This is a genomic window from Paenibacillus sp. Root444D2, from assembly GCF_001426375.1.
Classification (GTDB): Bacteria; Bacillota; Bacilli; order Paenibacillales; family NBRC-103111; genus Paenibacillus_E.
Map to the genome: position 1 here is coordinate 801,471 of NZ_LMEO01000050.1, position 57,671 is coordinate 859,141.

The window sequence follows — 57,671 nt, forward strand, 5'->3', positions numbered from 1 at the left end:
CCAACTACTAAAAAATAATCATTCCCGATGGCTCTAAGTACAATAGGATCCTTAAATAATTCGACGAAATTATCAAACCCAATAAACGTGCTATTCTCTGACATTCCTGACCAATCATAGAATGACTTCTGCAAAGCTTGTATAACAGGGTAGATCGTAAACACACAGAAGAAAAGAAAAGTCGGAATGATGAATGAAGCGATGAACAAATTCCGTTTCCACATTTTCGAGTTGGTCTTCATTCTATCCTCACCGTCCTATCATTAAAATGGCGGAGAACTCCTAAGGCTAATGCCTCGCTAGTTCTCCGCACTGCTTCATTCAGTTCCTATTTCTTTTGTTTCGCTACGACATCAGATACACGTTTAACCCACTCTTCAGGAGTAATTGTACCAATCGTCAATGCCACTGTTGCATCTTGCATCGCTTTGTCAACGTCAGCCGCAAAGGAGACTGTTGGCACTACAACTGTTTCAGGAGATGACAAGAATTTCGCCGCATCTTTAACAAAGTTAGGTGCTTTGGAGGAGGAGATGTCACCTTTTACGTTGGAAGGAGCGCCGCTCAACTCAGCCCATTGGGAAGCTTGTGTTTTAGAGAATACGAATTGCATAAACGCTTTTGCTGCATCTTTGTTTTTCGCTTTTTTCGCAACTGCAAACGTAGAAGTCGAAGTATTAGCTACAACTTTTCCACCTTTATCTTGTGTGATGGATGGAATGAATCCGAAATCAAAGGAAGCAGGAACGTCTTTGGCCATTTCGTTTGGCAGCCATAGACCGTTCGGGATAAAAGCATCCTTGTGCTGCAGGAACAAGGATTGGGAATCCGTGTGGTTGATTTGTACGGATGCTTTGTCGATGTAACCTTTGTCACGAAGCTGAACGATTTTATTAAGACCTTTAAGGATAGCTGGGTTTTTCCAAGCTTCTAGATTATTTGTAGACATGTCTTGCAGCAATTTGTAGTCATTATTGTTAGCAGATACGATAGCTGGAAGCAACACGCCACCGTTGATGTAATAAGGGTATTTACCTGTGTGGATGAAAGGATTAATGCCAGCACCTTTAATTTTCTCACTTACCGCTAAGAATTCTTCGAAATCTTTTGGCTCAGCCCAACCTTTATCTTTGAACAGGGCTTTATCGTAGAAAATACCCCATGAGCTCATTACGAAAGGAACGTTGTAGATTTTACCATCGAACTCTTGTGGCTTTTGAGCAAGCAAATCAATGATTTTCTCGCCGTCAACGTTTTTAGCATCTTTGATCCAATCCGTCAAATCTTCAAGCTGTCCGTCTGTAACCATTTGGCGATCGAACAATTCAGGTCCATCGATATATACGAAATCAGGTGGGTTTCCAGCGATCCAACGGGGTTTCATTTGTTCGTTGATTTTTGGTCCCGCACTTTCTTTAATTTTCAGATCAGGGTTTGCTGCTTGGAAATCAGCAATAACTTTTTTCCACCATTTGTCGCCATAACCGCCAACAAAGTACTGGATTTCAAAATCACCGGTTAATTTTTTGGGACCAGCAGCTGTTGGGGCCGCTGAAGCAGCTGTAGTCGGCGCCGCCGATGCAGCTGGTTTTGTTGTTTCGACTGGTGTAGATTTACCACAGCCTGCCGCTACAAGTACCATGGACGCAGCTAAACCCATTGTTGACCATTTTTTCATATTCATGTGTTCATCTTCTCCCTTTTTTAATAAGTCTGATGGTTATTTATGAAGTAGCGTATTCCTAACTTTAACTTTCCTTGTAGTTTGCGCTACCAACTCCCTTCAGGGTTATCATTTTGGCAAAAATAAAAAGGGCATAGTTATAGAAGAAGACTTACATTCTTCAATAACTAATGCCCTTACGGTAACATGTTATTAAAACTGACATATTCAATTATATTCGGCGTTTCGTGTGATTAAATCTTACAATAAAATGACATGGTCGTCAATACTTGATTTTAAAATCATTTTTACATTCATATTCTATGAACGACCCTACTTATGCTATGATAGAACCATATTCATTAATCCCCAAGGAAAAGGTGATTCCTATGTCCAAACGTAAACCGATCATGTCCAATCGTAGAGCCAAAGAAGAAATCAATAAGAAAGCGATCATTTGGACAGGATCCATTTTGCTTGTTGTCATCATTGTTATGACATTACTGATCATTTTGGACAAATGATTAGGAAAGAAGTGATTGAAATCATCACATTTTGAATTGTAATCGCTTTCTACATCGTTGTCAAGGGTAAAACTTGGAACGCTAGTACATCATGACAAAACCGTCTGAAGCATATTCAGGCGGTTTTTGTCATGTTCCATGGGTTAATCAAGCCATTTATATTTCTTACTAGGGTTGCTGTCATTAGTCTGTAATGGAAGACCAAAAGATTGATCTGGCTTCCCTCCCCCAGCTCCGAGTCCCGGACTTCCGCCGCCATTACCATTTCCACCATCTGAATTTGAAGGAGGTGGTAATACCCCTTTACCAATCGTCACTTTCGTTTCATGAGTTACCATGTTATAAAGCTCTTCAATGTCCGCTTGCTGCATGCGAACGCAGCCATGTGACTCATCTTTCCCGATGCTGGAGGGCTTATTCGTACCATGAATCGCATAAAGTGTATCCGACAAAGTCATTCCTCGACTGCCAAACTCCCCATTTGATTTGCCATTCGGATTGCGCACCTTTTCACTAATGAAGAACTCCCCCTGCGGCGTCTTCTCGCCTCCTAAGCCAACTGGATAGCTTCGGATGATGAAATCTCCACTAACGAGAGCCAAACGATGCTTATCGGTATCAATTACAATCCTAAGCGGTTCCAGCAGTGGGTCTGTGGAAGCTTTCGGTTGCAAACTCGATGGCGAAGCCTGTTCTTTGAGCTCTCGTTTCGGCTGCTCGTTTTTATCTACCGTTTGTAACGAATCCTGACCTTTCCCCGTTTTTGCGCTTTCAATTACCTTACTTACAGCTTGAGGGAAGACCTCCTGCATTTCGGGAGAGAGTCCCGGCAAGAGATTATCTGGGTAAGGTTTCGTAAGCTGTTCGGGTTTCTCTGGCGGCGTTCCCGTCTTTTTTTGGTAGGCCTGGATTGCACTTTGTAAGACAATAGCTTGCTCACGTTCATGCATCCAATTATCTATGACAGGAACAAGCGCAGAGCTATCTGCGACCTGACAGGAACAAGTCTGAGACTGGTAATACTTTAATGCCGCTGAACCCTCGCCTCCACCTTTATTCTCAACGCTGATCAAAGGCTTCACCGACCTATTCCACTCGTTCCATTTACCATCCGAACTTTGAGGAACTCCCATGATGACAGATTCCCCGGCACCAGATCCTGAGGAAGACAGTACTTGTTGAAGCTTATTGCCCCAATCACCATTAGAGAAATAGAGTTTTAATCCAGAAGTCCCTTCCTGTTTAGGGGTTGCAGGTGCATTAACTGCCGCTGGAGCAGCAGCAGCAGCAGCAGTCTCATCCGGGATGTTCCCCGTATCGTTCTTCGCTAAATCCATTGCAGCGGGAACAGCTAGCAGGAGTAGAATGACCATTAACGGCATCCATTTCCCTTTACCACTGGGCTTGCTTTTAACAGATGTCACAGTACCTTTATGTAAGGCTGAAGCAGGTGAAATAGGTAGAGGACCTTCTATTGTTATTTTCTGGCGTTCGAAAGCCTCATAGATCTCCCCAGACTGCGCGAAACAATACGCTGCCTTGCCTTCCTTTCCTTGTGCTGCGTATTCCCTGCCTAATAAGTACCAGGCCATTTTATGATCAGGATGTTCTTTCACATATTTTTTGAGATAAAGAGGATCTTCGATCGGATTATGTTGGAAAAATCGTTCCAACTGATCAATGCGATTCTTGTCCTTCAATCTAGAAAACCTCCTATCGACAACTTTGTAACTCTCCTTCATTTATCGGCAAAATTTACTTAGAGATGAAGTCATGAAAAAAAAGAGCCTAGACAAGGGTTTCCCCTTGCCAAGCTCATCATCCGGATTGCTTATTTCAAATAGGATTTCGTACGTAAAATGGCTGTTTGGTGAGCGGCATCCCATTGGACATCCAAGCCGATTTGCTCTGCGAAGAAACGCACCGGCACATAAGTACGGTCTTGTTTCACATAAGGAGAAGCATCCGTCACTTGTTTGATGTCTGATTGACCCGCTTGCTTACGTACAACGCCTGTCTCACCAATCGTTAGCTCAACTGTAACATCACCTTTGATAAGCTGAACGACTGATTTCCCAGCTAACTCAACATATTTGACTTCATAGCCAAATGTTTCACTTTTGGCACGAACTGGAACCATCGTACGTCCACCCTGAATCTCAGGCTTTGCATCGAATGAAATCACTTTATTATCATTTACCACTTTTACTTCGTTATTGTTTGCTAGATCTCCCGGCAAATGGTAAGGAGCTACTCTACGAATTTTGTTATTAGAGGAGTCTGCTACCACAATATTACCTTGCGCGGTTACTAGAACGTCGCTCGGATTGTAAAACTCAGCTGCTTGTTCTACGCCGTCCGTTTCACCAGTTTGGACCGTCCCCGCAATCGTTGAAACCTTACCATTCAGTAAATAACGAATCACATGATTCAAACTATCTGAGATTAAAACCCCGCCTTCGGAAGTAACTGCAAGCCCTTTAGGGAAGTCAAACTTCGCCTTAAGCGCGTCTCCATCAGCAAAGTCCCCACCTGCATATAACTCGTTTTTATCATAAATCGTATGATTGCTTAATTCGGGTGTCGATCCAGCCACCGTAGTCACAGTCCCTGCTTGGAGGTCGATATAACGTATACGTTGGTTGCCTGTGTCACTTACAAACAAATTGCCTTTGCTATCTAAAACCAATCCAGTAGGTTCATTGAACTTCGCCGTGGCTAAGCTGCCGTCTTGAAATTCACCAGCGAAAGAAGCTTCCCCTGGACGGACTTGAATAGCTCGAGTCGCAGCCGCATTCAAAGTAGAAACACTGCCGTCGACTGCTATTTTACGGATAACATGATTGAGCGAATCTGCGACATACAGGGTTCCATCCGCAGCTACCGCAACATCACTTGGGTGATTAAATTTTGCCTCAGCACCTTTTCCATCTTTATTGCCAGGAACGCCATTTCCAGCCAACGTGGAAACTTGTCCATTCGTATCCACTTTCCGAATTGCATTATTAGCTGAATCAGCTACATACACATTCCCTTTGGCATCTACAGTTAACCCTGTCGGCTCATTGAAAAAGGATTCTGATGATTTCCCATCAACTAGACCTCCTGTTGGAAAGCCCTGATTATTCTTCGTCACAACAACTTCTGGGCCTGCAAAAGTGGTTACTTTTCCATCCGAAATTTTACGAATGAGATGATTCCGTGTATCCGCGACAAGAATACTGCCATCTGAAAGTTGAACAACACTGCCCGGAGCACGGAATGCCGCACTTAGCGCATCCCCGTTCTTATCTTCAAAATCACCGATCCCCGCGAAGGTCGACACGTCTGATAGGATCTGTCCATTGCTGGATAACAGAGCATCCGTTGACAATCCTGCCGCCCATGTGGATGAACCTCCCAATAAGGTTGCGGCCACTAGGGATGAAACGAGTATATGTTTTAAGGGTTTCATTGGTTTCTCCTTTTACTTTTTTACGTGTGTGTATTAAACTCCAGGAATGTTAATCGTAATGTTTGCTGGTAAGGGTACTTCAACACTCTGAACGGAAGCACCATTCTTACGAACAATGACAATTTTGCCAACCTGTATCGTATGTGAACCATATCCATGCAAAGGAATCGTAACTAGTTTTTTAGCACTTGTAATCTCTATATTTCCTGATGTGCTTCCAAAATTGGTTACCGCATAGACGAGTTCTTTTTGATTTGAACCTTGATATTCTTTAACATGATCGGCGCTATTCGCTGACTCGAAGATACTTCCATTTATAACAGGTACATTGGAATTGTAGGAAGTATTTTCGCTATAAAGAAGATGAACTTCTACGCCGTAAATATCTTTTTCTTGAGCTTTAACAAAATCACTTAAGTTAATATCCAAATTAAACTCACCCATCGTACTATTTGGGATCACACTTGCAGCCAAACTAACTTTTGGTGTTAGAACTGGAGGTGAATCTGTATCTCCTGAATTCCCAGAGTTCCCTCCAGACCCAGGTACTGAAGCATTCGTCCCATTCTGCTTATCATATTGTGCTTCAGCTTCTGCTTTAGCCTTCTCCTCCGCTGCTTTCTTCTCTTCTAGAATCTTTTTCTTTTGGTCTTCCAAAGCCTTAAGCGCTGATGCCAGCTTATTTTTGAGCTCTTCCTGCTTCTTCGCTTCTTCCTGTTGCTTTTTGAGCTTTTCTGCTTCAAGCTTTTGAAGCATTTCTTTCTTTATTTTTTCTTTTTCTGCATCGACACCTGCCGTTTTATCTAATTCTTTCACATTGTTTAAATCTAATTTTCTTTCTTGTTTATCGATTTTTGCATTTGCTTGTTCAATGATTTTATTCAAAGACTCTTTATCAACCTTATTTTCCGCGAGAGCCTTCTTGGCAATATTACCTATTAAGTTATCTAAGTTTTGTTTCACTTTATCTAATTCAGCCTGATCCTTCACAGATAAGGAAGTCTTATCATCTACGAGTTTGCCATCTTCGATTTCTTTCTTTTTCTTAGCAATAAACTCATCATTTTCTTTATCAATTTCGGCTTTGTTCAGGATAATCTCTTTAATGATTTCCGGTGAAGCATCCTTTATAAAATCATTTAAATCAAGGAAATCTACTTTAAGAGACAGATCATCCGTCTCATCCCTAGCATCCAAAGAAATTTGTTGCGTCGGATACAAGTATGTAATAGTAGTCTTTTGAGTGGAGTCAGCTCCATTCGTTACCGTCGATGCGGAGACTTTCCCTGCTCCAACCGCCATCTTAATTGCGCCTGTTTTCGGATCAACAGTAACAAAGAACTGCGTTCCACGAACACCCATAACAGCTGTCGGCGTCTCAACTTCAAATTCATCATCTGATCCAGCTAATGACTTCACCTTGACCCACATGGAACCGGCCCATACTTTAAGCTTGGATTTCTTATTTCCATTTGCGGTATTTAGGTCTGACACGTTAATCTCAGCATTTTCGCCTAAAGTTACGTCTGCATCCCCATTGCTTAGATTAAGGGTAACAGATGAGCTAGCTCCTGTGTAAACCGTATCGCCTTGATTTAAACTCATACTTTCATAGGCATCATACGATTTGGAGCCTCCGCCTTTCTTAATTGTTACATCCCCGGATAATGAAGCAATGACAGCTACCCGAACGGTTTTTGCGTCCACAGGTTTTATAAGCACCGCTGATACCAAACTAAACACTAAACAAAAACTTAAGAATAATGCCACAAATGATTTCTTAGTTACTCCCACACCGAATTCCTCCTCAGCATTCATTTATTAGAGATTCCCGATAACTTCATATACCGCCACGGGCTTTTCTTTTCCTTTTACTTTAATTTCACCGATGGATTCTATCTCAAAAAGGTCCTTGACCCTCGCAAAGGTCTGCTCACTGATTAGAATTTGACCTGGTTTCGCGTTCGCTTCTAATCTTGCTGACAAGTTAACCGTATCACCGATAGCTGTATAATCAAGCCTTAGATCTTCAGAACCAATGTTTCCAACAACCGCAGGTCCACTGTTAATACCCAGACCGAACTTCACTCCGATTCCATACTTCTCAATCAATCTCTGTTCAAGAACTGTGGCCTGTGACTTCATCTCAATAGCAGCTCGCACGGCCATCTCCGGGTGATTATCATATTCAATCGGTGCGCCGAACATTGCCATGACACCATCACCAATAAATTTGTCGAGCGTCCCGTTAAATTTGAAAATAGCTTTCGTACACACATCCAAATACTCATTTAATACTTGAATAACTTGCTCTGGCTCAAGTCGTTCGGACATGGGGGTAAACCCGCGAATATCTACGAAAATAAGCGAGATATCTTTACGACTGCCGCCAAGCTTAACATCTTCACCTGATTGCAGCAGCTCGTCTACAACCGTTTTGGAAACGAACCTTCCGAAGATACCGGTTACGCGGTTTCGCTCCTTCCGCTCTTCTAGGTAATGACTCACCAACGACCAAATATAGATCGTAACCAGAGCAAATTGCGGGTATACAAGAGGAGCAAAAGTTGATCCAGCAATGTAGAAGGTTAACCATACGCCGCCATAAATCACGAACATTCCCAGGAAAATAAATAGGGCTGTTTTGCCTTTATATCTATGAAATAAGAAAATGGCAAGCAAAGAAATAAGTAAGATAATACCTACGCCAAAAGGCTTATTTGTATCTTTATAAAACTTGCTTTCTAATAAAGTTTGAATCATATTCGCATGTATTTCGATCCCAAACATCTTAACAGAGCTGATTGGTGTTGGATATTCATCCTGCATGGCCGTTACGAAAGGTCCCACCAACACTATGCTGCCTTGCAAGGGCAAGGGATTTTTACTATTAATAACATCAATGAAAGAGAGTGATTCATAACCTGTTGTAGCATCTACTTTCTGCCTCGGCAGTGTGAAAAACTCAGTAGTAACTTGATTTCTTTCGTTAGTCGGCATTACGATATTGCCGCGTTTCCATTGTCCGGTTGCTTCATCTCGCTTCACTTTGTCCTTATCATCCAGAACTAGATTGGCAAGCGCAACGCTGAACGCAGGTATGTATACTCCATTCTCATCAGGCAGCCCAACTGGCAGTTTCCGAGCCTTACCATCCTTATCGACAAACACATTAATATGTGCCATTTGCTGCCTACTGGTTGTTAGTGTTGGAGTGGGGTAGTCGATTTTCTCAGGCACAAGATCGCCTGCTTGCTCTTGCTTGGAGGGATAGTTAATTTGGACGGGCATAATGACATTATGATACTTGGCCAGAACATCAGCCAAAGCTTTATCGTCAGCGGGGTTTTTCGAAGGTTCAGCTAGCACGACGTCGATACCAATTGCTGCTGCGCCTGACTGCTCTAGTTTCTCTATCAATTGCGCATAGGTAGTTCGATCCCAAGGAAATTTCCCGATGGCTTTAAGTGATTTCTCATCAATCTTAACAATTTTGATGCGATCCTCTGGCTGACGTTCATCCACAGATTTGGCTTTCCGCAAAACATCTTGGAGGGGCCCCTCAACAAAATAAAACAATCCGCTAGAGTTAACCGTGTAGAAATATGTCGAAAATAACATCAACAAAAGTCCTACCGTTAAAGTTTGAATCCATTTCTTCTTACCCATAAGATCCTCCCAATGTTTACTAGCTTCATTGTAAGATGGCACGTAGAAAATGGCAATAAATAGTTACACGTAAATACAATTTATATCAAAAAAAGAGCTCAATCCCTTTACAGGAACTGAGCTCTTTCGACATTCTGCGAATCACTTCACAAAATTATGTTTTATACTGATTAGCTAAAAGGTGTATCCGCTACTTTAATGGAATCCGTCGGGCAGCCATCTTGTGCATCCTGTAGATCATCAAACAGATCTTCTGGGATTTCAGTTACCCCTTTGTTGCCGTCTCCATCAAAAATCACTTCAGCCAAACCTTCATCATCGTAATCATAGATGTCTGGAGCTGTAGCTCCGCAAGCGCCACAAGCGATGCAAGTATCTTTATCAACAAATGTATACTTTGCCATGATTTCTAACTCCTCCTCAAATTATCCTCAATGTAAAATATAATATAAATACGGACAAAGTTCAAACCTTAAAATTAATTGCTCTCAAAATATTGTTCAATATAGTCAGCTATACCAGGGATATTATTCAAATCAAAGGAAGGAAAACCTCCAAAATGAAAGGTGAAATCGTTCATATCTGTTGCAATAGCAATGGGCTCAGGCTCAATAACTTGAATAATTTCACTTTGCTCTAGTGTACGGAAGACAGCAATCTTTGGATGCTTTTCCTTCTTGAAGCCTTCGATAAAAACATAGTCTAGATGTGCATACGCACTTAACTGTTCTTCTAGACTTGGCTTTAGCTTCTTCTCGAACACATGAATCCCATCTGGCGATAGGGTTACAACGGCTTCTGCACCCGACTCTACAAAAGTTGTGGAGTCCGTCCCTGCTGCTTCTTTATAATGTCCATGCGCATCATGTTTCATTACGGCTATCCGATAGCCGCGCTGCTTCATCTCTACGATTAACTTAGCCACTAACGTTGTTTTTCCGCTGTTCGAATAACCTGCAAAGCCAATACAATGCGCCATCCTTTGTCACTTCTCCTCTTCTTTGTGAAGGGGATTGTTCCTCAAATGATCCATTTGCAGGGAAGTCCCTCTCGCTTTATGATTTCTAATTAACGTAGCAGGATTGTCGCCCATCATCCCTGCGGTTAGAATCGCATTTTCCCCGAATTTATCACGAAGTCCATCCATAATACGGTTCAAATTTTCTCGTTTAGGCTGCTTTTCATAATCAAATAGATCCAACTGAACGAACGTTTCTTCCTTCATCGTTAGATTCTGCAGCGTAATCCCAAGCAGCCGAACAGGGTTGCCTTCCTCCCATTGATGGTCATATAACTGACACGAGGTTCGATAAATATCATCCATATGCTCAGTTGGCGTAGGTAAGGTTACGGATCGTGTAATCGTCCTCATCTCCGGATCACGAATCGTGATCTGGATCGTAGATGCCATTAGCTCCTGCTTGCGAAGTCTTCTTGCTACTTGATCCGCCAGATTTAAGAATACTCGGTGAATTTCTTTGGTATCGGTAAAATCCTGCGGCAGCGTTGTCGTATGCCCAATGGACTTGCTCTGTTCTTGTTCTGGGTTTACTAGTGAATGATCAATCCCATTAGCTGAACGCTTCAGATGCGCACCTAAGATGCCAAAGTGTTTACTTAGCAGCAACTCATCCCCAACTGCCAGCTGACCTAACGTATGGATGCCAAGTCTAGTTAGCTTATCCGCCGTCTTTTTGCCAATGCCATATAAATAGTTGCACGGTTTGTCCCACAATACAGTGGGTACATCCCTTAATCGAAGCACAGAAATCCCATTTGGCTTCTTCATATCAGAACCCATCTTGGCAAGAAGCTTATTGGGGGCAACGCCAATCGAACAGGGCAGCTTCAGTTCCTTCATGATCTGTTGCTGAATGTTATTCGCGATCTCAAGTGGCGTTCCAAATTGCTTGGACCCTGTTATATCAACGAAACACTCATCGATTGACATGGATTCCACCATAGGTGAATAACTATAAGCAATCTGCATAAACCGCCTTGAGAAGCTTCGATATAGCTCGAAATCAGGTCTTATCAGTATCAAATCCGGACATAACTTCATCGCTTGCCTAACTTGCATACCTGTCTTGATCCCCACAGCGCGCGCCGCATAAGATGAAGTAACAATTATCCCTTTACGAAGCTCAACGCTCCCAGCAACAGCCAGAGGCTTTCCTTTATATAAATCAGGCTCAACGGCCTCATGAACAGAGCAATAGAATGCATTCATATCTATATGCAATATGACTCTACCTTGCTTGGGATAATGATGCTGAGTTGTCACCATTTATATTCCCTCCCATTGATAAACGACCAACTATTAGAGCCATTTTCAGCATACAAAAAATTATACTTTCAAGCAAACGTATTTTTGCGTTATGATGTCTTTACCCATACTATTATGGTATAATCGTAAATTATACATTAGCGCTTTAAAGCAAGCACAAGCACCTGCACATCAAGCACCGAAGTCACTTTGCTAGCTTTTGAAGGAGGAACCTATGCCAACATCAGTCAAAATCTTCGACACCACACTACGAGACGGTACGCAAGGAGAAGGCATCAGCTTATCCGTCGAGGATAAAATTAAAATTGCCCGCAAGCTCGATGAGCTTGGGGTTCATTATATTGAAGGCGGATGGCCGGGCAGCAATAGCAAAGATATTGAATTTTTTGAACGTGCTCGCGACATGAAGTTCACAAATGCGAAGATTACTGCATTCGGCAGCACACGGCGTAAAGATTCCATTGCTGCGGATGATATTAATCTGAACAGACTCGTGGAGTCAGGCGCTCAGGTAGCAACCATCTTCGGTAAGTCCTGGGACTTCCATGTCACAACAGCTATTCAAACTACACTTGAAGAAAATCTTGCCATGATCTACGACTCCGTTCTTTATTTAAAAAGCAGCGGTCTTGAAGTCATCTACGATGCCGAGCATTTCTTCGACGGTTACAAGAATAATCCCGAGTACGCCCTGCAAACAATCAAAAAGGCACAGGATGCCGGAGCTGATTGGATAGTCCTATGTGACACTAACGGCGGCTCATTACCTGGAGAAATTACTGCCATTGTCACTACTGTTAAACAGAATGTCACCACCCCCATCGGAATTCACGCTCATAATGATTGTGAATTAGGTGTAGCAAACAGCCTTGCCGCTGTACAAGCAGGAGCAGGACAGGTCCAAGGAACTATTAATGGCTATGGAGAACGCTGCGGTAATGCTAACCTTAGCTCCATTATCCCTAACCTTCAGTTAAAGCTTGGCTATTCGGTTATTTCCGATGAGCAACTCCAATCATTAACGCCAGTTTCGAGATACATTAGCGAAATCGCCAACATGCATATGCCTGTTAATCAGCCTTATGTCGGGAATGCGGCATTCGCGCATAAAGGCGGTATTCACGTTTCAGCCATTCTCAAGGATGCTAGTACGTATGAGCATACGAAGCCTGAACTCGTTGGCAATAAACAACGTGTACTTGTTTCAGAGCTTGCGGGGCAAAGCAATGTATTAGTGAAAGCCCAAGAATTGAATCTTGACTTTAATAAAGAACATCAGAAAACCAAAGAAGTCATTGAGAAAATTAAAGATCTCGAGCATCAAGGCTACCAATTCGAAGGAGCCGATGCCACACTGGAGCTTTTGCTGCGCGAAGCGTTCGAAGGTCTAGAAGAGATTTTCACATTAGAATCATTCAAAATGCTTGTTGAGAAGTCCGCTAATCAATCCGTTGTTTCCGAAGCCATTGTTAAAGTGAAGGTTCATGGCGAAACGATCTATACCGCGGCTGAAGGCAACGGTCCAGTAAACGCTCTTGACAATGCCTTACGTAAAGCGTTGATCCAATATTACCCTGATATTAAGAACGTCCATCTCTCCGACTATAAGGTGCGTGTCCTTGATGTGAAAGGCGCTACTGCCGGTAAGGTTCGCGTTCTGATGGAATCGACTGACTTCAATACCACATGGAACACACTTGGAGTGTCCAGTAATATTATTGAAGCAAGCTGGTATGCTCTCGTAGATAGCTTGCGTTATGCATTAATCGGAAGAAAACGTGTCGAGCCTGCGAACAAAGATCAACAAGAGCGCCTAGGTTTAGTGAACCATTAATGAGTAAAATCTAAACGCGGTCACTCAAGGTTGTGCGACCGCGTTTAAAGATAAGAAAAGCTGCAAAGAGTACGCCAAACCACCGGCGCTTCTCTTGCAGCTTTTTTTACTCTTTAATGAGACTTGCAATTTTCTTATCCAAATCTCTAGGAGAGAGTACATGAACGACCTCGCGAATGACCCCATTTTTATCGATTAAGAAGCTGGTTGGAATGGCGACCACTCGATAAGTATCCGCATTCGTTCCTTGCTTATCTAATAACACCGGGAATGGGTATTTGTAGGTTTCCACAAACTTCGTAATGTTCTCCATTTTATCACCAGGTGTCACATTGACCGCGTAGAGATCAAACTGCCCTTGATATTTGTTGTACACATTAACCAAATCCGGTGCCTCTTCCTCGCATGGACCACACCATGAAGCCCAGAAATTAACGAACAAAGGCTTATCACGCGGCCCACCAATCGTGTAGTCTTTCCCATCAAGCCCTTTTAACGTAAACGAAGGGGCCAAGAAATTCACTTTTGGCGCTTGCTCAGTAGGCATAAGTGTCGCTTTATTCTCGCGTTGGGCGTTTTGATAAATAGCAAAACCGGCTAATATAACCACCAGGGCTATCACAAACACATTCCTCTTCAAAGCACTTCCACCTCCACTCTGTCTATATTATCTCCAAATTCGCCAAAATTCCAACATCAACGAATTAAATCCAAAGTATGCTTTCAACTTATTTGGGAAAAGTAAACATACATCATGTTCTGAAAGGACTCTCATCATAATGACTACAAAAGCAGCCAAGGGCAAAAAAATTTCCGAAAACATATTTGAAGACAAAACTGAAAGCAAACCTAAAAACAAATCTAAAAACAAAAAAGGCCACATCTGGGAATACATCGCAATAGCAACGATTCCCTTAGTTCTTGTGCTAGGTAATTCGATGCTAGTCCCTATTCTACCTGATATGCAGGAAAGGATGGGCATCTCGCGCTTTCAGAGCTCACTCGTTATCACCTTGTTCTCCATAACAGCCGGTATCATCATTCCTGTATCGGGTTACTTATCAGACCGTTTTACACGTAAAGCTGTCATCATCCCTTCGCTTATTGTTTACGGCTCTGCAGGCGTTCTAGCAGGCCTTGGAGCTGTTTGGAACTCCTATCCTATCCTGATAACAGCACGAGCAATACAAGGCTTAGGAGCAGCAGGGACAGCCCCTATCGCGATGGCTCTTGTAGGAGATTTATATAAGGGAGGAACCGCGAGTAAGGCGCTCGGGCTCATTGAGGCTTCTAATGGGGCAGGTAAAGTCGTAAGCCCGATATTAGGTTCTTTATTAGCTTTAATCGTTTGGTTTGCGCCATTTTTTGCATTCCCTATATTCTGCGTGTTAGCTCTGCTCGCTGTTATTTTTATGATTAAGGAACCGCCTAAAGAAAAGGAAGCGGAACCTCTTAAGGATTACTTAAAGCAAATTCGCAGCATTTTTCGGGAAAAAGGCCGCTGGCTCATCCCTGCATTTTTTGCTGGCTCCATTTCGTTATTTATTCTGTTCGGCGTTCTCTTTTATTTATCACAGATATTAGAAGAGGAACCTTATAGCATTGAAGGTGTTCGCAAGGGATTTATTCTCGCTATTCCTTTGCTTTGCATGGTCATTACCTCCTATACCACCGGTGCCAAAATCAAAGAGAACGTCGTATTGATGCGCTGGTTAATGAACATCGGACTCATCCTAATGACCGTTTCGCTAGCATTAGCGATCTTCCTAAATACCAATCTCTACATATTTATTGGTTTACTTTCATTGAGTGGAATAGGAACTGGTCTGCTGCTGCCTTGCCTAAATACACTGATTACCGGATCTGTAGAGCGTGAACAGCGTGGAATGATAACCTCGTTGTACAATAGTCTCCGTTTCATCGGTGTAGCTTGCGGTCCACCACTTTTCGGTTGGCTTATGAACATTTCGGATAAAGTCATATTCATCACCGTATCCTCCTTGGCACTTCTCATGCTTGCCCTCGTATTCTTCTTTATTAAGCCTAAAGGGGAAATGAATAAAAAAGCATGATATACTAACCTCATTCTTAACAAGCACATCGATTAGGTAAGGTGGATAGAGAGTGAATGTATATATGAAGCAAAATTTATACAAAGATCTTCACATGCACAGCTTGCAGCAACTTCCTGAAGAAGCATGTGGCTTCATTCTCGGTGGACAAGCCCCTAACAAGAATGAAGCACTGCAAGCGAGTACCTTTATTCCTTTACGTAATATCGCAAGTAACCCTAGGAATCGTTTTGAAATAAGTCCCGTTGAGATGCTCCCATATCTTATGGACAGCAACAACCCCGTGATCGGTCTTTTCCATTCGCACCCGACGGCTCCTCCCGTTCCTTCGGAACAGGATCTACAAACACTCTGGCATTCGATTCCTACCTATTGGATCTTATCCTTTCATCAACCGCAACTCCCCGAATTACAGCTTTACCAAATAAAAAAAGCCCCCCAGACCTCTTATCACAAACTTTCGTTTGTCATCGGTCAGTGATGGCTTAATAAGGCGTACAAATCACCTAAAGTATCTACATTTCTTGACTTTATTTCCTCCATAAATCTAGACCACAGCTGCGCAGTCATAAGGGAATCCTCAAGTGCATGGTGGCGATTCGTTATCGGAATATCATAGGCATGAAGCAGAGAGTCCAAACTCAAATTTTTCCTCTTCGGCATTAGCCATTTGGCAATCATCATGATATCGAGAACACGATGTGATAAGCTCACTTTGGACGTGCGCCATAGGGCCGAGTTCAAGAAGTTTTTATCATGTCCGGTTGCATGAGCAACCAGTATTCTTTGCCCAACAAACTCCAAGAAGTCACTTAACACCCCTATTAATTCAGGCGCGTCAGCAGCCATTTCGTTCGTAATACCGGTTAGGTTCACAATCTCATCCGGAATCTTACGTTTTGGATTTACCATACTATAGAAGGTATGATTACTTTGCACTTCACCACCAATAACAGAGACGCCTCCGAATGAAATAATTTCATCACCGTTATAAGGAGAGAATCCCGTCGTTTCCAAATCAAAAACAACGATTTCCATCGAGTGAAGCGGTATTTCAAACAGGGAATCTTTCCTTTGCTCCTTCAACATGGAACGAATAAAAGCCATCTGTTGAGCACTCTGCACATCAAACATAGACGTAAGCGCTGGCGTAAGGCCACCCATTTTGTACAAATGCCACATTCGCCCAGCCGGTCGCATATCTTTCATTTCGAATCACCTCTCCCTACCAATGAAACATAAATCCCGTTATATCTAACCTTTTTCTGTCTCTAAGTGTGAATCGATTGATTTTCTAACATACTTTTGTAACTCCATCCCCGTACGTAGGCAATGTTTTAATTCTTGCTTTAATTCTTTGGTCAACTGATCAGCATTTAATTTGCCTCTTGTCGTATACATCTCTCCATCAAGCTGATGAGGTGTCAAATCTCTAAGCTTAAGAGCAACTCCAAAAGCAGCCTGCCATTCAACGGCTAATTGTTTAGGAATGAAGGAAGTTTCCTGCAGTAATCTAATTCTCTCCAACGTTGATGAGTGCATGATCCCTGCTTGAATAGCAAGAAGTCGAATCCCATTTACTATAGGAATATAAGCGCCATATTTAATGTCAAATCCGCCTGCATCCTCCCCATATCTCTCTCTAATCAGATGTCCGAATACGCCCAATGTTATTCTGTGATGGAGTGTATTGGATAACAAATACTTCAAGATACTCGGATGTTCCTGAACATAAGCAAGAAACTCGCCTTTGAGCCGGTCAACTAAAGCTTTAGAACCGAAGATACAGCGCATATCAGCAAGGATGAGCAAATAACGAACATTTTCCCAATCCGGTTCCATAAACCATGCTGTCATCATCTCAATATACGAGGATAACGACTTACGCCATAGCTTGTTGCTCGAGATCACATTGCCTTCACAAGGCGGATAGCCCAAAATATCAAGACCACGAAGGATACAATCTACAAGTTTGATAAAATAGTCATCTAATTGTTCCTCTGTGTGATTTTCACTTTCTCCATAAATAAGTCCGTTATCTTGATCACTCCAAAGCGTTTGTTCACCTCTTCCACCACTGCCGAGCAAAATAAATGCATAGGGAACGGGCGGTTTCCCAAACCCTTCATCCTCCAACATATGTTCAGACAGTTCTATCGTTCTGTGAATAAAGGCATCGTGTATTTGATTTACTTTTCGTCCAATTTCAGATGAATGAGAGAAAAGGAGATGCTCCCGAAACATCTCATGCACCTGATCTCTGGTTATTCGCATCTCATCGAACTGTTCCGATTGATAGATACGCTCCAGGATCTGTTCCATTGAGAGATGATTCATGTTGCATCCCCTTTGCTCTAGTAGAAAGTGTATGTGGTATTAAACGGACGCGCCGTTTTGAGCTGCTTTTTTCATTTGTTCCGGATATCCGTATGAACCATGCTCAGACAAATCCAGACCGATAATTTCTTCTTCTTCTGTAACACGAAGACCAATTGTAGCTTTCAGTATGCCTAAGATAATGAAAGAAAGAATAAGAACGAATACTAATGCTCCAGCTAAACCTAGTGCTTGAACGCCTAGTTGGTGCAAACCACCGCCGTAGAACAATCCAGCACCGCCAACACCAACCTTCGCCGAAAGCTCAGGTGTAGCGAACAAACCAGTGGAAAGAGTACCCCAAATACCAGCGATACCATGAACGGAGAAAGCATAGATCGGATCATCGATGCCAGCTCTTTCAAACCATTGTGCTGTGAAGAATGTAACAATACCAGCTACTGCACCGATGACGATGGCAGCCCAAGTATCTACGAATGCACAAGCTGCTGTAATCGCAACTAGCGCTGCAAGAACACCATTCAACATGCTAGGAATATCTGCTTTACCAAAGTACATCCAAGAAATGATGAGAGCCGCAACCCCGCCTGCCGCAGCAGCCATGTTCGTTGTCAGAGCAATATAACCGAAGAACCCATCACCCATTGCACTTAGTGTACTACCTGGGTTGAAACCGAACCAACCGATCCAAAGAATGATAACACCGAGAACAGACAACACTTGGTTGTGACCAGGAATTAAGTTTGGCGTTTTATCTTTATTATATTTGCCAATACGTGGTTTTAACAAGATAGTAGCTACAAGAGCTGCTGTTGCACCTTGTAAGTGAACAACCGTTGATCCCGCAAAATCTTGCATACCAAGCTTGCTCAACCAGCCGCCGCCCCATACCCAGTGAGCAACGATTGGATAAATCACGACTGTAAACAAAATTCCGAAGATGAAGTAAACTGGAAGTTTCGCTCTCTCTGCAAAACCGCCCCATGCAATCGCTAAGGATACACCTGCGAAGGCTAGTTGGAACAAGAATTTAATACCAATTGGTACATCTGAGAAAGAAAGAGATCCGAATGCTGCTGCTGCTTGATCTTCTAAACCTGTAACGAAGAACCCTGTCGTTCCGAAGAAAGCATTTCCGTCACCGAAGGCGAAACCGAAACCTACAGCCCAGAAAGCGATGGCGCATAAGCCAAAAGTTAAAATTGTTTTACCGGCTACGTGACCGGCATTTTTCATTCTAGTAGACCCCGCTTCTAATAATGCAAAGCCAGCTTGCATGAAGATGACCAAGATAGCTGCTAACATAACCCAAACTGCATCGATTGCACTTTGAAGTTGGGGTACTGTCGCTTCATCTGCAGCAAATGCGAGAGTAGGGAATAATAATGCCATAACGCCGAAAGCTAACAACAACTTCTTAACCATACGACCACTTCCTTTTTAATGTTATATTAAGTAACATGTAATGAAACTCTTAATGTCATTATATACAGGTTAAATGGGTTTGACAATAGGATTTTCTTTTAAAAATTGAAAAAAGCGAAAAATAACCTGACATCGAACAGGCATAATTCGTGTTTTCGTTCATAGATCGAGCAAAATGTTACAATTCCTATCCTAAAATCCATGTTAGCTTTGAAAAGTATTACGTTTGACTGTACGGTTTGTAATCAGGTATCATTAATATATAGAAGAATTCATACAAATTGGAGTAGAGGTGAACTTATTATGGGGAAAGAGAAGCTTTATAAAATCGGAGAACTAGCCAAACTTGCCGATGTCAGTTCTCGAACCATTGATTACTACACCAAGTTGAACTTGATTGAACCCGAGAAAAGATCAGATACAAACTACCGCCTTTATAGTGATGAAACTTTGACACGACTTAAACGTATTGAATCTATGAAGAACGAGAAATATACCTTAGAGGAAATCAAAGCGAATTTACAACAATGGAGTAAAGTGTCCCCTGATGATACAGTGAGAGATAAGCTGACATCTATCCAACTTCATCTAGAGCAGCTAATGAAAGAAGCTAAAGAGCTGGGACCCATCATCCAACAGTTGAAACCAAATCAAATGAAGAAGCTTTCCCGAATACTTACTCAGCCAACTGCGGCCTGTATTGAAGCGCTAATTGTTCTTCTAGGTAAAAATCCGTTCTCATAACGAAATACGGAGGAATGTCAAATGTTTTTTCATCCCATGGATTTTCTCATTATTATTGCATTCGGACTTTCGTTGTGGGCCTCGTTTCGAGTACGGGGAACATTCAACAAGTGGTCCCAAGTTCCAATTTACTCAGGAATGACGGGTGCTCAGGCGTCAAGACGCATGCTTGATGCCAACGGACTGTATGATGTTCCCGTAGAAGCTGTACCTGGCACCCTGTCAGATCACTATGATCCAATAGCCAGAGTAGTACGTTTATCTGAACCCGTCTATTACGAAAGCTCCATATCTGCTGTCGCTGTCGCCTGTCACGAGGTAGGCCATGCCATTCAACATCAAGTTCACTACCCCATGCTTGTCGCAAGGCACCGCATGTTCCCGGTTGTCAATTTCGCCTCCGGTGTAGCTCCCTTGCTCATACTAGCCGGCTTCTTCTTCCAGCAGATCCCATGGCTGCTCGGTCTTGGCATTATCTTTTTCGCAGCAGCTGTTGCTTTTCAATTAGTTACACTGCCAGTGGAATTTAACGCCAGCTCAAGAGCCCGAGATTTAATGATCGCTGAAGGCTTCATCTCTAATGAAGAAGAACGCGGGGTAGCTAAGGTATTAAATGCAGCCGCTCTTACGTATGTCGCAGCCGCTTTAATCTCCGTTCTTGAACTTCTGAAATATATTATGATATTTAATGGCCGTAATAGTGACGACTAAACATAAAAGCTCATCTTGTACGGTGTTATTCACACATACAAGATGAGCTTTTGTTCATTGAAAGTAATCACATAGAAACCGTCTGAAAACTTCAGCCACCAAAGGAAGCTTTTCACTTTTGCGGCAAATTAAACCGACAGTTCTAGTGACCACAGGATCGGTCACACGAATTTTGACCGGCTGCATTTGACCGCTCTCCATTAAAGCCATAGAAGGAAGCAAGCTAACTCCCATACCCGCGGCTACTAGCCCGCGAATGGTATCTGTTTCTTCACCTTCGAACTCAATCTTCGGAACGAAGCCCGCTTTCATGCAAGCCTCCATCACAATCGTACGCAGCGTATATTCTTCACTAAACATAACGAATGGTTCATTCTTTAATTGTTCCAATCGAATGGATGTGTAATCCGCAAGGATATGATTGGAGGGAATAATCGCATACAGCTCTTCGGTTAACAAAATTTCACCCGAAACATGCTCATGTGTTTCTGGGAATGGCGAAATGAAAGCCAGATCTATCTCTCCCTTAGAGACATCTCGGATTAAGGACGTATAGGTCCCTTGACGAAGCCTGAATTTAACGTTTGGGTGATCTTTTTTAAAGGCTGCAATGACAGCAGGCAGCAAATTGATGACCAGACTATGCGGAAACCCAATACGAATTTCCCCGGCTTCCGGGTCAAGAAATTCGTGTATCTCACCAACAGCACGTTCCAAGTCCGTCAGTATCCCCTCGACCCGGCTTAAGAATAAATGACCTACTGAGGTAAGGTGAAGATTACGGCCTTTTTGCACGAACAAATTAATGCCCAGTTCTTCTTCTAAAAGATGAATCTGCCGGCTAACGGCTGACTGCGCCACATGCATTTCTTCTGCTGCTTGGGTCACATGCTGTTTTCTAGCTACTTTTACAAAGTACTGCAATTGTCTTAATTCCACTTGGATAAATCCCCCGACTTTTCTTACGTGATTGCGATCTTATGCGATCTTTAAACATTTAAATTATAGCCTTACAGTAACGATTGGACAACCTAAGTTCAAAAAGCTTATAATAAATAAGTTGTTATTCAGTATGGAAATTAAAGGAGGAAACAGTTCACATGGCACAAGAACGTACTGGTGTTGCTACCATTAAAGGCAATCCGATTACTTTGGTAGGACCTGAAATTAAAGTGGGTGACAAAGCACCTAACTTCACAGTAAACAAAGATTTGATGACTCAAGTTTCCCTCGCAGATTATGCAGGTAAAGTAAAGCTGATCAGCGTTGTTCCCTCTTTGGATACAGGCGTTTGTGATGCACAAACTCGCCGCTTCAATGAAGAAGCAGCAGGTCTAGGCGACAATGTTGCTGTTCTGACTATCAGTGTTGATCTTCCTTTTGCACAATCCCGCTGGTGTGGTGCGGCAGGTATTGACAAAGTGATCACTTTGTCCGATTACAAAACAAAATCCTTCGGCGAAGCTTATGGCGTATTGATCAAAGAACTTCAACTTGATATGCGTTCCATTTTTGTTATCGACGCGAATGATACCGTTCAATACGTTGAGTACCTAGGCGAAATGACAGCTCACCCTAATTATGAAACAGCCGTTGAAGCTGTGAAAAAATTAGTTTAATAAGCACAAAATAAAACAGCAAGGAGGCCTAGCTTCCCTGCTGTTTTTGTTTTTGTTTTTGTTATCCTTCAATCTTATATGGAGCAAGCTTTCTGTCTAATTGTTTATAAATATCTATAATAGTACGGTAATTGGAACCCAGATCCCCCATTGAGCCTCGGGATGCTGAATAAATGTCTACCGCGGTTTTCACGGGATTAATCCCAAATAGCGTTAACGTAACATCCTGTGTTCGTCCAGTCATTGTTTTACGTTCCGCGAGAATTTCGCCTACATTTTGAACTTCGTGGAGAAGTTTATAGCCCGGCGTTTTTTTCAGAACGGCAGTGACTTCTTCCCATACTTGTTCTTTAGGAAGCTTATAATATCTTGTTTTAAGCAAAGGATCTTTGGCTTTATCTCCGGTCGTTTCATGACTGCGAAGTAATCCGATTAAAGTTCTCTTAAGCAAAAGCCTTTTCCCCCTTCAATGAAGTACATATAGACCACTTGCCATTTCTACACTGCTCTCTATCTTACCATTGTTTAGGCTTAAGAAAAAGAGGGGAAATAAAAATCGGAGGATCGCTCCTCCGATTTTCCATTTATATGCCCTATTTTATTACCCAAAAAAAGTGGCGTAAAGTAAGTAAGCATTCAATCCTGCTATCAAAATAGCTACAAACCAACTTAGTAAAATCATCCACTTTGGCGTTACAAGCTCCCCCATCTTCTTTCGGTCCGAAGTGAACGTAACAAGCGGTATAACTGCAAAGGAAAGCTGCAAGGATAAAATGACCTGACTGAGAATGAGTAAATCGGTAGCGCCGCTCTCTCCATAAATACCGATGACAATGACCGCTGGAACGATCGCGATCATTCGAGTTATCAATCGGCGCAGCCAAGGTGTGAGTCTAATATTAAGGAAGCCCTCCATGACAATTTGGCCGGCTAATGTACCTGTAAGTGTAGAATTTTGCCCTGAAGCTAGGAGTGCAATTGCAAATAGAATACTCGCGGCGCCCGTGCCCAGCATAGGTCCCAAAAGGTGATAAGCATCTTGTATCTCTGCTACTTCCTTACCTGCTGAATGAAAAGCCGCTGCAGAAAGAATGAGTATCGCGGCATTGACGAACAAAGCCAGCATTAAAGCTACCGTCGAATCTATTGTGGCAAACTTAATTGCTTCACGTTTACCTTCTACCGTCGGCTCGATTTTGCGTGTTTGGACGATAGAAGAATGCAAATATAAATTATGAGGCATGACAGTAGCTCCTAGAATACCTAGGGCGATATATAACATAGCAGGATTCGTTACAATTTCCGTTTTAGGAATGAAACCAACGGCAACAGCTGCAAAGTCAGGTCTCGAGAAAATAAGTTCCATCACGAAACAAAAAGTAATTAGAGCGATTAAACTAATGACCATGGCTTCAATATATCGGAAACCCTTTTTTTGCAGCATAAGAACCAATAAAACATCTAACGAAGTAAGAATGACTCCATAAATAAGCGGTATACCGAATAGCAACTGTAAGGCAATCGCAGCACCAATGACTTCAGCTAGATCACATGCTGCAATAGCTAACTCACATAATAACCATAGTCCGAATGAAACTGGTTTACTATAATGATCACGACAAGCTTGCGCTAAGTCTCGACCTGTAACAATTCCTAGACGGCCAGACAAAGCTTGCAGCAGAATCGCCATTAAATTTGATATTAAAATAACAGAAAGCAATGTATATCCGAATTGCGAACCACCTGCTAAATCAGTCGCCCAATTTCCCGGATCCATATACCCTACGGCTACGAGATAGCCCGGACCTACAAAAGCAAGCAGTTTACGGAAAAAGCCTGCTTTCTTTGGTACGCGCATACTATGATGGACTTCAGGCAGACTAGGCATTGACGTGTTGCCCTTCCATCCACTGGACTCTTGCTCTGGTTTTTTATATGCTATACCCATCTGATTACCCTTCTTTCACAAGACCAATAATGTTGTTCAAAGGAAACTTTATTTATGATTATACTATATGCCCCTATCTTATGCTATAGGTAAACAATCATGTGCATATAAAAAACATTTTCCCTTAGGAAAGTTTTTTTAGAAGGAGGAATCTAAGGATGCTAATTCGCCCAGTTGAAAGTGATGAAGAGATAAGAAAGGCTTATGAAATAGAGACTTCTGTCTTCTCTCAGGAGGCGGCTGCTACATTAGAAGCTTTTCAAATGAGAAAGCATGTTTTTGGATCCTATTTTCTTGTGGCAGAAAATGAGCAAGACCATCAAATTATCGGCGCAACCAATAGCGTAAAGATACATAATAAAGAATTAACTGATGAAAGTATCAAGCAGGAGACACAGCATGCTGAGGACGGACAATACCTCTGTGTTTTGACCATAGCCGTTCATCCGTCCTTCCAACGACGCGGGATAGCCACTGAACTTCTGCAACGTATCATCGAAATAGCCAGAAAAGATGATTTAATAGGGATTGTTTTAATGTGTGAAGAGCATTTAATTTCATTCTATGAAAAAAATGGATTTCTTTATGTAGCTCCATCCGTTTCTAAACATGCTGGCATCCAGTGGCATGAAATGAATTTAATATGGAAATAAAATATCCCCGTAAGCAGGATTTTCGTTATATCGTGCGAATATAATAATTAATAATCTTTGTATATTTATTAAACAAACAAAGAATATCAAAGGAAATACCAAACTCTAACAATTTAACAAGGAGGCATCTTCATGTCATATTTCATGGGCTTAGATTTAGGAACTTCAGCAGTCAAATGCATTCTTGTGGATGACTCTGGTCAGGTAATTGGCAGCCATAGCGTAGAATATCCGCTTCAGCAGCCCCATCCGGGATGGGCAGAGCAACATCCGGAGGATTGGTATAACGCCACAGTCAAGGGGATCCGTGCTCTTTTAGAGAAAACAAGCATCGCTGGCGAAGCCGTCGCTGGTATCGGCTTCTCCGGCCAAATGCACGGGTCGGTGTTCCTGGACGAGGAGCAGCAGGTCATCCGGCCTGCGCTGCTGTGGTGTGACCAGCGCACCGCGGAGCAGTGTGCTTACATCGAGTCGACCGTCGGCGAAGCCGAACTCGGCCGACTAACGGGCAACCGGGCGCTGACCGGCTTCACCGCGCCCAAGGTCATTTGGCTCCGGCAGCATGAGCCGGAGAACTACGCGCGCGTTCGGCATCTGCTGCTGCCGAAGGACTACGTCAGGCTGCGCCTGACGGGAGCGTTCGGCATGGACATGGCCGACGCAAGCGGCACCCTGCTGCTGGACGTCGCGCACCGCAGCTGGTCGCAGACCGTCACTGAGCGGCTGGACATTCCTATGGAATGGCTGCCGCCGCTTTATGAGTCCGGCGACGTGGCCGGATACCTGCTGCCGGAAGCGGCCAGCCTAACTGGCCTAGCCGCAGGCACCAAGGTCGTCGCAGGCGGCGGCGACCAAGCTTGCGGCGCCGTAGGTGTTGGCGTCGTACGCCAAGGCATCGCCTCCGTGGCGCTCGGCACGTCCGGTGTCGTCTTCGTTCACGACGACACCTATCAAGTAGATGAAGCTTATCGGCTTCATTCCTTCTGTCACGGTGTGCCTGGCAAGTGGCACCGTATGGGGGTGATGCTGGCCGCGGGCGGCTCGTTCCAGTGGTGGCGCAACCACTTTGCGCACGAGGAGCTTGAGCGTGCGCAGAAGGAAGGCAAAGACGTCTACGAGATCCTGACGTCTGCAGCAGCCACAGCTCCCCTTGGGAGCGAGGGCTTGCTATTCCTGCCCTACTTATCCGGAGAGCGAACACCGCACCCCGATCCGAAGGCTCGAGGCGCCTTCATCGGTCTAAACCTACGGCATGAGAAAGCACATCTCACCCGTGCCGTTCTCGAAGGCATTACCTTCGGGCTCCGCGACTCGCTGCAACTAATCCGCGAGTCCGGCGTTGAAGTCACCGAACTCCGCGTGAATGGCGGCGGCGCCAGGAGTCCATTCTGGCGTCAAATGATTGCCGACATCTTCGGTATCCCTGTGGTCACTGTAAATTCTACAGACGGCCCTGCGTATGGCGCTGCTATCATGGCTGCTTCCGGCGTACTACAAGAGGATATAACAACTCTCTGTGAGAAATGGATTCATGTCACTGATCGCGTAGAACCAAATGTTGATAATCAAAAACAATATGAAGCGTACTATCAAATATATCGCGGTCTTTATGGAACACTTCAGAACACATTCCATCAGTTAAGTGATTTGGCTGGTCATTGAACATAAACTAAAAAAAGAGGTTGAAACAGGAAATTACCTGTTCAACCTCTTTTTAATGCAAAAAAACCCGCCTATGCCGTCCGGTTTTGGTGCTTCAAACCCGCTCTCGCAGGTGGGTGTCCGCAGAGGTGTATTTGAGGTCCCCTTTCGAGGGCATGTCAGCCACACTTCAATGTAGGTCTCCCTAGAAACAGTCATTGGTTTAAAACAACTTAAAACCGTTACGTACATCGCAGGATTCTTTTGTATTTCTTATTATAGTGCCGTACCGGTTGATTATCAACTGGTAGGTTTAGTCTTTAGTCTTTTCATTCTCATCTTTTTTATGCAAGCTAACTTCCGGCTTACTATCTTCTTCACCTTCAGTTATAGCTTCTGCTTCATTTTGTGCTTCCTCTTCTTGCGCTTCAGCCAGTCTCTGTTGTTCCTTCTCTTCTAGTTCTTGCTGTTTCGTTTGGAGTTTGGTGAAGCTGCGGTTAAACTGCCAGAACGAAAAAGTCGCCATTATACTTCCCATAAAGAAAACGACAAGAAAGAAATTAAATTTGGTCAGACAAATATAAAGAATGGCTCCGTTACAAAGCAGCAGAACAATCGAATTGATTGGATTACCAATGGTAATCAATACAGCATTCTTCAAAATTTGTAAAACCTTCATATGCAAATGAACCATAATCGAGAAGAAATTGAACAAAGAAATGATAATAATGACCGTGAAAGCGATAAATAATACGGCCAATAATTTCAGTGAACTCCCCTGTTTCAAATAAAAGAAGTAATTCACCGCAATGATAACGAAAATGATTACGAAGAAAATGCCACCTACCATGCTCTGCAGGTAGTTTTCTTTATATCCACGGAAAAATGTTTTCAATAGTGGTACATCTTCTTCTCCCGTAACCCATTTCCGAGCAACGGCAAACATCGCGGAAGTTGCAGGAAATAAAGTAAACGGTGCCAAAATGGCGATAATGGGTAGCGATGCCTTCAATGCATCAACGGATGGACTCACTAAGCCCATAAAAGCAAAAAAGAAAACCGGAATCGAACATAGCATCCAGAGCAGATTAATGACCGATAAACGCATAATCCACTCCGATATTCTGTACAGTCCTCCCATAACTCCTCTAAACTCCAAAACTGCTTCCTCCTTAGCGTTTCCTTCCGGAAACTTTCTACGTTGATTGTTGAAACGCATACATCTTAAGTTGTCCTACTTTTACATTAGTTTAATTATAGCCTATTTTTGAACATATAGGTAGATGTCTAGTCGTTCTAGGTACTTTTACATAGTATAGTATTATCAAAAAGAACTACCCCCAAATCATTTTCAGGAGGTCGATACTATGTCTCATCCAGTTGGAACATCCGTAGGTGCTATTTTGGTTCTCTTCATCTTGCTCGTTATCATCACTAGTTCTTTCGTACTGTAAACCATATAATTCATAACAAAAAGGCGAAGATCCTTCTGGATCTCCGCCTTTCTTTTATTGGGGTTATTCCCCTTATTTATTCACTAATGTATCTTCGCTCTTACGTGGAGCTCTGGAACGATCGCGGTTACCGGAGTTGTTGCTTCCGTATTCACGGTTTCTGGAAGATGAACTGCTTCCACCTTCTCTGTTTGAACCGTAATCTCTGCTATCTTTACGCGGGTAACGGGAGTTCGAGCTGCTGGAGCCAGCACCTGAGCTATATCCGCCACCTTGACGACGATCTCCTGAACCTGAACTTGATGAGCCATAGCCGCCGCCAACTCGTCTACCTGAGCTGCGAACATCGAATTTTTTCTTTCTTGCACGAATCGGATCTTCAGGTGTTAACTCAATATTCGTTTCCTTTTTGTCGCCTGTCAGAAGCTTCATAGCTGCAGCAAGAAGATTTACGGAATCATATTGCTCTAACATTTGAATAGCTAAGCCTTTGAATTCTGCTTGTGTATCATTTTGAAGCACATCAAGAATACGCTCAGCAGTCATTTTTTGTTTACCTTCAATGGCTTCAGCCAAGCTAGGTAATGGTTTTTTGTTAATTTTGTGGCGTGTAACTTTCTCGATAAAGTGCAGGTGATCGATTTCTCTAGGTGTTACAAAAGTCCAAGCTGTACCTTCTTTACCAGCGCGGCCTGTACGACCGATACGGTGAACATAGCTTTCTGGATCTTGCGGAAGGTCAAAGTTAATGACATGAGTAACGCCAGATACATCTAGACCACGCGCAGCAACGTCTGTTGCTACAAGTACATCAATGCTGCCGTCACGGAATTTTCTCATCACATTATCGCGTTGATTTTGGGATAAGTCACCATGAAGACCTTCAGCTGCATAGCCTCTTTTTTGAAGAGCTTCTGCCAATTCATCAACCCGGCGTTTGGTACGACCGAAGATGATGGCAAGATCTGGAGCTTCCATGTCGATCAAACGGCTAAGCGCTTCGAATTTTTGTTTTTCGTGCAATTCGATATATGCTTGGTCAATCAATGGTGCACTAACTTGTTTCGGGATAACCGATACGTGCTCAGGGTTACGAAGAAACTGTTGTGCCAATTTTTGAATATTAGTTGGCATTGTTGCTGAGAACAACATCGTGTGACGCTCTTCTGGAACCAATTTCAAAATGGACTGGATATCATCCATGAAACCCATGTCTAGCATTTCATCCGCTTCATCCAAAACCACTGTTTGTACGTCGTCTAATTTAATTGTTTTACGGTTAATATGGTCAAGCAGACGTCCCGGTGTACCGATAATGATTTGCGGTTTTTTCTTCAATGCACGAATTTGTTTAACGATATCCTGTCCACCATAGATGGGCAAGGAACGAATGCCTTTGAAACGACCGAGTTTCTCAATCTCTTCCGCAACCTGGATGGCAAGTTCCCGTGTAGGACACATGATAAGAGCAGAAATGCGCTCTTCTTTCATATTGATTTTGTGAATAAGCGGAATACCGAAAGCAGCTGTTTTACCTGTTCCTGTTTGCGCTTGCCCGATTAAATCCCGGCCTTCCATGGCCAAAGGAATCGTTTTTTCTTGGATCGGCGTGGACTCTTCAAAGCCCATCTCGGTAATAGCGCGTAAAATCGTTGGCTCTAAACCAAACTCTTGAAATGTTTTCAAATATATTCAATCTCCTTTTGTACAGGGCAGGCTAATGCCTTGTATCTTTTTTACCCTTAAGTACGACTTCCTATCCGTGTCTATAGTTTTATTGGTGGAATACACTTTCGATTTAACATCTTCCATGATCCAACTGGCCGCCCTTAAGAACATCTAAAATATTATAGCACAAGTCATACACACATTTCCAGTAGCGTCTTACATAATGAGAACGAAACCTAACGCATAAGCTAAACGTATTACAAGGTAGAACAATAAACGGAACAGAGGAGAGTTTTCAATGTCCATATTTAAACGAGTCAGCAGCATCCTGCGTAGTCAAAAACAAGAACCAACAACAACACCTATAGGTAATCCACTTGAAGATGCCCGAGTAGGGGATATTGTTAATGTAGACTTAGAGGAGTACGTTGTTTCCGGCAAGGTCATTTATTTTGACCGCGGGTTTGCTCCACATCGTTACGCTTATTATTTACAAAGCGGCAAAAATATTCAGTGTTTGATTGTGGAAAAAGGGCGAACCTATGACTGTTTCCTTTGCAGCTTTGTCGAAGGCGCACTAGACGATCCGAATGATGTCCCTACTCGTTTGGAGCTTGACGAAGATGTTACCTTCGAATTGGAGTTTCATCGCAATGATGTCACTCGAACGGAAGGAAACACCGACTTCCGCAGCGGAGACGACATCATCTTTTGGAGATATTTTGGACCGGAACGTAGATTCTTCTTCCTCCAATGGCAGGATGGCAAATTTATTGCTCTTGAAGGAGAGCGCACGCCGGGCAATCAGATTAAATTTTTGAAATCGACGCCCTAGACAACCTATGTTATCATTAGAAATGTTTGGAAAGGAGGGATTACTGAAAAGTGAAAAGATGGACTTCATGGGTTTCTTTCTTATTGATCATCGCCCTTCTTACCGCGTGTGGCGCTGATGCCGGACGTTATATCAAAGATCAATATCCGTTAGTTAGTGTTGACGGCAAAGGGAGCAATCTCTCCAAGGTTTATCTAGTTGAAAACAAAAGCGTCCCTGCTGTTGCAGCTGAACTAGCATCAAAAGAGTCACCGAAGGAAAAGAGCAAGGAATCTGAAGATCAAATGTTCCTTGTTTATAATGATAAGGTCATTAACGTCCAAAAGGATCCTAGTGATAGTAAAAATACGCTTGTTCAGATCGATAGTATCGAATATGCCAAATCACATTACGACTCCTCGTTCTTGCAAGGTTATTTGACAGCCACCCTGCTTCAATCCCTATTCGGCGGGGGATGGTTCAATAATAAACGGCCTTACGATGATTATAGAGGCTATACCCGGACACCGTCTTATAATACAGGCGGCGGCAAGACGACCACTCCAACAACGGATGTATCGAAGGATAAGAAGCCAACAACGTCAGATCGAACGGGCAGCTTCAAAAGCGGTACAGGTACGCCAAGTTCAGGCAGCGACTCTACAACCCGCAAAAATGATGGTTCTACACCAAACAAGGTAACTAAACCATCTGTTAGTAAGCCTAGCACATCTAAGAAGACAGGCTCTTTCAAGAGACGTTAATTATTTGTTTTTATTAAGCTGTTGTCCATGAATTGGACACAGCTTTTTTTAATCTTAACAAAGGATTAACTTATTTCCATTAAAGTCCATTTAATTGACCTAAGGTAAATTATGATTGAAGTTTTAGAAGAATGAATTATACTTGCTTTATGCTGCATACTATTTTAGAGGTGATTTGTTTTGAAAAAGGCGCTAGACGCTTTCATTATTCTAATTGGCGCACTGCTTGTCGCGGTCGGCTTCAACATGTTCCTCATTCCTCACCAACTGCTTAGCGGCGGGGTTTCTGGATTTGCCATGATTATTGGTTATTTTACGAATTTTAACATTGGTTTCTTGTATTTATTGTTTAATCTGCCATTGATGATTTGGGGATTAGTTTCAATTGGACGTAGATTTATTATGATCAGTGTAGCGTCGGTCATATTAACGGCATGGTTGATGCAAATTATACCAACAAGCTATGTCGCGCAGGAACCCATTCTTGGTGCAGTTTTTGGGGGAGTACTCATTGGAATAGGAAGCGGTATCACTTTAAGAATAGGTGGCTCAAGTGGAGGCTTTGATATTGTTGGCTTGATTTTGACTCGAAAATTTGATTTCCCTCTCGGAACCCTTCTTTCATCCATGAACGGTGTGGTCATTGTTGCACTAGGCTATTTCAAGCAAAATTGGGATCTTGCTCTTTGCTCGATGCTGGCCATCTATATAAGCGGGAAAGTCGTCGACGCCATACATATTCGCCACGTCAAAGTGACCGCCTTCATTGTAACGAAACAAAAGGATGAGTTAATTAATGCACTGCTTCTCCTGCCTAGAGGTGTTACTTTAGTTAAGACAGAAGGCGCTTATACGAAACAGCAGCATGATATGCTAATGACCGTCACTACGCGCTATGAACTCGTAGAATTAAAGCGAATTATTAAGAAGATAGACCCGAAAGCATTCGTGAATATCGTTGAAACCGTTGGTGTTGTCGGAGAATTCCGCAAGCTTAAGTAAATAATCGAGCAATCCGCCTCTTTATTCCAAGTTGAATTGTGTTATAATGATACTAATTTCATATAGTTCTGGTTTCAACGTGAGTGGTTCAGGCGTAATTCGTATTCTAATCTTTTGATTGGAAGGGTGATGCTTGTGGAGACAGTCAAATTATCCAGGATTGTAATGAAATTAACACCCGAGTTGTACCCCTTCTTAACCAGCTATGAGCTGGACTCCGAGATCGTCCTCCGGTTTGGCATTGAGGCGCTCGAAGCAGAAGATGTCATGGAAATCATTCAGTTCAGCATTACGGAACATCATAAAGACGCCCTTTATCATTAAGGGGCGTCTTTTTCTGTTCAACTATGCTTTATTCATACATTGTTATTGAGTTTGTAATAATTAGTGTATATAGGTTATGATAAGAACATGATATAATAGTACTAAGATAAACTAATGGAGGTGTCTGGAATGGGAGCATTATCTCCTTGGCACATCATCTTAATTGCAATTGTTGCCCTTCTTTTGTTTGGGCCTAATAAACTGCCCGAACTTGGCAGAGGTTTTGGCAAAATGTTTCGTGAATTTAAAGATGCAACGAATGGAAATGGCGGTAATACAGCTACTGATGATCAGCCTGTACCGGTCCGTAAAGAGATTAATCCTGCAGAAGTCACGAATACCGAATCAGGACAAGTTCAGAAATAAGTCCAAACACCCGGCTAATTTTGCTACCGGGTGTTTTTATTTATGATTAGCTTCTTCTACGCATTACGGCTTGAGTACCGAAAAACATGCCTGCTGCTATTGCCGACATGACTGATGCAAATACATACATGCTAGCGCCTCCCCACTGCTCACTCAACCATCCGCCCACCGAACCGCCGATAATTCCCGCAAGACCCATGAACACCATAGCAAGAATAGATTGACCTGTTGAGCCAAATTGCTCAGGAAGCAGACGCACGACGTACTGTACAGCAACGATCCACAAAACAGCAAAGGTGAGCATATGTGTCGTCTGCAAACCAATTAACACCCATGGATCGCTGAATAACGTGTAGAGCAACCACCGTATCGTATATAAGACCGAAACGAGACCTAGGATGGTCAGTTCGTGATAACGATGTATGTACCGATTGATATAGGCAAATACCGGAATTTCCGTGCAAGCCGCAATGGCCCATGCCCAGCTTACCATAGAGTCCGTAGCACCTAGTTTACTCAGATATAAGCCTAGTAGTGCATCGTTCATTCGATGAGGAATGGATATCATCAAAACCATGATCATAAACCATAAGAAGTTTTTATTTTTGAAAATAGTACCGATCGTACTTAATGTTATTCGCTGTCCGCTGCCCTTCTCGTCTTTGATAAAAGCTAGCAGTAGAAATGGGAAGATCCACAACGCCCAATAAAAATACGGTATGTTGGCTACTCCACCTAATTCTTCGAGTAAAAGACCCGAAATTAGAGCAACACCCGAGAATCCGATTGAACCCCATAAACGGACGGATCCATACGACATCCCACGATGCGACGTTGATTTGACAACCAAATTGTCGATGAGTGGAATGGATGGCAGCAAGAAGAAATAAAGCATTAAAATAAATCCAAGGGTAAGCCCGAAACCTTTTGTTAAAAACAAGCCAAAACTTCCTAGTAAGGAAAGGCTCCAAAGTAAAAATACGATATTCCTTACTGAGTTGAATCGGTCGCTGACATATCCCCAGAATGGTTGTGCGAATATGGAGATAAACGGACCAATCATCATGAGGAGTCCAATCTCGCTAGCTGAATAGCCCTTACTTTGTAAATATAAAGGTAAATAAGGCAATAAAATGGCACTGGAAGCATAGTAAAAAAAATTAACGCCAGATAATGAAATAATTTGTTTATCTAGTTTCAATGGGCGGCTACCTTCTTTCTACAAACCTCTACAAATTTCCTCTGTGCGTAGTTTCGTGCTTGCTTTATAATAAAAGCTAGAAACAAAGATTGGAGAGGACTTATACATCATGGAAATATTACTTGCTTCACTTGCCCTAATCTGGGGCAATGTCACGGCCGCTAACCCGGATGCCACCTTTGAACAGCTCGTGCAAGCTTCTCTGAATGCGAAGAACGCAGTTGCTATTGTTCAACCTACACCATCCCAAGAAAAAGATCCTTTAGCACCTGTAAACAAAATGGATCCGCAGAAGGACGCACCCGTAATTAAAGGTATATACGCCACGGCCCATAGTGCGGGTGGATCTCGGCTCAGTACACTTGTGAAGCTGCTCGACGACACAGAACTGAACTCACTGGTCATTGATGTCAAAGATGATTGGGGCTACATCACATGGGAAACAGGGAACGCCGAGCTTGATGCCATGGGAACGACTCAGAAAATTATAGGTAATATGCCAGGTTTAATGACCACCTTGAACGAACATAACATTTATCCAATTGGCCGTATTGTTGTATTCAAAGACACGATTCTCGCCAAAAAGAAACCAGAATGGTCTTTCGTCAATCCAGATGGCACTCTGTGGGGTAACGGTAAAAACCCACCGGACAGCTTCGTAAATCCATATAACAAAGAAGTATGGGATTACAATATCGCAGTAGCAAAAGAAGCCGTAAAAGCTGGATTTAAAGAAATTCAATTCGACTACGTCCGATTCCCGGAAGGCTTCGAGAAAAGAGCTGACATTCTCAAATATACAAAGGATGAACGTTCACGTATTGATGCTGTCGCTTCTTTCGTCAAATATGCCAAAGAACAATTACAGCCGCTTGGTGTTCGTGTATCAGTCGATATATTTGGTTATGCGGCCTCTGTTCCGGCAGCCGAAGGCATTGGTCAAGATTTCGAGAAAATCTCTCAAAATGTGGATGTCATCGCTCCCATGATTTATCCAAGTCATTACAGCACTGGCTGGTTTGGCTCCAAAGTGCCGGATGCAGCGCCTTTTGTCACGATCGATGGAGCCTCCAAGGATACAACCAAGAAACTGGAAGCCATTGATAAGAAAGGTTGGAAGCCCATTGTTCGACCTTGGATTCAAGATTTTACAGCTTCTTGGGTACCTGGTTATATCAAGTACGGTAAACATGAAGTGGAAGAACAAATACGTGCTTTGAAAGAAAACGGCGTGAATGAGTTCCTTCTATGGAACGCTAATAACAACTACACACCTGGTGTGAACTATTAGCATGGAGACACCCTGAGGCTCAGAGAGCTCTCGGGGTGTTTACTTTCGTTTTCGGTTTGATTTATCATGTAATTAAAGGAGTTGAAATGCTATGAATATTGTCGCCATTACTGGGATGGACTTGACTACCATGCAACAGCAGATGCCGCAAGACTTGAAGGAACGCTGTCAATTTTATTGGTTTAAATCTTCAAGTGAAGCTGGGGAACACATTGCAGATGCTGATGTAATTATCACGGCTGGCCGCTTGAATCCGGACGCCCTCAAGCAGGCAACCAAGCTGAAATGGATGCAAACTATATCTGCCGGCGTGGATAAGCTTCCTCTCCAAGAGTTAGCCATGCGTGATGTCATTCTGACCAATGCCCGTGGGGTACATACGATCCAGATGAGTGAATTTACGCTAAGTCTTATGCTGCAATGGGTTCGTAAAGCGAATCTCCTTCATGAGCGTCAGCAAAGTAAAGTATGGGACAATCAAGTCAGTTTTGGTGAGCTTTATGGTAAAACGATTGGCATTATTGGTGCAGGTGCAATCGGCGAAGCTGTTGCTCGCAAAGCTAAGGCGTTTGATATGACTGTCATTGGGTTGAATCGTTCTGGTTCGCCTGGGCCTGCCTTCGATTCGACGGTCAGCGGAGAAGAAGGATTAACAACTTTGCTTACACAAAGTGATTTCGTCGTGCTTCTACTTCCTAGTACAGCTAAAACGCGAGGTTTCTTGACCAAAGAACATCTGCGCGTAATGAAACCAAGTGCTTTCTTAATCAATCTGGCTCGCGGTGATGTCATTGAAGAAGAGGATTTGATCCATGCGCTGCAAGAAGGCCAGCTGGCAGGCGCAGCACTCGATGTTTTTGAGCAGGAGCCATTACCGTCAACTTCTCCCCTATGGAACATGGATAATGTTATCATTACTCCGCATATCGCTGGATCTTCCGCTCACTACACAGAGCGAGTTTCCACCATTTTCTATCATAATCTAAGAGCTATATTAGATGGCACCGAAATGATGAATGTCGTAGATTTAACAGAAGGTTATTAACATACGATAACGTACCACAGCCCAAAGTGGATCTCCTAGGGATGTGGTACGTTATTTTATTTGTTCGGTATAACTGTGAGCCCTCTCATATAAGGTCTCAGAGCTGGTGGCAGATAGATTGAGCCATCTGCTTGCTGATGATTTTCAAGTAAAGGAATAAGAATTCTTGGCGAGGCGACAGCCGTATTGTTAAGGGTATAGCAATAACGCAGCTCACCGCTCTTATCCCTATAACGTAAGCCACTGCGGCGAGCTTGAAAGTCCAGAAGGCTTGACGACGAGTGCGTTTCTCCATAGCTATTCCGGCTAGGCATCCACGTCTCAATGTCATACTGCTTGTAGTTTTTGGCGCCCATATCTCCCGTACATACAGCAACAACACGATAAGGAAGCTCAAGTAATTCTAAAATATCTTCGGCATTCCGTGTGATTTGATCTAACATTTGATTAGCAATGGCGGGATCATTCTCACAAAGAATCACTTGCTCGACTTTGGCAAATTGATGAACACGATATAATCCGCGTACATCTCTACCTGCCGAACCCGCTTCTTTACGGAAACAATTCGATACAGCTGCCAGTTGTATCGGCCCCTTTGATAAATCTATTATCTCATCTGCATAATACGAAACCAACGGACCTTCCGATGTGCCTACTAACCATTTATTCTCATCCTGTAATTCATAGGTCTGGTCCTTCCCAGCCGGGAAAAAGCCCGCATTCTGCAGCGTCTCTTCCCGCACCATCAAAGGGACATCCATCAACGTGAACCCTCGATCTGATAGCAGATCAAGAGCAAGCTGTTGAACAGCTCTGTGTAAATAAAGCCCCATCCCTTTGAGGTAGTAATTCCGGCTTCCAGCCACCTTCACTCCGCGAGGGAAATCGAATAAATCTAACTCCTCACCGATTTGCATATGATCACGAGGCACAAATTCAAACGAGGTAGGCTGACCTAATACTTTCCGTACAACATTATCTTGATCGGTAGCCCCGATTGGAGTTTCAGGTGAAACCAGATTCGGTACGGTAAGCATTAACTCCTTGAAACGCTCCTCCAGTTTCGCAAGCCCCTCTTCGTATTCCGTTAATGTTCGGTTCCAGCCCCGGACCTGATCTTTCAGACCCTCAGCTTCTCCCTTTTTCTGCTCAGCCATACACTGAGCAATCTGAGCAGATGCACGATTGCGTTCTGTTCGCAGCTGATCCACTTGTTGATGTAGAAGCCTTTTCTTCTCATCTACCTCAAGCAGCTCATCAAGGGGACATTCCACCCCTTTATTTTGTGCCGCTTCCTTCACTTGATCCTGATGCATCCGAATCCATTTGATATCCAACATACCACTCACCGCTTCCTTTTCTATTATGGGAAAAAGACAAAGAACGCCCCTGTCCGATTGGGACGAGGAGCGTTCTGCTCGCGGTGCCACCCAACTTGATGATAACATTAACATGTCATCATCCGCTTGGTTCCGCGATAACGGGCGGTGCCGGTTTATTTAGAGTAAAGCGAAGTATCCTGCGCCTTACCGATCATGAACGTCTCCGAGTTGGAAGCTCTTCACAGACCTAATGTCGCTTTGTATTTGTTCGATATTATAAACGAAGATATGATACAGGTCAATAGCGTTTGTTCCAATGTAGACCTACTGGGATAAACGACTTGCCAATTCATAAAGTTCTGTATTAAAAGGACGCTTTGTATTGACAACTAAATCAATATCAGTAGCTACTAATTCCCCTTTGATCACACCGCATGCTTTGGAAGAATCGCCTTCCATAAGCTTACGTACAGCGAAATCACCGAGACGGCTTGCCAAGATTCGGTCATTGTGCGTAGGAGCCCCGCCGCGTTGGATATGGCCAAGAACAGTTACGCGAGGCTCAATACCAACAGACTCATTAATTTGTTTAGCAATCCCATCACCGGTTCCCGCTCCTTCAGCAACGAGAATGATACTATGACGTTTGCCATGGGAGAAGTTATCCTTCATACGGTTAGCTACTTCATTAATGTCGACCTCAACCTCAGGAACGATAATCGTTTCCGCACCGCTTGCTAGTCCAGCATAGAGAGCGATCTCACCGCAATGACGCCCCATGACTTCTACGACGGATGAACGTTCATGCGATGTCATGGTATCACGAAGCTTATTGATCGCATCCACAACAATGCTTACTGCTGTATCAAAACCGATAGTAAAGTCAGTGAATGGGATGTCGTTGTCAATTGTACCAGGCAGACCCATCGTTTTGATGCCCAATTTGCTTAGCTTATTGGCACCTTGATAAGATCCATCTCCACCAATAACGACCAATCCATCGATACCGCGTTTACGTAAGTTTTCAGCTGCAATTTGTTGGCCTTCTAGCGTTAAAAACTCTTTGCAGCGAGCGGTTTGTAGAATAGTCCCCCCACGTTGAATGATATCCCCAACGCTGCGCAAATCCATTTGGCGAATATCATCGTTAATTAAACCATGGTAGCCACGTTGTACCGCATAGACCTCGAGACCATGGAATAATGCGCTTCTTACAACCGCACGGACGGCCGCGTTCATTCCCTGAGAGTCTCCGCCGCTTGTTAGAACGGCAATTGATTTTACTGCTGACATTTCATTTCCTCCTTCAAATTCTTCTGAATGTCATTCATGATGACGTACGGATGTACATGCTATTTAGCCAGAAAAATAACCGGGTTAATGGACTATTTTTCATAAGACGCTTCGATATTTTCTTCACTTGCTGTTGGCCGTTGACCTTTGGATCCGACAAATAGAGCGCAAGCAAACCTTCGATTATCATACGATGAAATCGCGGATGTTCCAAGAACAAAATTTTGCTGCGAGCCTCTTGCACGATAAAGGCAATTCTCTCAACGGTTGCTTCCATAGATTCATAATAACTGCAAAAGTTCAGGTCTCCACCCAAGATATCTTCTTCCTGGTCGATTAAATAATCAAGTAGAATATGCAGCCCGCACACATAGGGGAAATAAGCCTCCCGTATCGAATCGACCTGCTTTTCACTCAAATGAGGATCACAAGCCGCAAGGAAAAGCATAAACATGCCTAACGTTGAACCTGTTGCTGCTGCAAATTCATTCCAAGAAATTTGGCTATACCTATGATGATGTTGATCCCACCACTGATGAAGCTCAGGCTCCCGCATATCCTTCCGAATATGCTTGTACACTTGTAAGTCGCAGTATAAGGCCACGAAATCTCGCACCTGATCGGCTACTTGAGCATATGACGGAAGCAGACTAATACAAGACTGACACTTTTGGACGAGATCTGTTAAATAGTTTCCGTCCTCTTTCTCTTGTCTGTATGCATAATAATCGTTCAAAGGCTTAGAAGGATCAACGGCATCCAACATCGATTGGTGTAATTGACGGAAATCCTGGGGATCCAAGGATGTACTGCGATCACATAGATTGTCTAAATAGTCGCTAATCGTTTGAAACGCAACAATGAGCGGGATGAGTACATGACGCATCGACAAATTAGCAGCCGCATAAACAGCGCCACCTTGACAATGAAATTGTTTCGTTGCGATGCTGGCTAATGCTTGGGTACGCAGCTCGCTATCTGGGATATTCTCCGCCTTTGATTTCCATATGGAAAGCTGATCGCTTACGTCCGGTAAAATATATCGGTACACCCTGACCATTAATCTTATTGGGCCTTGTGGAACCTTTGTGCTACTTTTGTCCAATTGCTTCAAGCAGACTTCCTCCACAACTTTGTTCATAGCAATACTGCAACAATAACTGCATTTCATATCGTTGAATATGCCGTAACCATTGATCAACAATAGGATTTTGAACCAGGGATACTTGTAACTCTACGATATCAATGAATACACAAGGGATCCATTCCGGAGAAGTAATAAGCACTTCAAGCTTCTGACGAAGGGCTTCATTGTCCAAATCCGCTAAGTCTTTTACTGTCAAATATTCACTCACACGTTGTAGTAAGTTAGAGAAAATAGGATGATGACCGACATCGTTGAACCAATACTTCGCATTGCTGTAGTCCCCCTCCATCCGATGCATCAGAGCATGCCAGTAGCTGCCTGTTGCATTCGTGATTTCCTGGGCAATATCATGGGATTTATCTAAACTCTCATTCAGTAAAAAAAGGCCCGCTTTAATCGCCAATCCATAAGACTCTTGCCCCGGACTACCTTGGGTCATCATAGCTGGGACAAGCGCTTCAATGCGTGCATCCATACTTCCATCCCACTCTTCTATCGGATATAAAGCAGGTAGATGCTCCAAGAGCGGCTTTGCAATAGCTTCCAGCCAGTTATCCCCATCCTTATTGCTATGCATGCAGTCATTCTCCCTTCATTGACAACCATTATTGGTGGGTTTTCGATTCCAATTCCTGATTCGCCCGGAACCAAAGATGAAGATCATTTATGATAGAAGCTAAGTCAGCAATTTCGGAATTCAAACGGCATGATGTGGGAAAATCGTCTTCCTTGTCCAGCTGATTTTGTTTGTAAATAATCGTCGTCTCTAGCTTCATAATACGGTCAGGTATTGCACCGCGAATTTGTTCCCAATGTAATAAAATATCAACACGCACACTGGGCGGATAAGAGTCCCACTCCGTTTCTAACACGGGAATCTCAATTCCGAGTCTGGCATCATAATGAAAATAGCAGCTCATTCTTCTGTTAAACCTCCTTGCAGTAAAAACTGGCTGCGACTTGTTCAAGAAACATTCTACCTTTAAATGTATCACTTCAAACCTTGGGTTTCCAGTTAAAATTGTATGTCAACCTGATTTCATTTTCTGGTATACTTAAATAACGTTTTTAAAAGGGAATTTTTAGTAAGAGTTACTCTTACGAAGCCAGTTTTGCTAAAGCAAAACTCTAAGGAGTGCGATTTGGATGACCGCTAAGACAATAAAAGAAAACATCTCATGGAAACAGCTCATCTCCTTTTTCCTCCCCCTCGGCCTTTCAGCAACTTTAGTTACCCTCTCGCATGTTATTATTAACAGCACCTTGGCCAGGGCCGATAATCCGGAAGTGGTCATTGCCAGCTATGCGCTGCCTTTAAGCTTACTTGGCCTTACCGAAAGACCCGTTGTTTTACTGCGACAAGCTTGCTCAGCACTTGTAAGAGACCGCATCTCATTTCGAGCCATGGCAGCGGTTAGTTCCTATGTATTTGCGTGCATCGTTCTAATTGGTCTTATTTTATGTTATACGCCTGTTGGAGAATGGGTATTTCTTTATTTTTTTGGAGTTGAACGTGAATTATTAGACACTACACTTAGTGTTTATCGCATCTTGATGTTCGTTAGCATTTTCTCAGGACTGCGGTGCTTATTTCACGGTATAATTATTTTTAATATGCGGACCAAATGGTTGACCATTGGTATGTGCGTTCGAATCGTCGCTATGTATTTGTTATCGTTATATTTTATTACGACAGATAATGTTTCTAGTGGCCGTGTTGGCGCCATTATTTTCTTAGTGGGAATGATTATTGAGGCTATGGTTGCTATATGGGAAGGAACTAACTTACTTCGAACCGTTATTCCAGAGAAGGCACCTGATCATCTGATTGAAACCAAACAACAAATTTTCAGCTTCTATAAGCCCCTTCTGTATTCTTCGATCATTGCCGTCATCATTGGACCTGCCATAAATGCCATACTAGGTAAAACAACGCATATACATTTAGCGATCTCCTCTTATGCCATTGCCGGCTCCTTGACTCAATTGGTTTTGAGTTTCTTTTCTTACATTCATCAAATTGTTTTGAATTTCTATCGCAAAGATGCTAGAACTGTCGTCCGTTTCGTCATCCTTCTTAGCTTTATTCCAGGAGCACTTATCGCTATTCTTGCCTATACAGCTCTCGGACCTTGGTTTATGACTCATGTCATGGGTGTTAATTCCGAACTGATGCATGCAAGCTTACTTGCCATGCGTATATTTATGATCATGACGCTTGTATTTCCGTGGCTGGATTACATGAACGGTATTATTATGCTGAGAGGCCAAACGAAAATCATGGTTTTCTCTCAAACGGCGAATGCTATCGTTACCGTGTTAACTTTATTCATCGCCATCTCTAATGTACCCGGCTGGAATGGTTTGATCGGTGCTCTCGCGCAATCGGTTGGCATGCTGGCTGAGCTTCTTGTTGTGTTCTTAATACTCAAACGAACATCCGAAAATGGACAAACGAATTTTTCTACAGAAAATTTGTAAAGAAATCGAGTGATAACTACAGATGAAAACGTCTATACCTACAAAGCCGCAAGACCACCTACTCAAATTGTTCACGTTTTCCTTTTTTATGACGATGGGGATTGTCGTTACTTTTTTCCCGCTTTACTTTGATTACAAAGGATATTCCAAGCTTCAAATCGGTTTGCTGTATGCCATTGGACCACTGATTGGGATAGCGACCAACTTGCTGTGGGGATTCCTTAGTGATCGCTTCCAAACGGTTAAGAAAATCATGATCATTCTGATTATTGGGCAGCTTATCACGGCCATCTTGGTATTTACTGCGGGCTGGTTCTCCCTGCTGTACATATGCTTAGCGATGTTTTTCTTCTTTCAGCAGCCCGTAAATTCATTGAATGACAGCCAGTTAATGCTAAGTATTCGAGATAGCGGTAAGAGCTACGCCTCCTTCCGCGTCTGGGGATCCATTGGTTTTGCTGTATCTGCCGGAGGTTTTGGATTAATTCTTAGACACTACGGTACTGGACTCACGCCAATATTATGCCTATTTACCATTAGTAGCACGTTAGTCATTGTCTTTTTATTAAAAGATGCGCGTCAAGGTGGCAAGAAGATGGCATTCGGGGGCATGCTCAATATCATTCGTTCCAAGAAGTTCATCTGGTTCTTAGTGTTAGTTATTATTATGTCCGTTTCACATCGTTTCAACGATGGATTCCTAGCCTTGTACATGCGCCAGCTTGGGGCATCTGCCTCTTTGATTGGCTATGCTTGGATGACATCGGCTCTTAGTGAAATTCCGGTGTTTTTCTTTCTGAGCAAGCATGGACATAGGTTCAAAGAATTACCCCTGCTTGCCTTTGCCGGAATCATATATGCCGTGCGTTTCTTCATTATGGGTTCAATTCAAGATCCTACATGGGTCATTGGAGTTCAATTGTTGCACAGTTTAACATTTGGTATCTTCTTATTCACGGCTAATCGCTATATTAGTCAAATTATTCCGGATGAGTATCGTTCCTCTGGGCAAGCCATTTTCGCTGTTGCATGGTCTAGTATTGCGGGACTAATTAGCGGCACGTTAGGCGGTTGGATTTTTGATCTAGCTGGTGGAAGCACAGTCTATGTTATTGCAGCTTGCTTATCGATCGTCGCGGCTATTGGATTTCTGGGCACTCATATTTTTCAAAACGATGAAAGTGAAAGTATGCCTAGTGGTCGATAAGTTTTAAATTGAAAGGGTTGATCACGTGTTAGCCATTGAACGGTTGTCTCACAGCTTCCGCACAGGCCAAGAAGAAACTCCCGTTCTTCATGAGCTGAATTTCCGCGTAGAGCAAGGAGAAATGGTTGCTCTGCTCGGCAGTTCAGGCTCTGGGAAATCAACACTGCTAAACTTGATGGCAGGCCTAATGAAGCCCACCCGTGGCAGTATTTTAATCGCTGGACAGGCCATTGAAAAAATGAGCGAAAACCGCTTGGCGGAATTTCGGCGGACTCATATCGGATTTATCTTCCAATCTTATGAATTAATACCACATTTAACCGTTCGTGAGAATGTGGAATTACCACTCGTATTCCAAAGTGTCGCAAGTCAAGAACGTAAACAAAGAGCGATGGCTCTCTTACAGCAGGTCGGTATCGGGGATAAGTCAGATATGTTTCCGTCACAGCTATCTGGAGGACAACAACAACGTGTCAGTATCGCTCGCTCCTTGATAACGAAGCCCGCTATCGTATTTGCCGACGAACCTACAGGTAATCTGGATACGAAGACGGAGAAAGAGATCATCGATCTCCTCATTGACTTGAACCAGAATGGCATTACGTTCGTTATTGTTACCCATGAGCATGAAGTTGCTCGCAGAACGCAGCGCATTTTGCAACTTCGAGATGGTTATTTACTGGAAGGAAATGAGCAGGAAGGTGAAACCGGATGAAACTTAAGGATTACCTTCGCCTTGGCTGGGATCAACTGCAGCGACGCAAGGTTGTGACAGCGCTTTGTACCGTCGGAATTGCCATTGGCTCGGCTTCCATCATGGTTGCTCTTGGCTTTGGCGAATCAATTCAACACTACAGTCAGAAGCAAATGAGCTTCTATCTCAAAACCGATGAAATTACAATCGTTGACCAAAACAGCGATCCTAACAGTCCTTCTAAAGTTACGTCAAGTAAGCTCGATCTCATTCGTACCTTTCCTCATGTTAAATCGGTTGCTAGTTTTCAAGATTTAGGGCAATTCAGCTTCACTGTCGATGACGGCAAACAAAGCTACCTTAATCTCAAGGCAACGGAGTTGAGTACTTTAGAGGACTTTGACTCCAAGTTCCAACAAGGAGGGGCTAGTGATCAGGATAATAATATCGTCCTCAATTATGGAGCTACACTTGGTGTCTTGGATGTAAAGACGCAGGAAGTACGTAATAAACTTATGCAGCAAAATCCTAGCAAGGAACAGTCCGAAACCTATCGTCAAATGGGTGCTATTCCTTACCCTCTATATCAAAAGCAAATTTCATTGAAATCGAATAATAACCAAGAGCAGTCAGGTAACCAATCAGGGACTACAACTCAACCAAATGAGGTGACAGTTCGCGTCATTGGCGTACTGAAAAAGCCCGATGGATTGCCAGAATCCATGCTGCAAGGGAACAAATCCGCCTATGTCTCCCCTGAAACAGGACTCAAAATTCTACAAGCCCAAAATAAGTCCTCAACGAATAGACATGTTCAATATTCAGAAGTTAGAGTCAAAGTTGATAGCAGTATGAATGTGAAACAAGTTGATGAAATGATTAAAAAACTTCAACTCACAACACAGACTAATTTGTATCAAGAAGATCGCATGAAAGGCGAATTTGCCATTGTTAGATTGCTGCTCACCGGTGTTGGCCTTTTTGTTCTCTTCGTAGCTTCCATATCCATCGTGGTCGCGATGACAATGTCCACTCATCAGCGCAGGCGACAGATTGGAATCATGAAAGTACTTGGCGCGAATTTGAAACAAATCCGCAATATGTTTATCGTGGAATCTTCGCTTCTAGGCATGCTAGGCGGCTTTGTAGGTATTTTGCTCTCTTATTGGGTCATTTGGGGAATTAATTTGATCATTATCCGATTTGGTTCCAATAGAGGGGATCCCGTGGAAATTTTATTTATAAGCTTATGGATTCTTCCAGTCGGCATGTTTTTTGCAATTATGACGGGCGTTCTTTCGGGTCTATACCCTGCAGTTAAAGCTTCTCGAACCGATGCGCTAACCGCAATTAAACGAGAATAGGAGATTGTTTAGCATGAGGAAAAAGAAAACATGGATGCTAATTCTAACGGCAGTCATTGTCTGCGGCATTAGCAGCATTCTATACATATCAAGCCATCCTAATCAAATGAATACAAAGAATGCCGACGCAGGTGCTGCGTTCAATGCCCTACAATTCAAAGTTACAAAAGAAGATCTTGTTAATAGCATTGAAGTGAAAGGAAAGTCTTCTTATGAGAAGGAGACTCGCGTCTACGCCCCCTTCACCGGCGAAATAAAAGCCTGGCACATAACTGACGGGGCTCAAGTAAAAAAGGGGCAGCAGTTGTTTGAGCTTGATGCCACTCCGCTAAGAAGTGAAATTGCAGCACTACAATCAAACTTGAAGAAACAAAAGTTGGAAGCCGACTTAGCCAATTTCAAAGCTGCTGGGCCTGGGGGGGATACTGTCGCTGCAGGTGCTGTTAGTGAAGATGATGCCCGCCAGCGCTTCGCCGCGTCAGAAGGACGTAAAATTCAAGAACAGTTGAATGCGGTCAATGATCAATCCATTCAATTGCAATTGGCTAAGAAACAAGAGAAAGTAGAACAAGCTTCCTTCGTTGCGCCTGAGAATGGCATCTTCTTATTCGAAGACTCCTCCAAAATTCCTAAGTCTGTCGAAGAAAGCGTGCGTATCGGTAAAATCGTAGATTTGACGAGATTACAGTTGGTTTGCACGGTTGGTGAATTTGATGTATTTCGAATTAAGCCAGATATGCTCGTGCAAGTAAAAGTAGACGCGCTCAAACAGAAAAAGCTTCAAGGTAAGGTTGAAAAAGTATCCAAGTTTGCCAAGTCTGGCACGGAGCAAGGCACGAGTTCAGCTCAATTCGAAGTTACCATCTCATTAGAACCAAATGAGCAGCTAATCGCCGGACTCAGCCTCTCAGGCACGATAGAAACAGATAAAAAGCCACAAACTATTGTCGTACCTACATTAGCCGTGCTTCACGAGAAAGAAGTCTACTACGTGATGCTGCAAACGGCTCAAGGCGTAGAACGCCGTGAAATTGAGATTGGGTTGGAAACCCCTGAGAAAACCGAAGTGCTAAAAGGTCTGAATGAAGGCGATACGGTTGTGCTGCAATAACAACTGCTTTATAATAACGATAAAGTCTTAGTACCAAGTAACAAAATATGCACAATTCAAGCAGCAAAGGCAGGTAGTTGTTTTTTATGAATTATGAAGATTTTAAGTCGATTGTACTCGAGCGCCGCAGTGTTCGAAACTTTACAGAACAAGAAGTTGCCACGGAAGATATTCGTGAAATTATCGACTGTGCCAGATATGCACCCAGCGATACGAATTCCCAAACTTGGAAGTTTATTGCGGTAAGAAATACAGAGAAAATCAAACATATCGAACAATTGACCTGGGACCAACTGCATCTTCGTGCGTCGGCTGCCGAGGAAAAAGGTCTTTCGCGAGAAGCACGCTTGCTAGTGAAATCATTCGGTCCCTACGCCACAGCGTTCTCCGATGCTCCCGTTCTTATCATTTGCTTAGCAACGCCTTATGAATCGAAGTTCCGTGATCGTATTTTTGATCCGATTCAACTCGTCGATGACACCGTATGGGCCGAAGAAGGCATTAAGAGCTCCTGTTTAGCCTCTCAGAACCTGATGCTCGCCGCGCACGCTAGAGGCTTGGCAACATGCCCGATGACGGGCCCCGTGCTGCTAGCCCAAGATCAAATCCGAACTTATCTGGACATCCCGGAAGAATGTCAGATTAATATGGTCATCGCCCTCGGTTATCCGAAGGATCGTCCAGGCAAACTGGCACGCAAAGAAGTCGATGATATTCTTCAAATTATTGACTAATAGGATCGAATAAGGAGCTGCCGCATTCTGCGGACAGCTCCTTTTGTTTAGGCGCGTTTGTTTTCATATTGGGCTTGTGGTTGTTGTTTGATTTTACCCGGCCAGAAGGACGCCTCTCCAAGCAGCATCGTAATCGAAGGTACGAGGAATGGCCTAACAATAAATGTGTCTAGGATAACGCCGATTGCACAGATAACACCGAATTGGACAAGCACTTGAATGGGCAGTGAGGCTAGAACTGCGAACGTTCCAGCGAGAATTAAGCCCGCAGAGGTGATGACACTGCTCGTTTGGCTGACGCCTAGGCGTATCGCATCCTTCAGCTTTAAGCGATTTCGCTCTTGCCATATGCTAGATACCATGAAGATATTGTAATCCTCTCCTAAGGCAACGAGGAAAACAAACGCATAGAGCGGAATTAATCCCTGAATGGCCGACGTGTCCATGAAGTAATGCAGAATCAGCTATAAAATGTTCCCGCGTGAAAGTGAAGCAGCTAAACAAATCATCGACATCTTATGGCATGGTTTATTCCCTCAGTGATAATTTAAAGCCTATACAATTCCTTCCCCCCATAGGACTTGTATAGGCTTTTACTTATATGTTCTCATCATCAAATTCCATGGCTAATTTCTTGGAAAAATTTAATTTTTTTAAACATTATAACGTTATATTTACTTCGATAATTTTCTGTGCTATTGTAACATTATAACGTTATATTCTTTACAACTAATCACACTTCTCTCCTATGTATGTGAGGAGATATCTAGGCAATCTTAAATGTAAGCGTTAATAATTTGATTGCAGAAAAAGGTGACAAACATGCAAGAGAGATTCGTATTGCACAATGTAAAGCACGTAAATGGAGAATGTCTCGATATTGTAATTGAAGACGGGAAAATCGCTGACTTAACCAGATCTGGGAGCGGACATGGGAACCAGATCATTGATTATTCTGGTGTTTATGTCTCGAGTGGCTGGATTGATCTGCACACCCATGCTTTTCCTGACTTTGATCCCTACGGCGATGAAATCGATGAGATCGGAATCAAGCAAGGTGTAACCACCATTGTAGACGCAGGAAGTTGCGGTGCTGACCGAATTGCAGACTTAGCTGCAAGTAGGGAACGAGCCCAAACGAACTTGTTTGCCTTTTTGAACATTTCACGTATTGGTTTGGAAAGAGTCGATGAATTATCCAACATGGCATGGATCGATAAGAACAAGGCTGTGCAAGCCGTAAATCAATATAAAGATATCATTGTTGGATTAAAGGCAAGAATAAGCAAAAGTGTTGTTCGTGACTGCGGCATTGAACCTTTGCTCGCTGCGCGTGCAATTTCTCATGAAACCTCTCTCCCATTGATGGTTCATATCGGTTCAGGACCGCCGAGTATCGAAGATATCCTTTCACTTTTAGAGAAAAAAGATATCATTACCCATTATCTGAATGGGAAAGCTAATAATCTTTTTGATGAGGATGGAAAGCCGTTATACGCGTTTACGGAAGCTATTGAAAGAGGCGTGCATCTGGATGTTGGTCACGGCACGGCAAGCTTTTCCTTTAAAGTTGCGGAAGCAGCGAAACAACATCATATCGGTTTAGATACCATCAGTACAGACATCTACCGCGGGAACCGATTGAACGGTCCGGTATATAGTATGTCCCATGTACTCTCGAAATTTCTTTACTTAGGGTACTCCCTTGAAGAGGTCATCGCAGCGGTCACCACACATGCAGCAAATTGGCTAAATAAGCCAGAACTTGGTCGAATTCAAATTGGTGACATTGCCAATCTAACCCTGTTTACAGTTCTTCAAAATGAACCGACTGAACTTGTTGATTCTGAAGGCGACAAGCGTATAGCAGAACAAATCTTACAAGCCAAAGGAGTGGTTGTGAATGGCTCTCTCATTAAATGCTAAATATGATCTAAAGCGTGTCATCAATGCAAGTGGACGAATGAGCATTCTAGGTGTATCTGCTCCGACTGATACGGTCATGGAAGCCATGAAGCATGGCGGGCAAAATTACGTTGAGATCGCAGATCTCGTTGATAAAGCAGGCGACTATATCGCTAATATCCTAGGTTCCGAAGCTGCGGTTGTCGTCAATTCCGCCTCAAGCGGCATCGCACTCTCTATCGCAGCTGTTGTGACTGAAGGGAATCGTCGCAAGAGTGAACGTCTGCATCAAGAGCCTATTCCCAAAAGCGAAATCATCATGCTCAAAGGTCACAATGTCCAATACGGAGCACCCGTTGAAACAATGATCTACTTGGGAGGCGGAAAGCTAGTAGAAGTTGGCTACGCCAATGAGGGTAAAGCTGAGCATATCGAAGATGCGATTACTGAAACTACAGCTGCCATACTTTACGTGAAATCCCATCATGCCGTCCAAAAAAATATGATTTCTGTTGAAGAAGCATGGGAGATTGCAAAGCGAAATGGTGTTCCGCTTATCGTAGATGCAGCCGCAGAAGAAGATATTCAAAAGTACGTAAAATACTCAGATCTTGCCATCTACAGTGGTTCAAAAGCCATTGAAGGTCCAACTTCAGGGATTATTGGCGGGAAGCGTTGCTTTATCGAGTGGGTAAAAGTACAACTGTATGGAATTGGGCGAAGTATGAAAGTAGGCAAAGAAACTACCTTCGGCTTACTTCAAGCGCTTGATGAGTACGGCGTCAAAGAGGATAAAAGCGAACAGGAAAAAGCAGCTTTGCAAGTATTAATGCCTCTCAGTGAAATAAAAGGTTTAAAAGTGACCATTGTACAGGATGAAGCCGGTCGTGCGATTTTCCGCGCACGCATTCAAATTGATCCTGAGCAAGCAGGCACTACGGCCAAGGAAGTAGTCGCAGGCCTGCAGAATGGTGAGATTGCTATCTACACACGCGATTATGGCGTGAGACAGGGCTATTTCGATATCGATCCACGTCCGCTTCAGAGCGATGACATTGAGGTTATCGCTGCTCAAATACGTAAACTACTAGGAGGCCACTAACATGTCCAACATTACAAAACGTTTCTACAAAGGCCGCGCGGCATTGAATGTATTGGCTAATAGTGTAGAAAATGCTAAAGAGATATTTGAAGCAGCGGAGGGTTACGTCCTTGTTGGCGTTCTTTCCAAAGACTATCCTACGGTTGAATTAGCTGTAGAAGCGATGAAAGAGTACGGAAAAGCCATTGACGAAGCCGTATCGATCGGACTTGGCGCTGGCGATAATCGTCAAGCTGCAGTTGTCGCAGCCATTGCGAAGCACTATCCCGGCAGCCACATTAACCAAGTATTCCCTGCCGTAGGTGCAACACGCGCCAATCTGGGCGACCAAGATAGCTGGATTAACAGTTTGGTGTCCCCTACTGGACGCGTTGGCTATGTCAATATCTCAACAGGTCCAATAAGCGCTGCGCAATCCGAGCTTGCAATTGTACCTATCAAAACAGCTATTGCGCTTGTCCGCGACATGGGCGGCAATGCCTTGAAATATTTCCCGATGAACGGCTTAAGCTGCGAAGACGAATTGCGCGCTGTTGCGCAAGCATGTGGAGAAGAAGGTTTCGCATTAGAACCAACAGGCGGCATCGACATGGATAATTTCGAAACGATCCTGCGTATCGCACTGGAAGCTAAGGTTCCGCAAGTCATCCCACACGTGTATTCATCGATCATCGACAATGCTACTGGAAAGACGAGAGCCTCAGATGTCCGTAAATTACTGGGGATCATGAAGAAACTGGTTGATCATCATGGTGGCTAAACGAATTGCTGCTTTTGGAGAGGTCATGATGCGCTTGCAGGTGCCGGGGTATGAACTCTTATCCCAAGCTAGCAGTTTGAATTATTCTTTCTCCGGTACTGGCGTGAATGTAAGCTCAGCGCTAGCTCGCTTAGGGCATACCGGGCACCTGATATCCAGATTGCCAGCTAATGCCGTAGGAGATGCTGCAGAATCGTATTTGCGAAAATTAGGTATCTCTCAATCGTTCATTGTTCGAGGCGGTAACTACTTGGGCATGTATTTTTTAGAAAATGGATTCGGTGCGCGGCCCAGCCGCGTAACGTACTCCAACCGTCAGGAAAGCAGCTTTAACACGGCACCTGAAAGTACTTATCATTTCGCTGAAATCGCTAAAAATATCGATATTGTCCATTTCTGCGGCATTACCTTAGCCATGAATGATAATGTGCGGCGGCACATGAAAGATTTGGCGAGAGCGGTCAAAGCGAATGGCGGCACGGTTGTTTTCGATTGCAACTATCGTCCTGCACATTGGGGTGAAGGCGGCTATGCAAAGGCAAAACCGCATTATGAGGAAATGCTGCAGCTGGCTGACATTGTCATGATGAATGAAAAAGACGCGATGTTTACCCTCGGTATGCCTACCGATCAGATCGAAAGTCAAGAACAATTGATGGAGCTGATTCCAGCCGTCGCGGAGCAATATCAGATCTCTGTCATAGCAGGCACACACCGTAACATTAACGGTGACAACACACATTCCTTGCGCGGATTTATCTATAAGGACTCTAGCTTCACCTTTTCTAATCTGCTCACGTTTTCTATCTATGATAGAATTGGTGCAGGAGATGCCTTCACGAGCGGTATCGTACACGGAGAAATCCAAGGATTTTCACCGGAGAAAACAGTCGGGTTTGCAGCGGCCGCCGGCATGCTTGCACATACGATTGTAGGCGATACTCCGATGTCATCAGAAGGCGATATTCTTCGTGCGATGACGGAAGCCGTAGGCGATGTAGAAAGGTAGTGATTGGATTGGCGAATTTATCCCGCAATAAAAGACCATTATATTTACAAATCATGAATATCCTGAAGGATCGCATCTTACACGGTGTGTATCCCTTGGGAATGAATATACCTTCAGAGCCACAGCTAGAGCAGGAATTCGATGTGAGTAAGATCACCATTCGCAATGCCATCAAAGAACTTGCCCAAGAAGGATATTTGGAAAAGAGCAGCGGCAAAGGGACCAAGGTTATACGAAATGCTTCTACATCCAAGCTTTCCAAATGGAAGCGTTTCACAGAAGTTCTAGTTGAAGAAGGCCATCAAATTCACAAGCAATTATTGCGAGCTGAAATTGTAACGAATGATGTAGGCACAGAACCTTATCAATTATTTGGTGAGCACTGCTTGTTCATCGAGCGTCTTTATCATTTGAATGACACACCCTATATCCACTACTCCCACTATCTATCCATGCAAATGTCTAATATCGAACAATCGGATTTGAATGATCAATCCTTGTATGAATTGCTTGAGGAGAACGGAATTGCCTTAGAAAAGTATCGAGATGAGTTTGCTGCTGCCACTGCTCCTTCTTATGTGGAAGAAATCTTGCATGTAAAAGAAGGAACCCCGCTATTGAAGAGATTACGTTATTCGTATGATGAACGAGGCGATCTGATCGAATTCAGCAAAGGATATTACAACACGGTCATGCACAACTATGTAGTCAATTACGACAGTTAGGATACATGGAGAAAACGCAGTTTCCTTTTCTCGTCTATACATTGATAGCGCTTACTACACCATGAGAAGAGGGATTATATATGAATATGTATCTATTAATGGTTACATTATTAGCGATTGTGATTGTTATTTTAGGAGTAGCCTGGTGGAAATGGCATGCGTTTATTAGTTTAACCGTTGCCAGTTTGTTCTTAGCGATTATGGCTGGGTTATCCATGGATAAAATCGTGGGTGCCTATGAAACCGGAGTTGGAAACGTTTTAGGCCATTTAGTTGGCATATTGGCGCTAGGTACGATTTTGGGGAAAATGATGTCAGATTCAGGCGCAGGCACACAAGTCGCCAATTTCTTTATACGAGTTTTTGGTGAAAAAAGATTGCCTTGGGCCATGCTGCTCTCCGGTTTTATTATAGGGATCCCTGTATTTTTTGATGTAGGGATTGTCATGCTGCTGCCTTTGGTTATTTCCATTCACAAATCAACGAAACAAAATATTTTGTTAATCGGCCTGCCTGTCATCGCCGGATTATCTATTGTCCACGGTCTTGTACCACCGCATCCTGGTGCTATGACGGCCATCGGCATCTATAAAGCTGATATCGGAAAAGTATTAATCTACTCTCTCATCATTGCGATCCCAGCTGCGGTCATTGCAGGTCCTTTGTTTGCTAAATGGGTTCATAAACGTGTAATTCCAGAGAATGAACCCGTGCTGCTCAGCGCAAGCACAGAGCCTGAGAAACTGCCAGGAGCCGGCATTTCGTTTTTCATTATTTTATTGCCTGTCTTATTGATGGTCTTGTCGGTTGTTGCACCCTATCTATCACTGCCAGTCGGATTTATGAAATTCCTAGTCTTCATTGGGAATTCGGTTATTGCGCTTCTAATCTCATGTTTTGCTGCCTTCTACTTCTTAGGCATCCGCCAAGGAATGAATAAAAACTATATCAGCAAGCTATCCCATGAATGCCTATTACCTGTAGGTTCGATTATTTTAATTATCGGTGCTGGCGGCGGGTTTAAACAGATCCTTATCGCGAGCGGCGTCGGTACATCCATTGCTCAGATGGCCGAGAATATCTCCCTTTCTCCTATTGTTCTAGCTTTCATGGTTGCTGGATTAATCCGAGTCGCAACAGGTTCGGCAACCGTCGCATTAACGACTGCGGCTGGTATCGTTTCGCCGATTGTTGAGCACATGTCAGGCGTGAATTTGGAGCTTCTCGTAATCGCCACGGGCGCTGGGTCGCTCATGCTCTCTCACGTCAATGACGCCGGCTTCTGGATGGTCAAAGAATATCTCGGGTTAACAGTCAAAGAAACGTTTAAAACATGGACGGTACTCGAGACACTGCTCTCGTTTATTGCCTTTGGAACCGTGCTTATCGTCGATATGTTCGTATAATTAACGCAAAAAAGACAGCCCCGAGAGATACGGGAACTGTCTTTTGTTGTTTGTGCTATGACACTCTATTTATAAGTGGGAAGTCCCAGTTTCTTATAATTTGGTGACGTTAGCTGCTTGAGGACCACGGTTGCCTTGAGTAATATCAAACTCAACGGATTGGCCTTCTTCTAATGTTTTGAATCCTTCGCCCTGAATTGCGGAGAAGTGAACGAATACATCGTCGCCTCCATCAACAGAAATGAAACCGTAGCCTTTTTCTGCGTTAAACCATTTAACTGTACCCTTCAAATGAACAACCTCCTAAAAATATCGCCATCTATGACGAATAAGGAAATTATACCATTATCAAGGTGATAAATCAACGAAAAAAACGGTGTGGATAAGCTAATATTTGTTGATGTACCAACGTTTTCCACTATGCAGAGGGGTGTTTAAATATGCATAAATATTGATGAGAATTCGGCAAAAAAGGCAGACCGGCTTCCCTTTTTTGGACCAAATATCCTTCATTTGTGAGCTCATTAATTAATTCTGATAGCTTGCTATATTCGGCTTGCCGAAAATTTAATAACGGATAAATACGCACTTCGCCGCCAAGCTTACAGACACGAAGCAGTTCCTTAACAGCTGCCCGATGAAAAGCGTAGTCGAATTGTTCTTCATATAGAAAGAGAAAATGACTGCATAAAACAAGGTCAAAGCTCGCTTCTGCTAATGGAAGTGAAGGAAGACAAGCAGCATGATATCTAGAGGTCGCATCCTTACTCGAAAAATCATTTAAAAACTGCTTGAGGCCTTTGACTCTTCCAGCTTTGTGTTTGTCAACAGAACCATAATACGTCCAATCATACACATCTACTAATTTTTCCATTTTGGCTGCAACAATCTCAATCTCTTGCAAACCATGCTCAGCGATCGCCTCAGTAGATTTCTCATACAAAGGATCAACCGCTTCTGACAATATACCTAGCTGCCGCGTTTCTGCCGTAAACGAGGACGCACCGCCGGCAACATCTAAGACTCGCTTACCCATTAAATTATCCGTCTGTAACATAAACATTTTCTCATATTCTGCGTACGATCTTGAGGTCATCGCAACCCCTACTTGCTCATAAACACGCTTTTGTTCCATGCTCATCTCTCCTCTGCTCGACTCTTTGGCCTTGCCTAACTGCCTCATAACCCATTCCCTATGGAAAGGATTAGGAGGATTTTATCATGGGACCGTGATTGGAGGCAACAAGAAATTGACAGCGGCTTGTTTGGAAATCGCCTCTTTTTGTGGTACGATTACTTATATCTTTGAGCTCAATGCAGAAACGAGGAAAACAAGTGTCAAATCAACCTTTTAAGAAACATGTTATTTACAAAAAAGATAAATGGAACATGCTGAATGTCGAGGTACAAGGCAGTAAAATCGTACTAACTGAAATAACCGATCAATGGGGCGAAGAGTGCCACACCTTCATCGGACGACCAGCTATGCTACACTGGGCTAACGAGCGGTTTGCCAAAGACAAATTCGAAGGCACAGATGAAGAATGGCAAGCCATTATGGATGCTTTCAAGGAAGTTTAATTCTTTGGTCCAAATGCCTTGACTTTCACATCCACCCTTCTTATAATTAACTTATAAGTTCATACGTTTTACTCCAAAGGGGAGTAGCTGATACAGTAAAGTCGTCAATTCGGATCCTCATCAGGTCCCGGCTTTATTGGCAACGACAATCGTTGTTAGCAAGACCTTTGCCATGTTTATTGGTGAAGGTCTTTTTTGATGAATTAGAGCCTTCACCGGTCACCGGTGCTAGGCTCTATTTTTTTCAAAAATCGGCTAAAGGGAGTGTTCGCTCATGGATTGGTTATCAACAGGTTTCTTCGTCTCACTGCTCAGCATTATTCTCATTGATCTGGTACTTGCGGGAGATAACGCGATCGTTATCGGTATGGCTGCTCGTAATTTGAAAAAAGAAACACAAAAACAAGTCATCCTCCTGGGTACGATTGGCGCCATCGTCATTCGTGCTCTAGCAACAATGGCTGTTGTTACTCTTCTGAAAATTCCTGGTCTTCTACTGGCTGGCGGTATTCTTCTCCTCTGGATTTCGTATAAACTGCTTAGTGAAAAGAAGAATCACGGAGACATTAAGGCCAAAGACGGCATCTGGGCTGCCATTCGAACGATTATCGTGGCTGATGCCGTGATGGGTCTCGATAATGTCATTGCTGTAGCTGGCGCTGCTCACGGTAACTTCATACTCGTCATTATAGGGCTTCTGGTAAGTGTGCCTATAGTTGTTTGGGGCAGTACGCTGTTCATCAAATGGATTGAGAAGTATCCGTCGATCCTATACATCGGTGCAGGAGTTCTCGTATTAACAGCTGGTAAAATGATTACTGGCGAGAAGTTCCTTGCCCCTTACTTCAACTCAAATCCGCTTGGCAAATGGCTGTTCATTGGTTTACTCATCGTAGTTGTTCTTGCAGCAGGCAAATGGTCGAAAATGATTGGTTACCAGGTCGAAGTTGGGGACAGCGGTCAGCTTACACTTCCTAAGGAATTAAGCGATGAAGCACAGATTGCTGCTGAAGATCGTTTTACCGTCAAAATGGATTCTCGCGGCAAGTTCATACTGGTCAAAGCGGAGGATGATGAAAATCCGGATGAAACGATGCAGCATGCTGGCTGAAAAAGGAGTTTTGATTCGCACAGCGAAAGTTACTATCATGCGTTAGTTAGCAAGCGTCATACTCTATAGGGATAAGGATGATTCAACAATGAACAATTCCGGATCTATTATTACATTTGTACTCGTATCCTTCTGCCTAGCCATCATTTTGATTATGAAAAAAGACAGCCTTCCGGCACAAATGAAACGCTACCTAGCATTGCTGGCGA

The 57,671-nt window shown here is 43.3% G+C and carries 56 protein-coding genes, 1 other RNA gene and 2 pseudogenes (2 of these 59 cut by a window edge); 31 read left to right on the top strand and 28 right to left on the bottom strand.

Translation table 11 applies throughout. The features are described 5' to 3' along the window. Both ASD40_RS30935 and ASD40_RS30940 read right to left on the bottom strand, forming a co-directional pair. Positions 1-242: the beginning of a carbohydrate ABC transporter permease gene (locus tag ASD40_RS30935; protein WP_057306952.1), read on the bottom strand. 664 nt of this gene lie to the left of the window's left edge; 242 of the gene's 906 nt are visible here — the first part of the coding sequence; its start codon is at positions 240-242; its stop codon lies beyond the left edge, outside the window. Between the two features lie 86 nt (positions 243-328). Then, positions 329-1,684 carry an ABC transporter substrate-binding protein gene (locus ASD40_RS30940; protein ID WP_057306953.1) on the bottom strand — a complete coding sequence of 452 codons (1,356 nt, stop codon included), beginning with the start codon at positions 1,682-1,684 and terminating at the stop codon, positions 329-331. Between the two features lie 368 nt (positions 1,685-2,052). Here ASD40_RS30940 and ASD40_RS39175 point away from each other — a divergent pair, with 368 nt between their 5' ends. Continuing rightward, positions 2,053-2,187, top strand: coding sequence for a hypothetical protein (locus tag ASD40_RS39175; protein WP_268795937.1), 135 nt, complete (start codon positions 2,053-2,055; stop codon positions 2,185-2,187). A gap of 143 nt (positions 2,188-2,330) precedes the next feature. On the opposite strand, the gene ASD40_RS30945 is transcribed toward ASD40_RS39175, so the two are convergent. From ASD40_RS30945 to ASD40_RS30975, 7 genes are all read right to left on the bottom strand, one after another. Then, positions 2,331-3,887, bottom strand: coding sequence for a L,D-transpeptidase family protein (locus ASD40_RS30945; RefSeq protein ID WP_057306954.1), 1,557 nt, complete (start codon positions 3,885-3,887; stop codon positions 2,331-2,333). 131 nt (positions 3,888-4,018) lie between these two features. Continuing rightward, on the bottom strand, positions 4,019-5,641 hold the full coding sequence (locus ASD40_RS30950) for a stalk domain-containing protein (RefSeq protein ID WP_057306955.1): 1,623 nt from the start codon (positions 5,639-5,641) through the stop codon (positions 4,019-4,021). A gap of 33 nt (positions 5,642-5,674) precedes the next feature. Then, positions 5,675-7,435 carry a FecR family protein gene (locus tag ASD40_RS30955; protein ID WP_057306956.1) on the bottom strand — a complete coding sequence of 587 codons (1,761 nt, stop codon included), beginning with the start codon at positions 7,433-7,435 and terminating at the stop codon, positions 5,675-5,677. A gap of 27 nt (positions 7,436-7,462) precedes the next feature. Continuing rightward, complete coding sequence (locus ASD40_RS30960) at positions 7,463-9,310, bottom strand: adenylate/guanylate cyclase domain-containing protein (RefSeq protein WP_057306957.1); 1,848 nt, start codon at positions 9,308-9,310, stop codon at positions 7,463-7,465. Between the two features lie 170 nt (positions 9,311-9,480). After that, on the bottom strand, positions 9,481-9,714 hold the full coding sequence (locus ASD40_RS30965; protein WP_047686106.1) for a ferredoxin: 234 nt from the start codon (positions 9,712-9,714) through the stop codon (positions 9,481-9,483). A 74-nt stretch (positions 9,715-9,788) separates the two neighbouring features. Further along, positions 9,789-10,289: a molybdopterin-guanine dinucleotide biosynthesis protein B gene (gene mobB / locus ASD40_RS30970; RefSeq protein ID WP_057306958.1), complete on the bottom strand. Its 501-nt coding sequence runs from the start codon at positions 10,287-10,289 to the stop codon at positions 9,789-9,791. Between the two features lie 6 nt (positions 10,290-10,295). Next, positions 10,296-11,597 (bottom strand): DNA polymerase IV, encoded by a 1,302-nt coding sequence (locus tag ASD40_RS30975; RefSeq protein ID WP_057306959.1) that lies wholly within the window; start codon positions 11,595-11,597, stop codon positions 10,296-10,298. Between the two features lie 214 nt (positions 11,598-11,811). Here ASD40_RS30975 and cimA point away from each other — a divergent pair, with 214 nt between their 5' ends. Next, entirely contained in the window at positions 11,812-13,431 is a 1,620-nt protein-coding gene (cimA, locus tag ASD40_RS30980) for a citramalate synthase (protein WP_057306960.1), read from the top strand. Positions 13,432-13,537: 106 nt separating this feature from the next. On the opposite strand, the gene ASD40_RS30985 is transcribed toward cimA, so the two are convergent. Continuing rightward, positions 13,538-14,071, bottom strand: a complete 534-nt coding sequence (locus tag ASD40_RS30985; protein ID WP_057306961.1) for a TlpA family protein disulfide reductase — start codon at positions 14,069-14,071, stop codon at positions 13,538-13,540. 139 nt (positions 14,072-14,210) lie between these two features. Between ASD40_RS30985 and ASD40_RS30990 the strand changes: the two genes are divergently transcribed. Together ASD40_RS30990 and ASD40_RS30995 are read left to right on the top strand one after the other, a co-directional pair. After that, positions 14,211-15,503 (top strand): MFS transporter, encoded by a 1,293-nt coding sequence (locus ASD40_RS30990; protein WP_057306962.1) that lies wholly within the window; start codon positions 14,211-14,213, stop codon positions 15,501-15,503. A gap of 52 nt (positions 15,504-15,555) precedes the next feature. Continuing rightward, complete coding sequence (locus ASD40_RS30995) at positions 15,556-15,984, top strand: Mov34/MPN/PAD-1 family protein (protein WP_057306963.1); 429 nt, start codon at positions 15,556-15,558, stop codon at positions 15,982-15,984. Here the strand turns inward: ASD40_RS30995 and ASD40_RS31000 are convergent. Genes ASD40_RS31000 through ASD40_RS31010 form a run of 3 tightly spaced genes read right to left on the bottom strand, consistent with a single transcriptional unit; the run spans position 15,978 to position 19,265 of the window. Next, complete coding sequence (locus ASD40_RS31000) at positions 15,978-16,712, bottom strand: exonuclease domain-containing protein (RefSeq protein WP_057306964.1); 735 nt, start codon at positions 16,710-16,712, stop codon at positions 15,978-15,980. The genes ASD40_RS30995 and ASD40_RS31000 overlap by 7 nt on opposite strands. Positions 16,713-16,757: 45 nt before the next feature. Further along, positions 16,758-17,840 carry a DUF294 nucleotidyltransferase-like domain-containing protein gene (locus tag ASD40_RS31005; RefSeq protein WP_057306965.1) on the bottom strand — a complete coding sequence of 361 codons (1,083 nt, stop codon included), beginning with the start codon at positions 17,838-17,840 and terminating at the stop codon, positions 16,758-16,760. A gap of 39 nt (positions 17,841-17,879) precedes the next feature. Beyond that, a complete protein-coding gene (locus ASD40_RS31010) occupies positions 17,880-19,265 on the bottom strand; it encodes an ammonium transporter (RefSeq protein ID WP_057306966.1) in 1,386 nt (461 codons plus the stop codon). Between the two features lie 303 nt (positions 19,266-19,568). Here ASD40_RS31010 and ASD40_RS31015 point away from each other — a divergent pair, with 303 nt between their 5' ends. Both ASD40_RS31015 and ASD40_RS31020 read left to right on the top strand, forming a co-directional pair. Further along, a complete protein-coding gene (locus ASD40_RS31015) occupies positions 19,569-20,009 on the top strand; it encodes a MerR family transcriptional regulator (RefSeq protein WP_029193450.1) in 441 nt (146 codons plus the stop codon). 21 nt (positions 20,010-20,030) lie between these two features. After that, positions 20,031-20,720, top strand: a complete 690-nt coding sequence (locus ASD40_RS31020; protein WP_057306967.1) for a zinc metallopeptidase — start codon at positions 20,031-20,033, stop codon at positions 20,718-20,720. Between the two features lie 54 nt (positions 20,721-20,774). On the opposite strand, the gene ASD40_RS31025 is transcribed toward ASD40_RS31020, so the two are convergent. Beyond that, a complete protein-coding gene (locus ASD40_RS31025) occupies positions 20,775-21,659 on the bottom strand; it encodes a LysR family transcriptional regulator (protein ID WP_057306968.1) in 885 nt (294 codons plus the stop codon). A gap of 161 nt (positions 21,660-21,820) precedes the next feature. On the opposite strand from ASD40_RS31025, the gene tpx reads away from it, so the two are divergent. Then, positions 21,821-22,339, top strand: a complete 519-nt coding sequence (gene tpx / locus ASD40_RS31030; RefSeq protein WP_057306969.1) for a thiol peroxidase — start codon at positions 21,821-21,823, stop codon at positions 22,337-22,339. A 61-nt stretch (positions 22,340-22,400) separates the two neighbouring features. Here the strand turns inward: tpx and ASD40_RS31035 are convergent, their stop codons facing one another. Both ASD40_RS31035 and ASD40_RS31040 read right to left on the bottom strand, forming a co-directional pair. Then, positions 22,401-22,790: a DUF1499 domain-containing protein gene (locus ASD40_RS31035; protein ID WP_029193446.1), complete on the bottom strand. Its 390-nt coding sequence runs from the start codon at positions 22,788-22,790 to the stop codon at positions 22,401-22,403. A 150-nt stretch (positions 22,791-22,940) separates the two neighbouring features. Beyond that, positions 22,941-24,287 (bottom strand): Nramp family divalent metal transporter, encoded by a 1,347-nt coding sequence (locus ASD40_RS31040; protein WP_057306970.1) that lies wholly within the window; start codon positions 24,285-24,287, stop codon positions 22,941-22,943. Between the two features lie 158 nt (positions 24,288-24,445). On the opposite strand from ASD40_RS31040, the gene ASD40_RS31045 reads away from it, so the two are divergent. Then, complete coding sequence (locus ASD40_RS31045) at positions 24,446-24,940, top strand: GNAT family N-acetyltransferase (RefSeq protein ID WP_057306971.1); 495 nt, start codon at positions 24,446-24,448, stop codon at positions 24,938-24,940. 132 nt (positions 24,941-25,072) lie between these two features. Then, complete coding sequence (gene xylB, locus ASD40_RS31050) at positions 25,073-26,602, top strand: xylulokinase (protein WP_057306972.1); 1,530 nt, start codon at positions 25,073-25,075, stop codon at positions 26,600-26,602. Between the two features lie 60 nt (positions 26,603-26,662). Here the strand turns inward: xylB and ssrS are convergent. The 3 genes from ssrS to ASD40_RS31060 form a co-directional block, all read right to left on the bottom strand. Continuing rightward, positions 26,663-26,844: non-coding RNA, 6S RNA (ssrS, locus tag ASD40_RS36215), on the bottom strand. A gap of 50 nt (positions 26,845-26,894) precedes the next feature. Then, a complete protein-coding gene (locus tag ASD40_RS31055; protein ID WP_057306973.1) occupies positions 26,895-27,740 on the bottom strand; it encodes a YesL family protein in 846 nt (281 codons plus the stop codon). A gap of 367 nt (positions 27,741-28,107) precedes the next feature. Continuing rightward, positions 28,108-29,721 carry a DEAD/DEAH box helicase gene (locus ASD40_RS31060; protein ID WP_057306974.1) on the bottom strand — a complete coding sequence of 538 codons (1,614 nt, stop codon included), beginning with the start codon at positions 29,719-29,721 and terminating at the stop codon, positions 28,108-28,110. 280 nt (positions 29,722-30,001) lie between these two features. Here ASD40_RS31060 and ASD40_RS31065 point away from each other — a divergent pair, with 280 nt between their 5' ends. The 5 genes from ASD40_RS31065 to ASD40_RS31085 all read left to right on the top strand — a co-directional run bounded on the left by ASD40_RS31065 (position 30,002) and on the right by ASD40_RS31085 (position 32,973). Further along, positions 30,002-30,538, top strand: coding sequence for a DUF4178 domain-containing protein (locus ASD40_RS31065; RefSeq protein ID WP_057306975.1), 537 nt, complete (start codon positions 30,002-30,004; stop codon positions 30,536-30,538). Positions 30,539-30,588: 50 nt separating this feature from the next. After that, complete coding sequence (locus ASD40_RS31070) at positions 30,589-31,281, top strand: DUF4247 domain-containing protein (protein WP_057306976.1); 693 nt, start codon at positions 30,589-30,591, stop codon at positions 31,279-31,281. A gap of 180 nt (positions 31,282-31,461) precedes the next feature. Continuing rightward, positions 31,462-32,283 (top strand): YitT family protein, encoded by an 822-nt coding sequence (locus ASD40_RS31075; RefSeq protein WP_057306977.1) that lies wholly within the window; start codon positions 31,462-31,464, stop codon positions 32,281-32,283. Between the two features lie 129 nt (positions 32,284-32,412). After that, the gene (locus ASD40_RS31080; protein ID WP_029193437.1) at positions 32,413-32,607 is read left to right on the top strand and encodes a hypothetical protein; all 195 of its coding nucleotides are present in this window, start codon (positions 32,413-32,415) and stop codon (positions 32,605-32,607) included. 129 nt (positions 32,608-32,736) lie between these two features. Beyond that, complete coding sequence (locus tag ASD40_RS31085; protein WP_057306978.1) at positions 32,737-32,973, top strand: Sec-independent protein translocase subunit TatA/TatB; 237 nt, start codon at positions 32,737-32,739, stop codon at positions 32,971-32,973. A 46-nt stretch (positions 32,974-33,019) separates the two neighbouring features. On the opposite strand, the gene ASD40_RS31090 is transcribed toward ASD40_RS31085, so the two are convergent. Next, the gene (locus ASD40_RS31090; protein ID WP_057306979.1) at positions 33,020-34,174 is read right to left on the bottom strand and encodes an MFS transporter; all 1,155 of its coding nucleotides are present in this window, start codon (positions 34,172-34,174) and stop codon (positions 33,020-33,022) included. Between the two features lie 109 nt (positions 34,175-34,283). On the opposite strand from ASD40_RS31090, the gene ASD40_RS31095 reads away from it, so the two are divergent. Beyond that, positions 34,284-35,465, top strand: coding sequence for a putative glycoside hydrolase (locus tag ASD40_RS31095; RefSeq protein WP_057306980.1), 1,182 nt, complete (start codon positions 34,284-34,286; stop codon positions 35,463-35,465). 91 nt (positions 35,466-35,556) lie between these two features. Continuing rightward, positions 35,557-36,510: a D-2-hydroxyacid dehydrogenase gene (locus ASD40_RS31100; RefSeq protein ID WP_057306981.1), complete on the top strand. Its 954-nt coding sequence runs from the start codon at positions 35,557-35,559 to the stop codon at positions 36,508-36,510. Between the two features lie 56 nt (positions 36,511-36,566). On the opposite strand, the gene serS is transcribed toward ASD40_RS31100, so the two are convergent. From serS to ASD40_RS31125, 5 genes are all read right to left on the bottom strand, one after another. Continuing rightward, positions 36,567-37,850 (bottom strand): serine--tRNA ligase, encoded by a 1,284-nt coding sequence (gene serS, locus ASD40_RS31105; RefSeq protein ID WP_057306982.1) that lies wholly within the window; start codon positions 37,848-37,850, stop codon positions 36,567-36,569. Positions 37,851-38,156: 306 nt separating this feature from the next. After that, entirely contained in the window at positions 38,157-39,125 is a 969-nt protein-coding gene (gene pfkA / locus ASD40_RS31110; protein ID WP_057306983.1) for a 6-phosphofructokinase, read from the bottom strand. 34 nt (positions 39,126-39,159) lie between these two features. After that, on the bottom strand, positions 39,160-40,185 hold the full coding sequence (locus ASD40_RS31115; RefSeq protein WP_082562577.1) for a tetraprenyl-beta-curcumene synthase family protein: 1,026 nt from the start codon (positions 40,183-40,185) through the stop codon (positions 39,160-39,162). 31 nt (positions 40,186-40,216) lie between these two features. Beyond that, entirely contained in the window at positions 40,217-40,849 is a 633-nt protein-coding gene (locus tag ASD40_RS31120) for a hypothetical protein (protein ID WP_057306985.1), read from the bottom strand. Between the two features lie 28 nt (positions 40,850-40,877). Beyond that, positions 40,878-41,192, bottom strand: coding sequence for a hypothetical protein (locus ASD40_RS31125; RefSeq protein WP_057306986.1), 315 nt, complete (start codon positions 41,190-41,192; stop codon positions 40,878-40,880). Positions 41,193-41,418: 226 nt separating this feature from the next. Here ASD40_RS31125 and ASD40_RS31130 point away from each other — a divergent pair, with 226 nt between their 5' ends. The 6 genes from ASD40_RS31130 to ASD40_RS31155 all read left to right on the top strand — a co-directional run bounded on the left by ASD40_RS31130 (position 41,419) and on the right by ASD40_RS31155 (position 47,863). After that, positions 41,419-42,753: a hypothetical protein gene (locus ASD40_RS31130; protein WP_057306987.1), complete on the top strand. Its 1,335-nt coding sequence runs from the start codon at positions 41,419-41,421 to the stop codon at positions 42,751-42,753. Positions 42,754-42,775: 22 nt separating this feature from the next. Further along, positions 42,776-43,960: an MFS transporter gene (locus ASD40_RS31135; protein ID WP_057306988.1), complete on the top strand. Its 1,185-nt coding sequence runs from the start codon at positions 42,776-42,778 to the stop codon at positions 43,958-43,960. Positions 43,961-43,985: 25 nt separating this feature from the next. Continuing rightward, positions 43,986-44,675 carry an ABC transporter ATP-binding protein gene (locus ASD40_RS31140; protein ID WP_057306989.1) on the top strand — a complete coding sequence of 230 codons (690 nt, stop codon included), beginning with the start codon at positions 43,986-43,988 and terminating at the stop codon, positions 44,673-44,675. Beyond that, the gene (locus ASD40_RS31145; RefSeq protein WP_057306990.1) at positions 44,672-46,018 is read left to right on the top strand and encodes an ABC transporter permease; all 1,347 of its coding nucleotides are present in this window, start codon (positions 44,672-44,674) and stop codon (positions 46,016-46,018) included. The genes ASD40_RS31140 and ASD40_RS31145 overlap by 4 nt, the downstream gene beginning before the upstream one ends. Positions 46,019-46,031: 13 nt before the next feature. Beyond that, positions 46,032-47,129 carry an efflux RND transporter periplasmic adaptor subunit gene (locus ASD40_RS31150; protein ID WP_057306991.1) on the top strand — a complete coding sequence of 366 codons (1,098 nt, stop codon included), beginning with the start codon at positions 46,032-46,034 and terminating at the stop codon, positions 47,127-47,129. 86 nt (positions 47,130-47,215) lie between these two features. Next, complete coding sequence (locus ASD40_RS31155) at positions 47,216-47,863, top strand: nitroreductase family protein (RefSeq protein WP_057306992.1); 648 nt, start codon at positions 47,216-47,218, stop codon at positions 47,861-47,863. 47 nt (positions 47,864-47,910) lie between these two features. Here the strand turns inward: ASD40_RS31155 and ASD40_RS31160 are convergent. Further along, positions 47,911-48,327 (bottom strand): annotated as a pseudogene (locus tag ASD40_RS31160) (MMPL family transporter); the annotation flags it as partial. Between the two features lie 358 nt (positions 48,328-48,685). Here ASD40_RS31160 and ASD40_RS31165 point away from each other — a divergent pair. From ASD40_RS31165 to ASD40_RS31190, 6 genes are all read left to right on the top strand, one after another. Continuing rightward, positions 48,686-49,789, top strand: coding sequence for an amidohydrolase/deacetylase family metallohydrolase (locus ASD40_RS31165; RefSeq protein ID WP_057306994.1), 1,104 nt, complete (start codon positions 48,686-48,688; stop codon positions 49,787-49,789). Further along, the gene (locus tag ASD40_RS31170) at positions 49,767-50,870 is read left to right on the top strand and encodes a DgaE family pyridoxal phosphate-dependent ammonia lyase (protein ID WP_057306995.1); all 1,104 of its coding nucleotides are present in this window, start codon (positions 49,767-49,769) and stop codon (positions 50,868-50,870) included. The genes ASD40_RS31165 and ASD40_RS31170 overlap by 23 nt, the downstream gene beginning before the upstream one ends. Before the next feature lies 1 nt (position 50,871). After that, positions 50,872-51,630, top strand: a complete 759-nt coding sequence (gene dagF, locus ASD40_RS31175; protein ID WP_057306996.1) for a 2-dehydro-3-deoxy-phosphogluconate aldolase — start codon at positions 50,872-50,874, stop codon at positions 51,628-51,630. Continuing rightward, entirely contained in the window at positions 51,623-52,639 is a 1,017-nt protein-coding gene (locus ASD40_RS31180) for a sugar kinase (RefSeq protein WP_057307110.1), read from the top strand. Before dagF ends, ASD40_RS31180 begins: the two co-directional genes overlap by 8 nt. 8 nt (positions 52,640-52,647) lie before the next feature. Continuing rightward, positions 52,648-53,364 carry a GntR family transcriptional regulator gene (locus ASD40_RS31185; protein ID WP_442952748.1) on the top strand — a complete coding sequence of 239 codons (717 nt, stop codon included), beginning with the start codon at positions 52,648-52,650 and terminating at the stop codon, positions 53,362-53,364. A gap of 80 nt (positions 53,365-53,444) precedes the next feature. Next, positions 53,445-54,770, top strand: a complete 1,326-nt coding sequence (locus ASD40_RS31190) for a GntP family permease (RefSeq protein WP_057306997.1) — start codon at positions 53,445-53,447, stop codon at positions 54,768-54,770. Positions 54,771-54,863: 93 nt separating this feature from the next. Here the strand turns inward: ASD40_RS31190 and ASD40_RS31195 are convergent, their stop codons facing one another. Both ASD40_RS31195 and ASD40_RS31200 read right to left on the bottom strand, forming a co-directional pair. Further along, positions 54,864-55,061 carry a cold shock domain-containing protein gene (locus ASD40_RS31195; RefSeq protein WP_028556542.1) on the bottom strand — a complete coding sequence of 66 codons (198 nt, stop codon included), beginning with the start codon at positions 55,059-55,061 and terminating at the stop codon, positions 54,864-54,866. Between the two features lie 127 nt (positions 55,062-55,188). Further along, positions 55,189-55,905: a methyltransferase domain-containing protein gene (locus ASD40_RS31200; protein ID WP_057306998.1), complete on the bottom strand. Its 717-nt coding sequence runs from the start codon at positions 55,903-55,905 to the stop codon at positions 55,189-55,191. 179 nt (positions 55,906-56,084) lie between these two features. On the opposite strand from ASD40_RS31200, the gene ASD40_RS31205 reads away from it, so the two are divergent. The 3 genes and pseudogenes from ASD40_RS31205 to ASD40_RS31215 form a co-directional block, all read left to right on the top strand. Then, positions 56,085-56,351, top strand: coding sequence for a hypothetical protein (locus ASD40_RS31205; RefSeq protein ID WP_052229206.1), 267 nt, complete (start codon positions 56,085-56,087; stop codon positions 56,349-56,351). 274 nt (positions 56,352-56,625) lie between these two features. Beyond that, positions 56,626-57,267 (top strand): annotated as a pseudogene (locus ASD40_RS31210) (TerC family protein); the annotation flags it as partial. Positions 57,268-57,550: 283 nt separating this feature from the next. Beyond that, positions 57,551-57,671, top strand: the 5' portion of a protein-coding gene (locus ASD40_RS31215; protein ID WP_057307000.1) for a hypothetical protein. Its footprint extends 62 nt past the window's final position; only the first 121 of its 183 coding nucleotides appear in the window; it begins with the start codon at positions 57,551-57,553; its stop codon lies beyond the right edge, outside the window.

Bases quoted from the DNA above. Each gene is read 5' to 3' on its own strand.
- ASD40_RS30940 (WP_057306953.1), bottom strand. From the start codon at position 1,684: ATGAATATGAAAAAATGGTCAACAATGGGTTTAGCTGCGTCCATGGTA.
- ASD40_RS39175 (WP_268795937.1), top strand. From the start codon at position 2,053: ATGTCCAAACGTAAACCGATCATGTCCAATCGTAGAGCCAAAGAAGAA.
- ASD40_RS30950 (WP_057306955.1), bottom strand. From the start codon at position 5,641: ATGAAACCCTTAAAACATATACTCGTTTCATCCCTAGTGGCCGCAACC.
- ASD40_RS30960 (WP_057306957.1), bottom strand. From the start codon at position 9,310: ATGGGTAAGAAGAAATGGATTCAAACTTTAACGGTAGGACTTTTGTTG.
- ASD40_RS30965 (WP_047686106.1), bottom strand. From the start codon at position 9,714: ATGGCAAAGTATACATTTGTTGATAAAGATACTTGCATCGCTTGTGGC.
- mobB (WP_057306958.1), bottom strand. From the start codon at position 10,289: ATGGCGCATTGTATTGGCTTTGCAGGTTATTCGAACAGCGGAAAAACA.
- ASD40_RS30975 (WP_057306959.1), bottom strand. From the start codon at position 11,597: ATGGTGACAACTCAGCATCATTATCCCAAGCAAGGTAGAGTCATATTG.
- cimA (WP_057306960.1), top strand. From the start codon at position 11,812: ATGCCAACATCAGTCAAAATCTTCGACACCACACTACGAGACGGTACG.
- ASD40_RS30990 (WP_057306962.1), top strand. From the start codon at position 14,211: ATGACTACAAAAGCAGCCAAGGGCAAAAAAATTTCCGAAAACATATTT.
- ASD40_RS31000 (WP_057306964.1), bottom strand. From the start codon at position 16,712: ATGAAAGATATGCGACCGGCTGGGCGAATGTGGCATTTGTACAAAATG.
- ASD40_RS31005 (WP_057306965.1), bottom strand. From the start codon at position 17,840: ATGAATCATCTCTCAATGGAACAGATCCTGGAGCGTATCTATCAATCG.
- ASD40_RS31010 (WP_057306966.1), bottom strand. From the start codon at position 19,265: ATGGTTAAGAAGTTGTTGTTAGCTTTCGGCGTTATGGCATTATTATTC.
- ASD40_RS31015 (WP_029193450.1), top strand. From the start codon at position 19,569: ATGGGGAAAGAGAAGCTTTATAAAATCGGAGAACTAGCCAAACTTGCC.
- ASD40_RS31020 (WP_057306967.1), top strand. From the start codon at position 20,031: ATGTTTTTTCATCCCATGGATTTTCTCATTATTATTGCATTCGGACTT.
- tpx (WP_057306969.1), top strand. From the start codon at position 21,821: ATGGCACAAGAACGTACTGGTGTTGCTACCATTAAAGGCAATCCGATT.
- ASD40_RS31040 (WP_057306970.1), bottom strand. From the start codon at position 24,287: ATGGGTATAGCATATAAAAAACCAGAGCAAGAGTCCAGTGGATGGAAG.
- ASD40_RS31045 (WP_057306971.1), top strand. From the start codon at position 24,446: ATGCTAATTCGCCCAGTTGAAAGTGATGAAGAGATAAGAAAGGCTTAT.
- xylB (WP_057306972.1), top strand. From the start codon at position 25,073: ATGTCATATTTCATGGGCTTAGATTTAGGAACTTCAGCAGTCAAATGC.
- ASD40_RS31065 (WP_057306975.1), top strand. From the start codon at position 30,002: ATGTCCATATTTAAACGAGTCAGCAGCATCCTGCGTAGTCAAAAACAA.
- ASD40_RS31080 (WP_029193437.1), top strand. From the start codon at position 32,413: ATGCTTGTGGAGACAGTCAAATTATCCAGGATTGTAATGAAATTAACA.
- ASD40_RS31085 (WP_057306978.1), top strand. From the start codon at position 32,737: ATGGGAGCATTATCTCCTTGGCACATCATCTTAATTGCAATTGTTGCC.
- ASD40_RS31095 (WP_057306980.1), top strand. From the start codon at position 34,284: ATGGAAATATTACTTGCTTCACTTGCCCTAATCTGGGGCAATGTCACG.
- ASD40_RS31100 (WP_057306981.1), top strand. From the start codon at position 35,557: ATGAATATTGTCGCCATTACTGGGATGGACTTGACTACCATGCAACAG.
- serS (WP_057306982.1), bottom strand. From the start codon at position 37,850: ATGTTGGATATCAAATGGATTCGGATGCATCAGGATCAAGTGAAGGAA.
- pfkA (WP_057306983.1), bottom strand. From the start codon at position 39,125: ATGTCAGCAGTAAAATCAATTGCCGTTCTAACAAGCGGCGGAGACTCT.
- ASD40_RS31115 (WP_082562577.1), bottom strand. From the start codon at position 40,185: ATGGTCAGGGTGTACCGATATATTTTACCGGACGTAAGCGATCAGCTT.
- ASD40_RS31120 (WP_057306985.1), bottom strand. From the start codon at position 40,849: ATGCATAGCAATAAGGATGGGGATAACTGGCTGGAAGCTATTGCAAAG.
- ASD40_RS31125 (WP_057306986.1), bottom strand. From the start codon at position 41,192: ATGAGCTGCTATTTTCATTATGATGCCAGACTCGGAATTGAGATTCCC.
- ASD40_RS31130 (WP_057306987.1), top strand. From the start codon at position 41,419: ATGACCGCTAAGACAATAAAAGAAAACATCTCATGGAAACAGCTCATC.
- ASD40_RS31135 (WP_057306988.1), top strand. From the start codon at position 42,776: ATGAAAACGTCTATACCTACAAAGCCGCAAGACCACCTACTCAAATTG.
- ASD40_RS31145 (WP_057306990.1), top strand. From the start codon at position 44,672: ATGAAACTTAAGGATTACCTTCGCCTTGGCTGGGATCAACTGCAGCGA.
- ASD40_RS31150 (WP_057306991.1), top strand. From the start codon at position 46,032: ATGAGGAAAAAGAAAACATGGATGCTAATTCTAACGGCAGTCATTGTC.
- ASD40_RS31155 (WP_057306992.1), top strand. From the start codon at position 47,216: ATGAATTATGAAGATTTTAAGTCGATTGTACTCGAGCGCCGCAGTGTT.
- ASD40_RS31165 (WP_057306994.1), top strand. From the start codon at position 48,686: ATGCAAGAGAGATTCGTATTGCACAATGTAAAGCACGTAAATGGAGAA.
- ASD40_RS31170 (WP_057306995.1), top strand. From the start codon at position 49,767: ATGGCTCTCTCATTAAATGCTAAATATGATCTAAAGCGTGTCATCAAT.
- dagF (WP_057306996.1), top strand. From the start codon at position 50,872: ATGTCCAACATTACAAAACGTTTCTACAAAGGCCGCGCGGCATTGAAT.
- ASD40_RS31190 (WP_057306997.1), top strand. From the start codon at position 53,445: ATGAATATGTATCTATTAATGGTTACATTATTAGCGATTGTGATTGTT.
- ASD40_RS31200 (WP_057306998.1), bottom strand. From the start codon at position 55,905: ATGGAACAAAAGCGTGTTTATGAGCAAGTAGGGGTTGCGATGACCTCA.
- ASD40_RS31205 (WP_052229206.1), top strand. From the start codon at position 56,085: ATGCAGAAACGAGGAAAACAAGTGTCAAATCAACCTTTTAAGAAACAT.